This is a genomic window from Paenibacillus sp. sgz302148, from assembly GCF_056120465.1.
Genome location: NZ_JBVYOJ010000002.1, coordinates 346,029 through 399,698 on the forward strand (window position 1 = coordinate 346,029; position 53,670 = coordinate 399,698).

Annotated in this window: 48 protein-coding genes and 2 pseudogenes (1 of these 50 cut by a window edge); 12 read left to right on the top strand and 38 right to left on the bottom strand. The window is 56.1% G+C overall.

Going from position 1 to position 53,670, the window contains the following annotated elements:
* The 11 genes and pseudogenes from AC0LWM_RS05180 to AC0LWM_RS05230 form a co-directional block, all read right to left on the bottom strand.
* On the bottom strand, positions 1-1,098 hold the 5' portion of the coding sequence (locus AC0LWM_RS05180) for an ABC transporter ATP-binding protein (RefSeq protein WP_474673829.1). The gene continues 21 nt to the left of window position 1, outside the view; only the first 1,098 of its 1,119 coding nucleotides appear in the window; the start codon lies at positions 1,096-1,098; the stop codon falls past the left edge of the window.
* A 248-nt stretch (positions 1,099-1,346) separates the two neighbouring features.
* Positions 1,347-2,129, bottom strand: coding sequence for a hypothetical protein (locus tag AC0LWM_RS05185; protein ID WP_474673830.1), 783 nt, complete (start codon positions 2,127-2,129; stop codon positions 1,347-1,349).
* Positions 2,130-2,147: 18 nt separating this feature from the next.
* Positions 2,148-3,404 carry a sensor histidine kinase gene (locus AC0LWM_RS05190; RefSeq protein WP_474673831.1) on the bottom strand — a complete coding sequence of 419 codons (1,257 nt, stop codon included), beginning with the start codon at positions 3,402-3,404 and terminating at the stop codon, positions 2,148-2,150.
* 98 nt (positions 3,405-3,502) lie between these two features.
* Complete coding sequence (locus AC0LWM_RS05195) at positions 3,503-4,198, bottom strand: response regulator transcription factor (RefSeq protein WP_474673832.1); 696 nt, start codon at positions 4,196-4,198, stop codon at positions 3,503-3,505.
* Between the two features lie 186 nt (positions 4,199-4,384).
* Positions 4,385-4,555: a hypothetical protein gene (locus AC0LWM_RS05200; RefSeq protein WP_474673833.1), complete on the bottom strand. Its 171-nt coding sequence runs from the start codon at positions 4,553-4,555 to the stop codon at positions 4,385-4,387.
* 5 nt (positions 4,556-4,560) lie between these two features.
* Entirely contained in the window at positions 4,561-4,857 is a 297-nt protein-coding gene (locus AC0LWM_RS05205; protein WP_474673834.1) for a ferredoxin family protein, read from the bottom strand.
* The gene (locus AC0LWM_RS05210) at positions 4,854-6,149 is read right to left on the bottom strand and encodes an FAD-dependent oxidoreductase (RefSeq protein WP_474673835.1); all 1,296 of its coding nucleotides are present in this window, start codon (positions 6,147-6,149) and stop codon (positions 4,854-4,856) included. Before AC0LWM_RS05210 ends, AC0LWM_RS05205 begins: the two co-directional genes overlap by 4 nt.
* Positions 6,142-7,164 (bottom strand): electron transfer flavoprotein subunit alpha/FixB family protein, encoded by a 1,023-nt coding sequence (locus tag AC0LWM_RS05215; RefSeq protein WP_474673836.1) that lies wholly within the window; start codon positions 7,162-7,164, stop codon positions 6,142-6,144. The genes AC0LWM_RS05210 and AC0LWM_RS05215 overlap by 8 nt, the downstream gene beginning before the upstream one ends.
* Positions 7,165-7,913: 749 nt before the next feature.
* Positions 7,914-8,723, bottom strand: a pseudogene (locus AC0LWM_RS05220) (electron transfer flavoprotein subunit beta/FixA family protein); the annotation flags it as partial.
* 277 nt (positions 8,724-9,000) lie between these two features.
* Positions 9,001-10,602, bottom strand: a complete 1,602-nt coding sequence (locus AC0LWM_RS05225; protein WP_474673892.1) for an MDR family MFS transporter — start codon at positions 10,600-10,602, stop codon at positions 9,001-9,003.
* A 47-nt stretch (positions 10,603-10,649) separates the two neighbouring features.
* On the bottom strand, positions 10,650-11,117 hold the full coding sequence (locus AC0LWM_RS05230; protein ID WP_474673837.1) for a MarR family winged helix-turn-helix transcriptional regulator: 468 nt from the start codon (positions 11,115-11,117) through the stop codon (positions 10,650-10,652).
* A gap of 205 nt (positions 11,118-11,322) precedes the next feature.
* Between AC0LWM_RS05230 and AC0LWM_RS05235 the strand changes: the two genes are divergently transcribed.
* Complete coding sequence (locus tag AC0LWM_RS05235) at positions 11,323-12,396, top strand: ABC transporter substrate-binding protein (RefSeq protein ID WP_474673838.1); 1,074 nt, start codon at positions 11,323-11,325, stop codon at positions 12,394-12,396.
* Here AC0LWM_RS05235 and AC0LWM_RS05240 read toward each other — a convergent pair.
* Both AC0LWM_RS05240 and AC0LWM_RS05245 read right to left on the bottom strand, forming a co-directional pair.
* Positions 12,393-12,662, bottom strand: a complete 270-nt coding sequence (locus AC0LWM_RS05240) for a zinc ribbon domain-containing protein (RefSeq protein ID WP_474673839.1) — start codon at positions 12,660-12,662, stop codon at positions 12,393-12,395. The two genes, AC0LWM_RS05235 and AC0LWM_RS05240, sit on opposite strands and share 4 nt — an antisense overlap.
* Before the next feature lie 36 nt (positions 12,663-12,698).
* Positions 12,699-13,256, bottom strand: a complete 558-nt coding sequence (locus tag AC0LWM_RS05245) for a hypothetical protein (RefSeq protein WP_474673840.1) — start codon at positions 13,254-13,256, stop codon at positions 12,699-12,701.
* Positions 13,257-13,636: 380 nt separating this feature from the next.
* On the opposite strand from AC0LWM_RS05245, the gene AC0LWM_RS05250 reads away from it, so the two are divergent.
* Both AC0LWM_RS05250 and AC0LWM_RS05255 read left to right on the top strand, forming a co-directional pair.
* Positions 13,637-14,290, top strand: coding sequence for a PepSY-associated TM helix domain-containing protein (locus tag AC0LWM_RS05250; RefSeq protein WP_474673841.1), 654 nt, complete (start codon positions 13,637-13,639; stop codon positions 14,288-14,290).
* Positions 14,291-14,379: 89 nt separating this feature from the next.
* Positions 14,380-15,006 (top strand): DUF3298 and DUF4163 domain-containing protein, encoded by a 627-nt coding sequence (locus AC0LWM_RS05255; protein ID WP_474673842.1) that lies wholly within the window; start codon positions 14,380-14,382, stop codon positions 15,004-15,006.
* A gap of 105 nt (positions 15,007-15,111) precedes the next feature.
* Here the strand turns inward: AC0LWM_RS05255 and AC0LWM_RS05260 are convergent, their stop codons facing one another.
* The 4 genes from AC0LWM_RS05260 to AC0LWM_RS05275 form a co-directional block, all read right to left on the bottom strand.
* A complete protein-coding gene (locus tag AC0LWM_RS05260; protein ID WP_474673843.1) occupies positions 15,112-15,477 on the bottom strand; it encodes a DoxX family protein in 366 nt (121 codons plus the stop codon).
* A 111-nt stretch (positions 15,478-15,588) separates the two neighbouring features.
* Positions 15,589-16,044, bottom strand: coding sequence for an RrF2 family transcriptional regulator (locus AC0LWM_RS05265; RefSeq protein ID WP_474673844.1), 456 nt, complete (start codon positions 16,042-16,044; stop codon positions 15,589-15,591).
* Positions 16,045-16,256: 212 nt separating this feature from the next.
* Entirely contained in the window at positions 16,257-17,549 is a 1,293-nt protein-coding gene (locus AC0LWM_RS05270; protein ID WP_474673845.1) for an MFS transporter, read from the bottom strand.
* A gap of 62 nt (positions 17,550-17,611) precedes the next feature.
* Positions 17,612-18,958 (bottom strand): aminotransferase-like domain-containing protein, encoded by a 1,347-nt coding sequence (locus tag AC0LWM_RS05275; RefSeq protein ID WP_474673846.1) that lies wholly within the window; start codon positions 18,956-18,958, stop codon positions 17,612-17,614.
* A 337-nt stretch (positions 18,959-19,295) separates the two neighbouring features.
* On the opposite strand from AC0LWM_RS05275, the gene AC0LWM_RS05280 reads away from it, so the two are divergent.
* A complete protein-coding gene (locus AC0LWM_RS05280) occupies positions 19,296-19,919 on the top strand; it encodes a DJ-1/PfpI family protein (RefSeq protein ID WP_474673847.1) in 624 nt (207 codons plus the stop codon).
* A 381-nt stretch (positions 19,920-20,300) separates the two neighbouring features.
* Here AC0LWM_RS05280 and AC0LWM_RS05285 read toward each other — a convergent pair whose 3' ends face one another.
* The 5 genes from AC0LWM_RS05285 to AC0LWM_RS05305 form a co-directional block, all read right to left on the bottom strand.
* Positions 20,301-21,545 (bottom strand): DUF445 domain-containing protein, encoded by a 1,245-nt coding sequence (locus tag AC0LWM_RS05285; RefSeq protein WP_474673848.1) that lies wholly within the window; start codon positions 21,543-21,545, stop codon positions 20,301-20,303.
* A 202-nt stretch (positions 21,546-21,747) separates the two neighbouring features.
* Complete coding sequence (locus AC0LWM_RS05290) at positions 21,748-22,632, bottom strand: ROK family protein (protein ID WP_474673849.1); 885 nt, start codon at positions 22,630-22,632, stop codon at positions 21,748-21,750.
* 222 nt (positions 22,633-22,854) lie between these two features.
* Positions 22,855-23,058: a cold-shock protein gene (locus AC0LWM_RS05295; protein WP_474673850.1), complete on the bottom strand. Its 204-nt coding sequence runs from the start codon at positions 23,056-23,058 to the stop codon at positions 22,855-22,857.
* Between the two features lie 364 nt (positions 23,059-23,422).
* On the bottom strand, positions 23,423-24,232 hold the full coding sequence (locus AC0LWM_RS05300) for a GNAT family N-acetyltransferase (RefSeq protein WP_474673851.1): 810 nt from the start codon (positions 24,230-24,232) through the stop codon (positions 23,423-23,425).
* 89 nt (positions 24,233-24,321) lie between these two features.
* Positions 24,322-25,128: a helix-turn-helix domain-containing protein gene (locus tag AC0LWM_RS05305; RefSeq protein WP_474673852.1), complete on the bottom strand. Its 807-nt coding sequence runs from the start codon at positions 25,126-25,128 to the stop codon at positions 24,322-24,324.
* Positions 25,129-25,267: 139 nt separating this feature from the next.
* Here AC0LWM_RS05305 and AC0LWM_RS05310 point away from each other — a divergent pair, with 139 nt between their 5' ends.
* Together AC0LWM_RS05310 and AC0LWM_RS05315 are read left to right on the top strand one after the other, a co-directional pair.
* Positions 25,268-26,476: an MFS transporter gene (locus AC0LWM_RS05310; RefSeq protein ID WP_474673853.1), complete on the top strand. Its 1,209-nt coding sequence runs from the start codon at positions 25,268-25,270 to the stop codon at positions 26,474-26,476.
* A 53-nt stretch (positions 26,477-26,529) separates the two neighbouring features.
* Entirely contained in the window at positions 26,530-27,309 is a 780-nt protein-coding gene (locus AC0LWM_RS05315) for an ABC transporter ATP-binding protein (RefSeq protein ID WP_474673854.1), read from the top strand.
* 273 nt (positions 27,310-27,582) lie between these two features.
* On the opposite strand, the gene AC0LWM_RS05320 is transcribed toward AC0LWM_RS05315, so the two are convergent.
* The 8 genes from AC0LWM_RS05320 to AC0LWM_RS05355 all read right to left on the bottom strand — a co-directional run bounded on the left by AC0LWM_RS05320 (position 27,583) and on the right by AC0LWM_RS05355 (position 39,797).
* Complete coding sequence (locus AC0LWM_RS05320; protein ID WP_474673855.1) at positions 27,583-28,254, bottom strand: SOS response-associated peptidase; 672 nt, start codon at positions 28,252-28,254, stop codon at positions 27,583-27,585.
* A gap of 63 nt (positions 28,255-28,317) precedes the next feature.
* Positions 28,318-31,041: a winged helix-turn-helix domain-containing protein gene (locus AC0LWM_RS05325; RefSeq protein WP_474673856.1), complete on the bottom strand. Its 2,724-nt coding sequence runs from the start codon at positions 31,039-31,041 to the stop codon at positions 28,318-28,320.
* 197 nt (positions 31,042-31,238) lie between these two features.
* Positions 31,239-31,772 carry a YceI family protein gene (locus tag AC0LWM_RS05330; protein WP_474673857.1) on the bottom strand — a complete coding sequence of 178 codons (534 nt, stop codon included), beginning with the start codon at positions 31,770-31,772 and terminating at the stop codon, positions 31,239-31,241.
* Between the two features lie 426 nt (positions 31,773-32,198).
* Positions 32,199-33,098 carry a GyrI-like domain-containing protein gene (locus AC0LWM_RS05335; RefSeq protein WP_474673858.1) on the bottom strand — a complete coding sequence of 300 codons (900 nt, stop codon included), beginning with the start codon at positions 33,096-33,098 and terminating at the stop codon, positions 32,199-32,201.
* 120 nt (positions 33,099-33,218) lie between these two features.
* Entirely contained in the window at positions 33,219-34,883 is a 1,665-nt protein-coding gene (locus AC0LWM_RS05340) for a hypothetical protein (protein WP_474673859.1), read from the bottom strand.
* Positions 34,884-34,887: 4 nt separating this feature from the next.
* Positions 34,888-35,676 (bottom strand): ABC transporter ATP-binding protein, encoded by a 789-nt coding sequence (locus tag AC0LWM_RS05345; protein WP_474673860.1) that lies wholly within the window; start codon positions 35,674-35,676, stop codon positions 34,888-34,890.
* A 188-nt stretch (positions 35,677-35,864) separates the two neighbouring features.
* Entirely contained in the window at positions 35,865-36,428 is a 564-nt protein-coding gene (locus AC0LWM_RS05350) for a GNAT family N-acetyltransferase (RefSeq protein WP_474673861.1), read from the bottom strand.
* Positions 36,429-36,599: 171 nt separating this feature from the next.
* On the bottom strand, positions 36,600-39,797 hold the full coding sequence (locus AC0LWM_RS05355; protein ID WP_474673862.1) for an RCC1 domain-containing protein: 3,198 nt from the start codon (positions 39,795-39,797) through the stop codon (positions 36,600-36,602).
* A gap of 269 nt (positions 39,798-40,066) precedes the next feature.
* On the opposite strand from AC0LWM_RS05355, the gene AC0LWM_RS05360 reads away from it, so the two are divergent.
* From AC0LWM_RS05360 to AC0LWM_RS05375, 4 genes are all read left to right on the top strand, one after another.
* Entirely contained in the window at positions 40,067-40,951 is an 885-nt protein-coding gene (locus tag AC0LWM_RS05360) for an ankyrin repeat domain-containing protein (protein WP_474673863.1), read from the top strand.
* 5 nt (positions 40,952-40,956) lie between these two features.
* Positions 40,957-41,796, top strand: coding sequence for a GNAT family N-acetyltransferase (locus tag AC0LWM_RS05365; protein ID WP_474673864.1), 840 nt, complete (start codon positions 40,957-40,959; stop codon positions 41,794-41,796).
* A 12-nt stretch (positions 41,797-41,808) separates the two neighbouring features.
* Positions 41,809-42,207: an ankyrin repeat domain-containing protein gene (locus AC0LWM_RS05370; protein ID WP_474673865.1), complete on the top strand. Its 399-nt coding sequence runs from the start codon at positions 41,809-41,811 to the stop codon at positions 42,205-42,207.
* A gap of 264 nt (positions 42,208-42,471) precedes the next feature.
* The gene (locus AC0LWM_RS05375) at positions 42,472-44,064 is read left to right on the top strand and encodes a catalase (protein ID WP_474673866.1); all 1,593 of its coding nucleotides are present in this window, start codon (positions 42,472-42,474) and stop codon (positions 44,062-44,064) included.
* A gap of 220 nt (positions 44,065-44,284) precedes the next feature.
* Here the strand turns inward: AC0LWM_RS05375 and AC0LWM_RS05380 are convergent, their stop codons facing one another.
* The 6 genes from AC0LWM_RS05380 to AC0LWM_RS05405 all read right to left on the bottom strand — a co-directional run bounded on the left by AC0LWM_RS05380 (position 44,285) and on the right by AC0LWM_RS05405 (position 49,102).
* On the bottom strand, positions 44,285-45,097 hold the full coding sequence (locus tag AC0LWM_RS05380) for an arylamine N-acetyltransferase (RefSeq protein WP_474673867.1): 813 nt from the start codon (positions 45,095-45,097) through the stop codon (positions 44,285-44,287).
* 15 nt (positions 45,098-45,112) lie between these two features.
* Positions 45,113-45,568, bottom strand: coding sequence for a DUF2269 family protein (locus AC0LWM_RS05385; protein ID WP_474673868.1), 456 nt, complete (start codon positions 45,566-45,568; stop codon positions 45,113-45,115).
* A gap of 114 nt (positions 45,569-45,682) precedes the next feature.
* Positions 45,683-46,882 (bottom strand): helix-turn-helix transcriptional regulator, encoded by a 1,200-nt coding sequence (locus AC0LWM_RS05390; protein ID WP_474673869.1) that lies wholly within the window; start codon positions 46,880-46,882, stop codon positions 45,683-45,685.
* On the bottom strand, positions 46,872-47,348 hold the full coding sequence (locus tag AC0LWM_RS05395) for a hypothetical protein (RefSeq protein WP_474673870.1): 477 nt from the start codon (positions 47,346-47,348) through the stop codon (positions 46,872-46,874). The genes AC0LWM_RS05390 and AC0LWM_RS05395 overlap by 11 nt, the downstream gene beginning before the upstream one ends.
* A 114-nt stretch (positions 47,349-47,462) precedes the next feature.
* Positions 47,463-48,170 carry a DNA alkylation repair protein gene (locus tag AC0LWM_RS05400; protein WP_474673893.1) on the bottom strand — a complete coding sequence of 236 codons (708 nt, stop codon included), beginning with the start codon at positions 48,168-48,170 and terminating at the stop codon, positions 47,463-47,465.
* Between the two features lie 179 nt (positions 48,171-48,349).
* A complete protein-coding gene (locus tag AC0LWM_RS05405) occupies positions 48,350-49,102 on the bottom strand; it encodes an SDR family NAD(P)-dependent oxidoreductase (RefSeq protein WP_474673871.1) in 753 nt (250 codons plus the stop codon).
* Between the two features lie 303 nt (positions 49,103-49,405).
* On the opposite strand from AC0LWM_RS05405, the gene AC0LWM_RS05410 reads away from it, so the two are divergent.
* The gene (locus AC0LWM_RS05410) at positions 49,406-50,005 is read left to right on the top strand and encodes a GNAT family N-acetyltransferase (protein ID WP_474673872.1); all 600 of its coding nucleotides are present in this window, start codon (positions 49,406-49,408) and stop codon (positions 50,003-50,005) included.
* 111 nt (positions 50,006-50,116) lie between these two features.
* On the opposite strand, the gene AC0LWM_RS05415 is transcribed toward AC0LWM_RS05410, so the two are convergent.
* Together AC0LWM_RS05415 and AC0LWM_RS05420 are read right to left on the bottom strand one after the other, a co-directional pair.
* On the bottom strand, positions 50,117-51,016 hold the full coding sequence (locus tag AC0LWM_RS05415; protein WP_474673894.1) for a phosphotransferase family protein: 900 nt from the start codon (positions 51,014-51,016) through the stop codon (positions 50,117-50,119).
* A 63-nt stretch (positions 51,017-51,079) separates the two neighbouring features.
* Positions 51,080-51,832 (bottom strand): annotated as a pseudogene (locus tag AC0LWM_RS05420) (AAC(3) family N-acetyltransferase); the annotation flags it as partial.
* Positions 51,833-52,010: 178 nt separating this feature from the next.
* Here AC0LWM_RS05420 and AC0LWM_RS05425 point away from each other — a divergent pair.
* Positions 52,011-53,498, top strand: coding sequence for a methyl-accepting chemotaxis protein (locus AC0LWM_RS05425; RefSeq protein WP_474673873.1), 1,488 nt, complete (start codon positions 52,011-52,013; stop codon positions 53,496-53,498).
* The last annotated feature ends 172 nt before the right edge of the window (positions 53,499-53,670 follow it).

Below are 53,670 nucleotides of genomic sequence, written 5' to 3' on the forward strand. Positions count from 1 at the left end.
GGTGTCCTTATGGAAGAACAGCGCCCTGTTCATATTGACCGCCGCCGTCACTCTTTCCCCGTCGTCGCACTGAAAACGCTCGTGCGCGCGGATGACAAGTCTGCGCTCCTGTTTCACATCGACATGATAATAACGGTCGGAGCCGACGAATTCGTTAAATTCCAGCGTGCCGGTGATGATCGAATTCGGCGAATCCTCGATCGCACCGGCTTCGAAGCTGATATGCTCCGGCCGGATGCCCATAATGACGGCACGGTCGATCAAGTTATGCTCCCGAAGCTCGCTCGCCTGCTTTGGCGTCAACCGCAGCGCGAATCGGCTCGTATGGAATTCGAGCGCGCCGTCGTTGTGCATCAGCCTTCCTTCGACGAAGTTCATCGGCGGGTTGCCGATAAAGCTTGCCACGAACATATTGACCGGACGGTGGTAAACCCGCTCCGGCGTATCGACCTGCTGGACGACGCCTTTGTTCATGACGACGACGCGATCTCCCATCGTCATCGCTTCAATCTGATCGTGCGTCACGTAAATCGTCGTCACGCCGATTTTCTTGTGCAGGCTAATGATTTCCGAACGCATTTGCACGCGGAGCTTGGCGTCCAGGTTGGACAGCGGTTCGTCCATCAGAAACACCTGCGGCGTCCGGACGATCGCCCGCCCAAGCGCGACCCGCTGCCGCTGTCCGCCGGACAGCTCGCGAGGCTTGCGGTTCAGGAAATTTTCGATTTCCAGAACGCGGGCCGCCCGCTTGACGGACAAATCAATTTCATGCTTCGGCATTTTGCGCAGCCGCAAGCCGAAGGCGATATTTTCGTATACGGACATATTCGGATAAAGCGCATAGTTCTGGAACACCATCGAGATATCCCGGTCCTTCGGCGGCATATCGTTCACAAGCGTATCGCCGATATAAATCTCGCCTTCGCTTATATCCTCCAAACCGGCAAGCATGCGCAGCGTCGTTGATTTTCCGCAGCCGGACGGTCCTACGAATACAAGAAATTCCTGATCCGCTACGGTAAGATTGAAGTCGTTGACGGCGATTTCCTTGTATTTCCCGTATCTTTTGTAAACGTGGTTGAATTGTATGCTAGCCAATCGGTTCCCTCCGTCTTTTTAAAAAATAAGAAAGTATATGTTTTTCTTAAAATGATAAGAAAAGCTTCGATTCGAAGTCCTTTCCACGATGAATGACCCTGCGTAAGAGGAAGCTTTTCAAAAAAGTATACGTTTTCAGCATTAACCGCCGGTAAACAAATCCGCTGAAAAGAAGGCGCTGGCCGTTTATCATTAGAAAGCGCTTACCTGTTAGAATAAAATATATCAAATCTGCTGTTAATGTAGTGTTAAGCTTTAAATTCTGTTCTCGCCTTCGTCATAATGAGCATCAACGCCAGTTGGATGCAGGACATGACATAGGCGTAAACCAATATTCCCAGAGCGATCACCCCTAGATTCCAGTACAGATGCAACAGCAAACTAACCGCACCGGAGAATAGGAACATGGCAGCCGCTACAAGGGCCGTTTCCGGCAGCGAAGTCTTCAGGTAGCCCCAGCTCGTCTTAAACGCTTCGCCGAGATTCGCCCGATCGGCAACGATCGTAAATTCCACATAAATATATGCGATGCGCAGGATGAAGAAGGTGAGAAAAGCGGTGAAAACACCAACATAGCCGAATAAAATCGCAAGCAGCGCGGTTAGGGCGATTTTGGCGAAAAAAAATAAAGCGTAAAACATAAAAAAGCGAAGGAAGTAGGCTCGTCCGTAAGCGAGAAAGCGCGAAAAGCCCGCCCGCTCCCCTTGGGCGATTTGCAATAATGAGCCGATATACCCGCCCTGCGCAAACGCCGTCGCCAGCAGCAGCAGCAAGACGACAATCCAGAACAACGGGGGAAGGCCGGCCGGATGGCTTAACAATTCCGTTCGATTGGCGAATAGCGGCGTATTCAGCAAATGCCCGACGGAAGGAATCCCCATCTCCAGAATGAGTCGCAGCGACCAGCCGGACTGGCCGCTGAAGCCGACCGCGCTTAGGCCGGCGATTAACGACACGACATCCACCAGGATTGGATATAACAAGACAATCCAATTTCTGTTTATTTTCCCAAAAGATTTAATAAGCGTCATAACGATGCCTCCAACGAATCATGATGTTATTTTGACGTTCGGCAGATGGACATAAAAATTCGATCCGACGCCTAGCTCGCTCTCCGCCCGGATCGTTCCTCCGTGCGCCTCCGTCAATATTTTGGCGATGCTTAGTCCTACGCCAAGCCCCCCGGTATCGCGGGATCGCGATTTGTCGGTGCGGAAGAAGCGCTGGAATATAAACGGGAGATCGTTCTCGGATATGCCGATGCCGTTATCCGAGCAATATAATACCGTTTCCTCCGGGTCCGATCGCAGTCCGACTTCGATTTTTCCGTTCTCCTGCGTGTATTTGATCGCATTCGAAATCAGGTTGGACAACACCTGAACGATCCGGTCCGGATCGACATCCGCGTAGCACGGCGAATTCGGCAGCTGGAAGGTAAGCTTGATTTGCTTGTCCTCCGCCAAAAATAAAAACCCCTCGAGCACTTCCTGCGCAAGCTGCGTCATGTTCACCCGCTCGAAGTGCAGCAGGAAACGCGCGCCTTCCGCCTCCGACAGCTTCTTCATATCGTCGATCAGACGGTACAGACGATCGATTTCGGTATAAATTTTTTGCAAATTATCTTGCGTGAACGGATAAAAGCCTTCAAGCATCATATCCAGCCTGGACAGCACGGCGGTCAGCGGCGTTCGCAGCTCGTGCGTCAAGTCCTGCATTAACTGCTTCCTCCACTCCTCCTGATCGTTGAACTCCGCCAACAGGCGATTGATCGTATCCGTAAGCTGAATCAGCTCATGCGTTCCTCCCGGCGGAATGACGATTCGCTTATTTCCTTCGGCGATCGTCGCCGCCAGCCTGGCACCCGAACGGAGCGGCCTGGACAGCATCTTGGCCGCAAACCAGCTCGCAAGCAAAGAAACAATCACAATGGCCACGATGATGGCATAACGTTCCTCGTTGTCCAGATGAAACAGGTACGGAAGGTCGATCCCGCTATCCAGGGAGAAGTAAGCTTCCAAATACCCTTGCGCCTTGCCGGCATCGATGACCGGGACCTTGACGATATAGGGTTCGGAAGCTTCGCCTTGGCGGCTTGTGGAATCGTACAAAACGGCGCCGTTTGGCGCATAATACCGGACGGCGGGCGCAAACTGCCGGACCGTATCGTCAAACCATATGACCGTTTCCTCCGAGAACCCGCCCTCCTTCATATGCGGCGCGATGACGTAAGCCATTTCATAGGTGTGGTCTTTGAAAAAATCTTTTTTGAATTGAATGACGGACCGATCCCAGGAATACGTTAACATGGCATACAATCCGAACAGGAAACAAAGCACGAATAAGGACAGGCTTACAAACAAAAAGAGTTGCGTTCGTCCATATGAAATCATACTCATCGTTTGTCTTACCCTTCGTCCGGCATAAAATTGAACTTATAGCCCGCTCCGATTTTGGTCACGATATATTCCGGATTTTTCGGGTCATCCTCTATTTTTTTGCGTATATTCAAGATATGTACATCCATGGCACGTCCGTCCCCAATGTAGCGGTAACCCTGCACCTCATACGATAAATCCTGCCGGCTGTATGCTTTGCCGGGATTTCGAACCAGAATGCCAAGCAGCTTGAATTCCGTAATGGTCAAATTGGCCGGTCTGCCGTCAATGAACACTTCCTTCAGCTCAAAGTTGACGACAAGGCGCCGTTTGTTGAACCGCAAAATTTGCTCGCTGCTCGAGAACATATTGATTCTCCGCTTCAAGGCATGGATCCGGGCCAAAACCTCCTTAACGCGAAAAGGCTTCGTAATATAATCGTCCGCGCCCAAGTTAAAGCCGTTGACCATGTCGCTTTCATTCGCCTTGGATGTAATCATGATGACGGGCACATTGGACTCCTGCCGAATGCATCGGCATACCTCCTCGCCCGGAATGCCTGGAATCATGAGGTCCAGTACGACCAAGTCCAGCTTGAAGTTACGTACTTTCTCCAGCGCTTCCTTGCCGTCACTCGATGTATGGACTTTCCAGCCTTCGGCTTGAAACAACGACACAAGCACTTCGCGGATCGACGGCTCATCCTCTACAATCATGATGTCCATAACCTGATATACCCCCATTTTAAAAAATTGCAGTAAACGCTATCATACCGATGCGCTATTCAATATTAGCATACTCGCCCAGGTTGTGCATGCCGCCTATCGAAAGTTGGTATACCTTTTTCAAAGTGAAAAAGCCGTTAAGGCCCGTATGTTTGGCCCTAACGGCAGTCATCGGTCTTCGCTTGTTCATGGGCCGAACGCCGCATGGCTATCGCCTATTTTCCGCAGCAGCTCGGCTTTTTCCCAGCTTGAGAAATTATCCTCCCATACGATGTGATAACGATCCTCCTGGATCGATATGATGACGCCAACGGCACCGTCCTTGATATAAACGACGCGGTCCCCGACGCGGAACATGGCGTTCACCCGAGCCTAAAGATGATCCCGTGACCACCTTTAGGGTATTCCCACTTGATGTTCTGATGCGGGCAGCCGATCCGGCAGCTGCCGCATTCGTGGCAGCCTTCGTAGCCTACGTGCATGCGCACGTCCTCCCATTTGTACACCTCCGCCGGGCAGAAAATCGTGCATATTTTGTCCGGACAGCTCGACATGCACACTTCGTAATCGAGCACGTGAAGGTGGGAGTTCGTATCGGCCTTGAAACGGACGAGATATTGCTTTTCTTCGATCTTCTGGCCTTTGGGAAGCTCGCTCATTTGATCACCCTCCAAGCTTTAAACAAATCGCGGGCAATTTTGAATTTTTGACCGGCCGTGCCGAGGTCTCGCCAAATTTTGCGCTGCTTCTCCTTCTTCGACGCTCCGTCCACGGTGAACATTTGGCTCGCCGCCCGGTTCATCATCGGAATGTACTGCTCGAAGTAATGCGGGTATTTCTCGAAATGATGCGTCGCATCCTTGTATTTCTTCAAGTCTTTGCCGACGAAGGAGCCCATCAGACGCTCTCTGTAGCGGATCAGCGTTTTTTCCGTGTAGTCGCCTGCCTCCTTCGCCTCTAGAATCGTTTCCGCCGCAAGCACGCCGGACGTCATCGCCATATTGGACCCTTCACGGTGGATGGCGTTGACGAACTGCGCCGCATCGCCCACGACGACGACGCCGTCGCCGACGATCTTCGGCATCGACCGGTAGCCGCCTTCCGGGATGAGGTGGGCCAGATACTCCTGCTGCTCGCAGCCTTGGATGTAAGGCCTCAGCATCGGGTGCTTCTTGACGTATTCCAGCAGCTCGTAAGGCTTCAGCTTGTGCTTGATCAGCCCGGACAGCATCGTGCCGACGCCGATGTTCAAGCTGTCCTTGTTCGTGTACAGCCAAGCCGTGCCGAGAATGCCTTTGGTCGCGTCGCCGAATATTTCGATCGTGCAGCCTTGATCGCCCTCGAGGTTGAAACGATCCTCGATGATCTTCTTGTCGAGCTTCAGCACCTCCATCACCGCAAGAGCCACTTCGTCGGGGCGGAATTCCTTGTGGAAGCCAAGCGACTTGGCGAGCAGCGAGTTGACGCCGTCAGCGAGAACGACAACGTCGGCGTACACGTCCCCATCGGGTCTGTCGGTTCTAACGCCAACGACGCGGCCGTTCTCGACGATACATTCCAGCACAACCGTTTCGTTCAGCAGCAGCGCCCCTTGCTCCACCGCTTTGTCGGCGAACCACTGGTCGAACTTGGCGCGCAGCACGGTAAAGTTGTTGTACGGCTCCTGCCCCCATTCAAGCCCTTTGTAGCTGAAGGTGACCGCCGACTCCTTATCCAGCATCATAAACCGCTGCTCCACGATCGGCCGTTCGACAGGCGCTTCCTTGTAGAAGCCCGGGATGATGTCCTCCATCATTTTGCGGTAGAGGACGCCGCCCATGACGTTTTTCGACCCGGGGTATTCTCCCCGTTCAATAAGCAGAACGCTTACGCCGGCCTTCGCCAAAGTGTATGCGCAGGACGTCCCGGCAGGCCCTGCCCCAACGACGATCACATCGAATTTTTCAGCCATATTGCACCTCGCTATGTAAGGCTTCGCGGAACGCTTCGGTCAGTTGCGGCACGATGTCGAACGCGTCGCCGACGATGCCGTAGTGACACGCCTGGAAAATCGGCGCGCTCGGGTCCTTGTTGATCGCAATGATCAGACCCGAGTTCTGCATGCCGACCAAATGCTGAATGGCTCCGGAGATCCCGATGGCAAAATAAACTTTCGGCGTGACGGTGACCCCGGTTTGCCCGACCTGGTGGTGGTGTGGCATCCAGCCGGCTTCCACGGCGTCCCGGCTTGCGCCGACAGTTGCGCCGATCGTGTCCGCGAATTGCCGGATCAGCTCGAAGCCGCTCGGCCCGCCGAGTCCTTTGCCGCCGGCGACGATGATATCGGCTTCGTCGAGCCGAATGCGGGGCGTCGTATCGCGGACGATCTCCAGCACCTTCGTGCGGATGTCGTCCTCGCGCAGCGCAACCGGCTCCAAGACGATTTCGCCGATCCGGCTGTAGTCCGGCGCAAGCGCCCGGACGACCTTCGGACGGACGGTCGCCATCTGCGGCCGATCCTTCTTGCAGAGGATCGTCGCCATGATGTTGCCGCCGAAGGCCGGACGGCTCGCTTCGAGCAGCCCGGTTTCGGCGTCGACGTCGAGCATCGTCGTGTCGGCGGTCAGCCCGGTCGCGAGGTCGGTCGCAACGGCGCTCGCCAAATCCTTGCCGGTTGACGTCGCGCCGTACAGGAAAATTTCCGGCTTATACTTGCGGCAGCCCTCGATCACCGCCTTCATATAGGACTCCGTCCGGTATTGGCGGAAGATCGGATCGTCGTACACGTACACCGTATCCGCGCCGTAGGCGATCGCGTCGTTCGCAAGCGTTTTCACTTTATCGCCGATGAGGATGCCGGCGAGCGGCACGCCCCGTTTGTCGGCAAGCCGCCTGCCGGCGCCGAGCAGCTCCAGCGATACGGGTACGACGGCGCCGTTCTTGTGCTCGATAAATACCCAGACGCCGCGGTAATCTTGAATATTCATCGCACGCCTCCCTCCTCCATCGCGGTTGATGGCTTAGACTCGCCGCTCCGCTCGGCGGAATCCGGTGTTTCCTTCACCGATTCCGAAACCGCTTCCGACTCCTCGCTCGCTTCCGCAACCTCGGCGGCAGCGGAAACCGACTCTACGTCCACTGCCACTTGTGATACGGGTTCCATATTCTCGCTCGTCACTTGGGCAGCTTGTGTATCGGCTACTTCTTGCGCGTCCACAACCGGCTGCGCGACCATTTCCGTTTCCCCGATATCCACCTCTTTCGCTTCCGCTACCGGTGCTTCAGAAGCCACCTCCACAACCTTTGAGGCCGATACCGGCTCCTCGCTCGTCGCTTTAGGCGTTTCCGCATCCGGAGCTTCCGGCACTTTCGCCGCTTCCGTCGCTCCCGTAGCTGCTTGTGCGTTCGGCGCTTTCGATGCTTTCGGCGTTTTCGGTTCTTTCCGGCCTTTCGGTGATTTCGGCGCTTCCGCCGCTACCGGCGTTGCCGGTACTTCCGCTGCTTTCGGCGCTTCCGGTTCTACAGGTGCTATCGCCGCTTCCGGTGCTACAGGTGTTTCCGACGCTACGGATGCTATCGCCGCTTCCGGTGCTACCGGCGCTATCGGCGCACTCGGCGCTTCCTGCGACTCCGCTACCGCCTGCAACTCAGACGGCTCCGCCTCCGCGGCGCTCCCTTCTGCCGCAACAGGCGCCGTACCTTCACCGGACCCTGGCGCGCCGCCGCTGCCCGCCCGCTGGAATAGCTCCTTCTTCTCCAGCATGATCGACAAGACGCGCTTCACCTGCTCCTGCGCGCTGCCCTGCAGCATTTCGCCGCCCTTCGGCTTTTCCGGCGGCCACACCTTGGCGACGATCGTCGGCGAACCCTTGAGGCCAAGCTGCGTCCGGTCGACCTCGCCCAGATCGTCCACCGACCAGACAACCGGCTTATACCTAGCCGCGCGCAGCATATTAGGTAGCGTCGAATACGGAATTTCGTTGATCTCCTTTTCGACCGAAAACAGACTCGGCAGCGTCGTCCGGATCACCTCGTAGCCATCCTCCAGCTTCCGGTGGACGATCGCATAACCTTCGTCCCGATTCAGCTCGACCACCTTCTTGACGTTCGTCAGCGGCGGAATGTCCAGCCGCCGCGCAATGCCGGGGCCGACCTGGCCGGTGTCGCCATCGATCGTCATTTTGCCGCAAATGATCAGGTCGATCGGCCTAGCCTTGCCGATTTTCTCCAGCGCCTTCGTCAGCGAATAGCTCGTTGCGAGCGTATCCGCTCCGGCGAACGCGCGGTCGGTAATCAGGTAGCCTTCGTCCGCGCCGATCTCGATGCATTTGCGAATCGCCTTCACCGCCGGCGGCGGGCCCATCGTCACCACCGATACGATGCCGCCGTAACGCTGCTTAAGCCGCACCGCCTCCTCCACCGCGTGGGCATCGTACGGGTTGAGGATGGCCGGGGCGCTGGCGCGATCCATCGTATTCGTCTTCGGATTCATCTTGATGATTTTCGTGTCCGGCACCTGCTTGATGCAGGCGACAATATGAAGCATCCGCGATCACTCCTTGGCAATGGGCTGCTAGAGCTGCGTAGGCCGCAGCTAGCACGCAACCTGTCGGACCGGGGTACGCGGCGCAAGCGGCCTCCGCCGCCCCGGCTTCGCTTGGCCTTGCCTCCCGCCGCTTCCGCTGCCGCTTGACAGGTTGTCTTTGCCACGCATATTCTTTACCACTTTATTTCCATAACGCCCGTCCTATGCCGGAAAAACGCAAAAAACCGGACGGAATCCCGCAGGACCCCTTCCGGTTCTTCAATTTGCTTTCATCCGATTAGATCGCGTGCTCCGCCACCTTCGGCTGTTCCCCTTTTTTGCGTTCCGCCAGCTTGATTTTGCCTAGCGCAAACGTTGCGACAGCACCCAGCACGACGAATACAAGTCCCCATAAAAAGACGCTATGCAGCGAGACGACAAGCGCATTCTTCATGATCGGCATAACCGATTTCAGAAAATCGGCCGGAATCGCTTCAAGCGCCGCCGGGTTCAATAAAGAGTTGAACAGCCCCTGCGGATCGGCATGCACGCCGGCTGCGAATTGATCAGCCACCGGCTTCAGTTGCTCCGGTTGATCCGACAAAACAGGCAGCAGTTCTTTGGTCAGCTCCTTGCCCGATTCGTGGTTCATGACCGCGCCCAGAATCGTCATCCCGAACGTGCCGCCGATCGAGCGGAAAAACTGGCTGGACGACGTCACGACACCAAGCTTCGATTGCGGGAAGCTATCCTGCAGCGCAACCGTCAGAATCGGCATCACAAGCCCCATCCCGACGCCGATGACGACCATATAGCTCATCGCCGTCAGCTTAGCGGTATCGATTCCCATCGTGTTCAGCAGCAAGAAGCCGCTCGCCATAATGAGCATGCCGATGACCATTTGCGTTTTGACGCCTAGCTTATATACGATTTGTCCGCCGATGATGCTTGCAATAATCATCGTCACCATCATCGGCGTCATGATCGTGCCCGATGCCGATGCGCTCACGCCCACCACGCCCTGCATGAATAGCGGCACGAACATAATGGCGCCGAACATCCCGACGCTCATCAGGAAGCCGATGCTGTTAATGACGCTGAACGTCCGATTTTTGAACAAATCCATCGGTAAAATCGGTTCCGCCGTACGCATTTCGATCAAGACGAACGCGATGAGCGCAACGGCTGCCAGAGCGAACAAGCCGATGATTTGCCACGAAGCCCAAGCATAGTCTTTGCCGCCGAATGTTAGCGCGAGCAGCAGGCTGACAACGCCTACGATCATCGTGAACATGCCGCCAATGTCGATTTTGACTCGGCCGGTTGATTGATGCTTCTTAAGTCCCAAAGCGACGAAAATCGTCGCGACGATCCCGACAGGCAAATTGACGTAAAATACCCAGCGCCAGTTCAGCGCATCGACGATCCAGCCGCCGACTTGCGGTCCGGCAATCGAGGAAAGTCCGAAAATCGCCCCGAACACCCCTTGCCATTTGGCCCGCTGCTTGCCGGTGAACATGTCGCCGATAATGATCATCGCCATCGGCATCATGACGCCGCCGCCAATCCCTTGCAGCCCGCGGAAAATAATCAGTTCCGTCATATTGTCCGTCACGCCGCAAAGCGCCGAACCGATCATAAAGATAATAAGTCCGGTTACGTAAATCGTTCTTCGCCCGAACAAGTCGGCCAGCTTGCCCGCGATCGGCACAACCGCCGTCGAGGTCAGCATGTAGGCGGTCGACAGCCATGCCATCAGGCTTAACCCGCCCAGCTCGCCGACGATCCGCGGCATCGCCGTGCCGACAATCGTGCCGTCGAGCGCGCCGAACAGCATCGCGATCATGAGGCCGGCAATGAGCATGCCGCGGTGGCGCGCCGGGTCTTGCCTTTGTTCCATCAAAGCTTCACTCATATTCTCTCTCACTCCTCTGTTTTCTTAAAATCTTATCTCAATTCATTTTGGCATCCGGATTCGCCGGGTTTCACAGGCATAACGCCGATCTTCTCGAACAGCGCCGCCAAAGTGTGCAGCTCCTCCTGCTCCAACTGCGAGAACATTCGCGTTGCGACTTCAAGTGCTTGCTGCTGCACCTGCCTCATTTTGGCCCGCCCGGGCTCGGTAATGGAGACCAACACGGCCCGCCTGTCGTTATCGTCAAATCCCCGCTCCGCCAGACCGTTATGCACGAGCCGTTCGATCATGACCGTAATGGCGCTTGGCTTGACCTCGAGCATGTCGGCAAGTTTCGTTACCCGGCAGGAGCCTTCCATCGTAATGATTTTGAGCAAATGAAACTGCGGCATCGTAAGACCGATTTCCTTCAGCCTCGGAACAAGTTCCCCGCCAAGTCTGCGGAACGTATTATCCAAAGCGGCGGCCAACCGTTCGTAAACGGGCTCGGAAGGATTCATCAGAAGCCCCTCCTTTCCTTTAGCGACCATATATTTTCACTATTTATTATTTAAACTATTTAACATTATAGTTGCATTCGTTTATTCCGTCAATTCTCCATATTCTTCCTCGATCTGGAATAAAATATATACCGACTCCGCATCCTACATAGATACGGCCGACGGGTCCCATATCGTTTTATTCGAGGAGTGCGAAAAAACGCAGATGATGTTCCGAATTTTCGTTCCTGTCATGACCTTGCTGCTTATGTTCATTATCATTGACGGCTACCTCGTTTCATGGCTTGAACGGGCGGCACCGCCCAACGTTTCCGCTAGGGCCGTTTCGGGCAATCCGTCCGAACGTCAGCCGCTTCAGAAGGTCAAAATATTGCTGAAATGGATTCCGCAAACGCAATTTGCGGGCATTTACGCCGCAAAAGACAAAGGGTTCTTCCGCGAGGAGGGGATCGAGGCGGAAATCGTGCCCGGCGGGCCGGACATCGTTGTGGAGAAGGAAGTAGCCAAAGGCCGCGCCGATTTAGGCATCACCGATGTAGGCAGCTTGCTTGTACATCGGGAGAGAGGGCTTAACGTCGTTTCGATTGCGCAAATATTGCAAAAAAGCGGCTTGACGTTGATCACGAAAACGTCAACGGGCATCGACACCCCGGCGGAACTGAAAAATCAGCAAGTCGGCGTATTCACGGGCAGTATGCAATATCCGGCGATTGCCTTTTTCGATAAATACGGGTTGTACCCCGACGATGTAACCATGGTCGATCAAGGCGAAACGATGGAGCCTTTCCTGCGCAATCAATTGAACATCGTATCGGCATCGTCATATAACGATGTGCTGACCGTGCTTGAAAACGGGTTTACCCCGAAGCAGATTCATGTTTTCGGGATGGAGGAAGAAGGTGTCGGCATGCTGGAAGACACGGTCATCGCCAAGACCAAGTGGATCGACCGGCATCGCAACCTTGCGGTCGGCGCTGTGCGGGCGATCCTTCGGGGGTGGCGGTATGCGCTGGCACACCAGGACGAAGCCGTCACTATGGTTATGCGGGACGTGCCTCAGGGCAGCACGACCAAAGCACATCAAGCCGCGATGCTGAAGGAAATCGCCAAACTGATCGTTCCGCCGGGAACGACGGTACGAGAAATTGGCGCACTCCGGGAACCGGCTTTTACAAAAACGGCCGCCATTGCCTATAAATATGGTTTGATCGGACAGCCGGTCGACGTAAAACAAATCTACGACGATTCGATTTATAGGGAAGCGAGCTCCAATCCCTAGTTCTGTTTCCACCGCTCCAGGCGATGGATGTTCATCGTGAACAATCCGGTCAGAAATCTCGGAAGTCCGAATTCCACAAGCTTGTCCTTCACGCGCGCTTTCATGCCGTCTACCGTCATATCGGGCAGCGTGAAACGTCCGTCCTCGTAGCAATGGCTGCAATATTTCACGCTCCGCGAGCCGTCGGCTTCCGTACCGCCGCCTTTCTCATCCCGCGCGAGCGGCATGCCGCAGCTCTGGCATTGTTTATATGTATTCGTGCTCATTTGTTGCTTTCACCCCCTTGCGAATGACCGTCCGGTTCAAAATGACGCGCCCGCTGCCTTCACCAGCGCCTTGGCCGCTTTTTTCACGGCCGGCTTGCCATGCTCCGCGTATTCGCGGCCGATCGGCAGCAGCCGCAGCGCAAGCGCCGGGGCGTGCGCCGCGACGCGGGCAAGTCCGCTCAGCACGCGCGCGGCATGCTTGCCGTTCCAGGCGAGCAGCGCCTCCTGCAGCAAGCCGCACGCCTGCTCGGCGGCGACAGCGTTCGCCTGTGCCGATGCGGCTGCCGCATCGATCGCGTAGTCGCGCACGATCGTGCTGGCATCGCTGCGGATCCGCTCCGCGATGGCAGGCAGCAGCGATGCCGTGCGGCCCGGCGCCATCGGCGTCACCAACGCGACGGCGTGCATCGCTTCCCAGCGTACCCGCGTCGTGCGGTGCGACAGCAGCGGCACCAGCGCGTCGTAATAAGGCGCCACGAGCTCGGCGCGCCGCTCGGCCACCTTCGTCAGCACCTCGGCGCAATCGTCCAGCAGTGCCGCATCTTTGCTCGTTAGAGCAGCCGCGATGTCGTCAATTAGCGCCGGGTTGTCCAAGCAAATCTCCGCTGCGGCCCGGTTCGCCGCTTCGGTCCGGTCTCCGACTTGCGAGCTCAATTGTTCGGTTATCGCATCTTTTTCCTCCATTGTACGTTGGACATAGGAATCCCGGAAACCACGGAACCGGGAGAAAACTCTGGCCTGCGACCAGAATCCTCAAGCTTAACCGGCATCCGCCCGCTGCCGAATCTCATGGGTGGATTGTATCACTGGCGTCAAGCTTATTCAACGGGAACCGTCAAGAGCAATGACGTGCAGCCGCCCTCTTTTCAGCAAGCTTTCAGCTAGGCCTCAGCCTATTTTCAACCAAGCTTCAGCTTCGTTTCATTTACCGCTGCAATAATTTAAGAAACGGAATGAAAGAGGTTGGGATCGATATGGCGAAAAGCAAGGTGTTAAAACAGAACCGGCAGCTGCACCTATGGGTCGGACTGCTCACATCGGTGCTCATTCTGATCGAAGCGGTGACGGGACTGCTCATGTCCGAGCCGTGGCTGATCGGCGGAGGAGGAGCCGGCGGGTTCGGAGGCGGGAGAATGCCGATGGAGATGAACGGCAGCTTCGGCTTCGATAACGGCAGCGGCAGAACGCTGCCGGGCACGGACTCCGGCAGCTCCGGCAGCTCCGGCGATACCGGCGGTTCGGGTGGTTCGGGCGTTTCCAGTGGCTCCGAAAGCTCCGGAGCTTCCGCGGTTGACCCCGGAGCAGACGCTTCGGCCATGACCGGCGGAGCTTCTGATGGCGGAACCGCCGCGGACGGCACAGGACAAGCGCTCGGGAGCCGGCGCGGTTTGAATCCCGGAGCGTTTGCCGGCGGAAGCCGCGAGGGTGGCGGCGTGATGGGATTCATTCGCCAGCTCCATGAAGGACGGATCGGGAATACGAACTTGAAGCTGTTCGTCGATATTGCGGCAATCGGGCTCATCGTGCTGACGGCCTCGGGCATCGTCATGTCCGTTCAGACGCTGCGGGCGCAGCGGAAGATGAGACAACGAACGGCAGCCGCGGATCATGACGCAGGCGGCTTATGAACATCGCGGCGGGAGGCGGAATAGGCTGATGTATATAGGCTGAATTCCGTAGTGTTCCTCGGAAGGCGGCCGAGGAAAGGAAGATGGCCATGGCCTATCAGCTCCCCGTAACGATTCATACGCGAACGATCCAAGCGCCGGGCATCACGATTTACATCCCTCATGTAGCCGGCTTGGCGAACCGTCAGGTGCAGCAGCAGATCAACGCAACGATCGACCGGATGGTTCAGGATATGCAAAAGCAGCAAATGCAAATATTCGAAACCGGCAGCTCGCATCGGGAGATGCTCGGCCATTACGAAATCAAGACGAACGAACGCGGCATTCTGAGCTTGATTCTGAGCAATTACGCCTATTCGTACCCGATGGCACACGGCAACACGATAGCCCGATCGTTGACCTTCGACGTGAATACCGGAAAATTATATTCGCTAAGCGACTTGTTCAAGCCGGGCTCGGATTACGTGAAGGCCTTATCGGAGCAAATCGCGGTTCAGATCAAGCAGCGGGATTTGCCGCTCCTGAACGGCTTTCGAACGATCAGACCGGATCAGGATTTTTATTTGGCCGACAAGGCGCTGGTCGTTTATTTTCAGCTGTACGAAATCACGCCTTATTACGTTGGATTCCCGATGTTCCCCATTTCCGTATACAGCGTCCAGTCCATCTTGGCCGAGCCCGGCCCGTTATCGACACTGGCCGCCGACCTCGCTTAATGAACTCCCTCAACAACAGTCTCTTGCGATTACGCCAAAAAACGCGGTTTGAAGCCAAAGCTTCAACCGCGTTGATTTGCCTGCATAGGATAAATCCGCCACTTCTCAAAAAAGATTGGACAACTCGCCGCGCTGCAGCAGCACCACCGCCAGCGACAGCAGGAGCAGAATGATCGACATCGCCATCTGCGATAGCGGATCTTTGACGCGTATGTGCACGATGACCGCGCCAAGCATCGTCACGGCAAGCCAAATCCCGGCGAGCGCCGCCCAAACCGGCAGCCAGATGCCAACGATCATCCCCGCAGCGCCAAGCAGCTCGACAAGACCTGTCACCACGCGGAACCATTGCGGCAGCCCCCATTTCCGGAAATTGTCCACGTGCATCTGGGCACCGGATATTTTCACGACCCCCGCCATAAGAAACATCAGCCCAAGCAGAGCCTCGATAATGATTGCAGCTACGTTCAACGTAACCCCTCCTAAACTGTTTTAAAACGAAGCACAGTTAATGCTATTAAGATACTATGCTCGATTCGCGTACAGTATACCATGGTAACTGTATTCCCTTCAAGCATAGTTTTAATGTTCGGATTTGAAACCTGCCCCTTCGACGCTTTGGATTAAATCAGCGATTGTTCGCTGCTCCAGTCCTTCCAATACCCGCTGCTCCATATCCGATACGATGTCCGCGAACGCCATTTGCATCTCCTGGCCGAACATGCCGTCCGAAGTCGTTTCCAGCAAGCCTAACGCCAGCAGTTCCGGAACCTGCACCGCGCGATACACGTCGGCCAGCGTAATCAGATCTGCCGGCTTTGCAAGCCGGTAGCCTCCGTCGCGTCCTTCCTTCGCTTCCACCAGATTGTGCTTCGCCAGCTGCGCCAGAACGCGCCTTAGCAAGGTCGCCTGCGACTCGAGATGCTCCGCCATCGTGCCGCTCGGGCAAACGTGGTTATCATGCGTCGCCAGAAACACAAGCGCCTGCAGGCCGTAGCCGAACCATTTCGGATTCGAGTCCTTTTTACTTGTCGTCATCGTACGCACCTCCTCCTTCATCTTGGCATGTTTCCCGCCCGTTTGCAAGCAGACACGCAAGCCGGGAGCCATAGATCGTACAAGCGGCCTGCCCGCGGTTCAATCGGGTTGGAAAGCAAAAAAACCGCAAAGACCGGATCCGTAATCGCACCGGTAACCCTCTGCGGCTGTAGCTACATAACACTTTTCATTATTTGGGTGAAAATAAGCCATCAAGGCGACGCAGGCCGGTCTTCCTTGGCCGACTCCTTGTAAAACATCGAAATGACGAAGGAAATCGCCAGCATCGCAATCGGGAAAATGCTGATCAAATACCGGAAAGCGGTCTCCGGGTCGGTTCCGGGGTCATCGCCGCTCTGGTATCCGAAGAAGATGCCGACGGTCCAGAAGGCGATCGCCGACAGAAACCCGCTCGAACGGTTGATGAAGCCGCCCACCGCGCTGTAGATCCCTTCCCGCCTCCGGCCGGTCCGCTCTGCGTCCTCGTCGACGATTTGACCGCTGAGAATCGCCGGCGTGACGAGGAATCCCGCAAGTCCGAAGCCTACGACGATGCCTGCCGCAATGCCGCCGAGCAGCCCTTGCGCGAACCACATCGGAACGACCGACAGTCCGTAAACGACAAAAGCGAATCTCCAGCTCCTTTTTCCGCCCATTTTGCGCACGATCCAGTACCATACGGCAACAAGCGGGATGACGGAGGCGAAAATCGAGGCGAGCAGAATCGACACCTGCGCGTCCGGGATTTTGAGCGCGTACTTGGCGTAGAACGGAATCGAGGAGCTCAGCAAGCCGTTTACCGTCTGAGCGAACGAATTCGCCAAGTTGAAAATCCAGAATTGCTTGTTTTTCAACGTTTCCCGGAACGCCTCCGCGAATCTGAGCGGCTTCTCCCTGCTCGCTTCCGGCGATTCCCGAACGGTCATCATGCACACCGCCATCAATACGGCGAACACGGTCGCAAACATGACGGACATCGCCGAAAACCCAAGCGCCGTATAAATGACCGGCGTGAGCGCCGATGCGATCAGCAAGGCCAAAATTTGAAACCCCTGTTGGATCGCGGACGCTTTGGCCCGTACCTGATCGCCCCGGAACAGCTCCGGGAACAACGCATTGTAATTGACCCACAGCACTGCGGAAACGCTTTCAAATAAGATGATCGCGGCAAAAAACCAAATGAACAAGCCCGTCCCCTTGAGCCCTTCCGGCACGGAGAACACCATGATGAAGACAAGCGCGAAAAAAGGGATTGCCGAGACGATCCACGGCTTCCTTCGTCCCCACCTCGTTCTCGTGCTGTCCGACCAGTACCCGAGGAACGGGTCGTCGACGGCGTCCCAGATCAAATAAATCGTCCTTGCGAGCGTCGCAAGCCCGACGCCCAAGCCAAGCTTATCCACGTAATAATAGCTGTAAAACGAAGTAAATGCTTGGCTCGGAATCATCATGGCCAGCATCCCGAGCGCATAAGTAAAAGGCGAGTTGATCCACGTTTTGTTCACCGCATCACCCTCCAGCGACGTGAAAATAACCGATCCTCACGAAGCGCCGGCCTCCGGCTAGGTCAACGCTTCCGCATACTTTCCAGCTCCTCGGCGATGATGGCGATCCCTTTCTCCATCTGCTCCTGCTCAAGCCCGATGACGCACAGGCGCAGCCGGTTATTGCGCTGAAATTCCGGCAGAAGCTGCCGGTCGACATTGGAGACGAGCACGCCTCTGCGCTGCAGCCGATCGATCAGTACCGACGCCTGAAGCGGTCTCGGCAGCTCCAGGGTGACGAATACGCCGGAGTCCGGACTGCCGTAAAGGGCAAGTCCCCGCAGCATCCGATCGCAGAGCGTCAGGAGATAAGCCATCTTATGGCGGTAATGCCGCCGGATCAGCGCGATATGCCGTTCGTACATGCCGCATTTTATATATATTTCAAGCGCCCCCTGCGATAGAACCGGTGTCGAAATATCCGCCGCTTGCTTATAACCGCGGAACAGGTTCACAAGCGGTCTAGGCAGCACCGCAACGGCCAGCCGCAAGCCGGGCATCGTTGTTTTGGAGAAGCTTTTGACGTAGATGACGCGGGACGTATCGTCCAGCGCATACAGCGGATCGGCTTTGCCGTCCGTCTCGAGGTCCGCGAAATAATCGTCCTCGACGATGTACACGTCGTACTGGGCGGCAAGCCGAACGATTCGGCGCTTCAGCTCCGTCGAATAGGATACGCCGAGCGGGTTCAGGAACCGCGGCACCGTATAGAAGAATCGGATCCTTCCGGTGCGAAACAGTGCCTCCAGCCGCCCCAGATCGATTCCCCGCTCGTCCCGCTCGATGCCTGCCATGGCACAGCCGTGCAGCTTCGCCGTTTCGAGGAAGCCGAAATACGTCGGCTGTTCCACGAGCACCGTGTCGCCGCCGTTCGGAAACGGCATGTGGGTGAGGATCGAGAACGCCTGCTGCGCTCCGGTCAGCACGCATAGCTGGTCGTCTCCGGCAAAAATCTGATGCTTTCGCAGATGCTTCTGCAGCTCGCGCCTGAGTGAGGGAATGCCTTGCGGCTCCGTATAGCCGAACAAGTCGCCGCGATATTGGGCTATGGCCTGCTGCAGACAGTGCTGGAACTCATGAAACGGCAGGAAAGCGGCGCTTGGCGTAGCCGAAATAAAATCGATGCAAGGATCGCTTGCAGCGTGCGAGTCGGTTTGTTTTTTCTCCACCATGTAATAGCCGCTCTTCGCGACGGAGTAGATCAGATGCTCCCGCTCCAGCGTCTGATAGGCGTGGACAACCGTATTCGGACTGCATCCGAACGCGGCTGCGACGTCCCGGACCGACGGCAATTTGCCTCCCGGGCGAATGTTTCCAGCTTTCATTTCCAGCAGAAGATGCCGGATGATGCGCTCATATTTCGTTTTCATGGCCATCTCACGATCCCTATCCCTATCTGTATTAATACACCTGCGCGGTTTTTTTCTTTGCAAGAAAAGCTTCTTATCGTAGTCTATTTGAGAAGATACATTCGTGTCTTACATGAAGCTTTTAACTGCGTTATATGTCGAAAACTTATAAATTCTATTATGGTCAGAAAGTTCAGCTCCGCTGAAAATTTACACTTTTTTGATATTGTAAAAATTCCGGACGATATACTTAGCTTATTATGGCTTGGATGGGCTTGTAAATATTCGGGCCGGCTTCTACACCTAGAGTGAAACCTTATACTTTCCTATATTTTAAGAAAAGGCAGGTGCTTCATCGATGAAGATTGCATTCATTTTGTTTGACGGAATGACGACGCTGGATTTTGCCGGATTTTATGATGCCGTTACCGAACTGAAAGGAATGTTTCCCGACAAAAACGTATCCTGGGAGTTTTGCGCCATGCAGGAGCAAGTAACGGACGATCGCGGATTAACCCTCTCGGCTAGCCGTGTTTCACCGGATTTGTCGGGTTTCGACCTGCTGTTCGTTCCCGGCGGCTTCGCCACGAGACAGCTGCAATTCGACGCTTCGTTCACTGCCTGGCTGCAAACCGCGCGAGACGTTCCGATTAAGGCGTCCGTCTGCACGGGAGCGCTGCTGCTGGGCGCAACCGGGTTCCTGGAGGGCAGGCAAGCTACGACAAACCCTTCCGCATACGACTTGCTCGTTCCGTATTGCGGACGTTTGGAGAAAGCACGGATCGTGCGCGACGGCAATTTGGTTACCGCAGGAGGCGTCGCCGCCAGCATCGATCTCGGCTTATACGTCGTCGAATGGCTCACCGATGCGGCCACGGCTGCCGCCGTTCAGCAGGCGATGGATTATCCGTACTACCGGCCGGGCCGCGTGGATAAGGCATTAGCGCTGGAGGTCGTTACGACGTATTCAGAAGGTGCTTAACTATAACCGCAGCTGCAGCCGAGTGGTATTGGACATTCCCTTCTTTTCCGCTCCTTTGTCGATTGCGCTGTCAATCGCAATAAAGACCAACCATCATGGCTCTACACCATGATGATTGGCCTTTTTATTTGACTCGAAGCTACAGAAGTCACTATTGTTGCAAAATGTACAGCAATTGAGCACCGACTAATTCCCTCTAAAGAAGATGTTGCACACCGTACAACAATATCGGTGAAAACCTGCGATATTACGCAAAATTGTTGTAGCCTATGCAAGATTATGCCCTGACGGGCCTATCATCAGCTTGAAATATTGCACGCAGTACAACATGATGCAAAAATCCGGGCCATAGTTAGTTGGATCGCCATTAATAAGCTTTTCTTAGAACAACATCTTAAATCCGGTCAAAGCGATGCCGATCAAAAACCCGCACACCGCGCCGTTGACGCGAATCCATTGCAGGTCTTTGCCTACCTTCTCCTCCAGCATGCGGATGAGCGTTTCATTATCGAATTTGTTCAAATTCTCTTCGACGAGAATGCCGATTTTCGCATGATTCTTTTCCACAAACTGAACCAGTTGGGTTTGAATCCATTGTTCAATCGCTTCCACGTGCTCCGGCGTCGATTTTAACTTTTCAATCAGCTTGGCCGCAAGCGGCTCGACGAACTCGTCGGTGAACCGGCTATCTTGGATGAAAATAAGCGCCTTGTCCCGCAGCGATTCCAGCCACGACGCCAGGAACGCTTCCAAATCCCAGCTCGCCAGCAGCTGCGCTTTAAGCGAATCCAGCTCTTGCTTCAGTCCTTCATTGTCGCCTAGACCAACCAGCAGCTTGCGCAGTTCATACAGGACCATGACTCGCAGCGGATGATCGTGATTCAGGCGCATATCCATCAGATTCGTCAAAATGACGCCCTGCAGCAGGCCACCTAGCTTCTCCTCGTTCATCATGCCGGCAAAAGCGTTCAGCGCGAACGACATGAATCCGCCAACCTGCGCATTGCCCAAAGCGTTTAACGCCATGCTGCCGAGCTGATCGCGGAATTGCGGCTTGCGGGCCACCTCCTCGACCTTGTCGAGCAGGAAGTCGATCGCCCGATGGTCGTATCCGCGGGCCACCGCTTCGTCGCCGAGCCGCTGCACGATTGCGGCGACGTCCAGGCTCTCTGCTTTGATTTTCAGCTCATGCGCAATCAGCGGCACCGCTTTGTCGATCGGAAAATGCCGCAGCAGCTGCTCCACGAGAAACACGGCCGCCTTCGCCGCGTCCGGCAAGCGCTGCTCGAGCAGTCCGATCAGCCGTTCGCCGATGCGGATTTCGCTAATCTTCTGCTTGATGCTGTCCTTCGTGAGAATATCGTTTTCGATCGCCGATATAAGCGAACGGATAACCTTCTCGCGGTTTTTCGGCAGCAGCGCCGTATGCGGTATCGGGATCCCCATCGGATGGCGGAATAACGCCGTCACCGCGAACCAGTCCGCGAGCCCGCCGACGAGCCCGGCCTCGAAGCCGCCCTGCAGGAGCGCTCCCGCGGTATACCCCTGAATCGGCAGCGTCGCGAGAAACCCGGCGCCCATGACTCCGAGCGACACCGCCGCCACATGTTTTGCTTGTCCTGACATGATGAACCCCTCCGATTGAACACGTGCTATCGCATAACGATTATTTTAACACTATACCCAGGATTATATTAGAATCTTGAAGCGGCTGCAAAAAAACCGCAGAACGATGTCTGCGGTCCTTCGTCGGTTCGTTTGTCTCATCCGGCGGTCTCAGCGTCTCATTGGCACCGACTGTCATTTCATCGACTTGGTGCTGACCAATTTACTTGCTCAGGCTTTGCAGTTCCCGCTTGGCGATGACGAGCGCTCCGCTTAAGCCCGCGTTGTCGCCGAGCCCAGGCGGCACGATATAATCGTCGATGCCGGATAGGATTTGCGGCGTTTGCACGTATCCGTTCAACATCCTCTGCACCTCGCGGCGGATGATCGGGAACAATTGCAGCTGCTTCATGACGCCGCCGCCCATAATGATTTTTTTCGGCGATAAAATATAAATAAAGTTCACCAGCGCTTGCGCCAAATAGTACCCTTCGATCTCCCAAACCTTATCGATCGACGCCAGCTCGTGCCCCTTCTTGCCCCAGCGCCGTTCGAGCGCAGGTCCGGCAACCATGCCTTCCAGGCAATCGCTGTGGTATGGGCAGAAGCCTGCGTATTCGTCCTCGGGATGTCGGGTGATCATGATGTGCCCCATCTCCGGATGCAGCATGCCATGCAGCATGTTGCCCTCCACGATCGCTCCCGCGCCGACGCCGGTTCCGACCGTGATGTACAGGCAGCTGTCCAGCCCCTTGGCTGCGCCCCATTCCGCTTCGCCCAGCGCCGCGGCGTTCACGTCCGTATCGAAGCCGATCGGTACGTTCAGATGTTTCTTCACGTTGCCGAGAAAATCGTATTGCCCCCAATGCGGCTTCGGCGTTGTCGTCACGTATCCGTAAGTCGGGCTATTCTTGTCCAGATCGACCGGACCGAACGATCCGATGCCCAGCGAATCAATGGACTTGTCGCTGAAATAGGCAACCACGTTCGCGATCGTCTCTTCCGGCGTTGTTGTCGGAAAGCTGATCCGATCCAATATTTCTCCATGCTCGTTGCCGATGCCGCACACGAATTTCGTGCCGCCCGCTTCAATCGCTCCCAGTTTCATTGCTCCATATCTCCTTTATCCATGATGACTAAGATGAACAGCCAACGCCGTCCGCTCCCGGACGCGTTCGTTTATCCTGAACATATAAGGCCATTATATATGACGAAGCCTGCAAAGTCCTGTATTTAAAAGAAAAGCTCCTATTCGAAGCCTTCTCTGCGACTTATCTGTAAACAAAAACTGCCCTTAACCTAAGTTAAGAGCAGTCCGTTCTTTTTCGGCTTAGTATACTTTAACTACGTTCTCGGCTTGCGGTCCGCGGTTGCCTTGAACGACGTTGAATTCTACTTTTTGGCCTTCGTCCAACGTTTTGAAGCCTTCGCCCGTAATTGCGCTGTAGTGCACGAATACGTCGCTTCCGCCTTCAACTTCGATAAACCCGAAGCCTTTTTCCGCGTTGAACCATTTTACTGTTCCTGTTTGCATCGCTTGAATTCCTCCAACATGGTTTCCGTTTGCGTGATCCTTTTTTGGTAAAAAAAATCACATTTAGAAATTATCATGTTCTTCGATAAAAAGCAAATGCGCGGAAGCTGCTATTCGATGGATCAAAAGAAAGCTGAACAAGCGAAAACCCACCGCGTAATGGTTGGCAGCCTTTACGATGGGTTTCCGCTTAGAGTTTCTTAATCTAACGCGCGTCGTGGGTGTCTTGCATTGATTCATTATCCGGGGGCGTTAAGTGTTACCGCACTTAACGGTCCATTTTTAGTATATGCAAATTATGCACATGTTTTTCAAAGCTTATCATAACATTTTTCGCTAGGCATAGTCTATCCCCGGTTATCCGCTAATTAAACTTCAAGTCGACGACTTCCCCGCACTCGGTAAAACCGACGTTCCGGTACACTTTGTTGGAATCAGGATTGCTCATGTCCGCGTACAGCATTGGGACAAGGCCTTCTTCCAGCAGCTTCTCGCATAAGCCCGCAACTACCGCGCTCGCGTAGCCTTTCTTGCGATGAGCCGGCGGCGTCACGACGCCGTTGATACGCGCGTGGCGGGGCGAGCGGTGTGCGATATTCGCCATCGAGACGGGTCGCCCGTCCACCGTCCACAAATACAGGTTGCCCGATGCCGCCATCGATTTCGCCTCCGGCAGTAGGCTCTCGGCGCTGGCGACGTGTCCGAATGCGCCAAGCGCGAAGTCGGCCAGAAAGCCTGCAACAATTAACGCATCCTCCTCGGTCGCTTGCTTGAGCGTTCCGGTCGCTTGCGACGGAGGCACGACCTTCGGACAGTGATACGCCTGCATCGCCATATGCCGACGGTATGCGCCGCCCGTCCGTTTCGCATAAACTTCGGCGAACATTTCAACGGCCGGCGCTTCCCCGCACACGCCCGGCAGCGGGCGGTCGCCCAGCCTCTCGCAAAGCCCCTGGAAAATCCGCAGCCTCTCCTCGTTCCCTGCATCGCGGCTAATCCAGAGCCAGCCGTTATGTCCCGTCGTCTGCGTGAATATCGCCCGTCCGTCCTCCGCCTTCAGCCGCAAAGCGTCCTCGAAGCCGCTGATCAGGTGCAGCAGGTTAAACATCACCTCGTCGTCCGTAAAAGGCCGTTTGTGCAAAATTGCATCGTCTTTCGCAAGCACCCCAAACATGCGGTCCCCTCCTCCGCGGCATGAGTCGACTTGCTTCTCTTCAGCGCGCCGCATAATTCCTCGTATTGTACGATCGTTCGAATGTTCTGTCAATTACGCAACCCGCTGCGATATTGCTCCGGCGTCACCCCGACCATCTTGACGAACACCCGATAAAACTGGCTCGTGCTCGAGAAGCCAAGCCGGAAGCTGATTTCCGTCACCGTGGCGCCGGTGTGCCGCAGGCGCGACTTCGCTTCTTCGATGCGCAGCGAAAGCATGTATTGATAAGGCGTCATGCCGAGGATCGTCTTGAACGAGCGGATAAAATGAAACCGGCTTTGCAGCGCGATCGCGGCCAAAGTGTCGATATTGATTTTTTCCGTAAAATGCTCGTGCATGTAGTCGAGCGCCATCGCCATGTGCCGATCTGCCGCGGACGCGCTGGCGAAGGCAGCGTCCCGCCGGTTCGTCTGATTGCCCTTCAGCACGCGCGACAAATAATAAAGCACCTGCGATTCGGTTTCCTGCACCGCCATCGGCTCCATATGATCGTGCAGCAGCAGCGCCGCCGCCCACTTGCGGAAATGGCCGTTCAGTTCCACCGGATCGATGTGTTGGCGGATGTCCAGCTCCACCGGCTGTTGCAGGTTGAACTGGTCGAAGCTGCCGCGGTCGACCTGCAGCACGATGACGCCCGCACCCGACGAGACGTGCAGCTCGTGCGGCTCCTCTGGGTATTGCACGAAGCCTTCGCCGCACGCCAGCTCGTACGACTGATTTTGGCGCGCAAACACACATGATCCGTAAACCGGCACCGTTATTTGAAACTCCCGCTCATGGATGTGCGGGGTGGTGTTATGTTCCTCTTCGATTTTCCAAAGCGTCATCTGCGGCGTATCGATTTTTATTTTCATCCGTGTTCACCCGCCATCCGTTTTCTGCCTATTACACAAGAGTATAGCAAAAGTTGCTGTCATTCGCCGCAATTTTCACGACGACATTGCTGGCCAACTTTATTTAAGATGAATGAAAAAAACGGATAGGGTGAGCAACATGAACACATCGATCGCCGTGCAAACGACGGCACAACGCACGTCCATCATGCTGCTTGGCGTCAGCTTCGCACATTTGCTGAACGACGCCATGCAGGCGGCCGTTCCGGCCGGATTCCCGATTTTTCAACAGTCGATGCACTTGAGCTTCGCTCAGGTCGGCTGGGTCGCTTTTACGCTCAACATTACCGCATCGATTTTGCAGCCGCTGATCGGCCGTTATACGGACCGTAAGCCGCTGCCGATGCTGCTGCCGATGGGCATGCTGTTTACGCTGATCGGCATGGTCGGCTTGGCGCTGGCAAGCCAGTTTTTCGTGCTGCTGCTATCGGTTGCACTGATCGGCGTCGGATCGTCGATCCTGCATCCGGAATCGTCGCGCGTCGCGCATCTGGCCGCAGGCAAGAGCAAAGGGCTGGCGCAGTCGATTTTTCAAGTCGGAGGAAATACGGGACAAGCGCTTGCCCCGCTCTTGATCGCGTTCTTCATCGTCCCCCGGGGACAAGGCGGGTTTCTCTGGTTTACCGCTTTAGCGGTTATTGGCATTATGGTACAGTGGTATATAAGCAAGTGGTACGGGCAACAAATGCTGTCGCGTGAACAAAAAGCACGCCCGGCAAGCGCTGGCGAGCGCCGTTTTAGCACCGGATACATTGCATTCGTGTTTACGGTGCTCATCGTATTGTTATTTTCCAAATTCGTGTACCTGGCCAGCATGACGGGATATTACGCCTTCTATGCGATGGAGCGGTTCCATCTGTCGCTGGAGCAAGCGCAAATTTGCATGTTCGTGCTGCAATTCGCCGGCATGGTCGGAACGCTGCTCGGCGGGCCTCTGGCGGACCGTTTCGGCCGCAAAACCGTTATCTGGTTTTCGATATTCGGCACGGCGCCATTTTCGCTGCTGCTGCCTTATGCGAGCCCGGCGGGCGCCATCGCGCTTTGCTTTTTTATCGGCCTGATCTTGATGTCGGGCTTCTCGGTCATCATCGTGTATGCACAAGAAATGATGCCGGGGAACGTCGGCACGGTCGCAGGTTTGTTCTTCGGCCTTTCGTTTGGCCTCGGCGGTATCGGTTCGGTCGTGCTGGGCTGGGTCGCCGACACCGTCAGTATATCAACGATGATGCATGTCTGCGCTTGGCTGCCGCTGCTTGGCGTGATCGCCTTCCTGCTGCCAAAGGATAAACGGCTGGTAACATCTTCTTAGTCGTGAAAATTAGGTTGTCTTTCTGTACGGAAACCGAAACGGAGTGAATTTGCATGGACTACATGATCGAAATCGAAGGCGTTACGTGGAAGCGCGGAGAGCTTATGCTGCTGAACGACGTTCATTGGAGCGTTCGCCAGAACGAGCATTGGGCGCTGCTCGGACTGAACGGTTCGGGGAAAACAACGCTGCTCAATATGATCAACGGCTATTTCTGGCCGACGAAGGGCAAGGTGACCGTCCTGAACCATCGATTCGGGGAAGTCGATTTGCGGGAGCTCCGGCAATCGATCGGCTGGGTCAGCTCGTCGCTGCAGGAGAAGCTGTACGGCGGCGACCGGACGCAGCTCGTCGTCATCAGCGGCAAGTACGCCTCGATCGGGCTGTACGAGAAGCCGGTGCCGGAGGATTACGTCCGGGCGGAGGCGCTCATGGCGACGCTCGGCTGCTCGCATCTGTGGGACCGCGAGTACCGGACCTGCTCGCAGGGCGAGAAGCAGAAGCTGCTCATCGCCCGGGCGCTGATGGCCGATCCGCAGCTGCTCATCTTGGACGAGCCGTGCAACGGGCTTGATCTGTTCTCGCGGGAGCGGCTGCTGGCGAGCATCCATGACTTGACGCAGCAGGAGAATATGCCGACGCTGATCTACGTGACGCATCATACGGAGGAGATCCTTCCGGTGTTCGGCCATACGCTGCTGCTGCGACGGGGCGAGGTGTTCCGCCAAGGGGAGACGCACGAAGTCATGAACTCGGCGACGCTCAGCGCGTTCTTCGAAGCACCGGTCGCCGTGGAGCAGCATGATGAACGGTATTATGTGAGGTTGGCTTGACGCAACTGGAAAACATGCAGTTCTCCTGTTTGCTTCTCTTCAGCATAATAATTGGAAAATCTGTATTTATTTTCAACAAAAGACCTACTCCGAGCTTTAAGGAGGAAAATAACATCAGGAAATCCCGTTAATCCGGCAAAAGCCGCTGGAGACGGGACAATTAACTACATGATATACAGTTGTTGCTTCTCTGCATCGACTGCTGCACCCGAAACTGCAAAAGCCTCCTTGCGAGACACTCCCGCAAGGAGGCTTTCTCTGTTACTCCCCGGCTTAGGCGAAATCCGCCCGAACCTCGAGAATGCAATCCGGCGACTCGTTCGCTTCGTCGTCAACCAGCGGCGAGACGGGATAGGCACGCAACATGTAGCCGTCCAACGGCTCCAGATGCTTGCGGAGCGTAGAAAAATCGGTTACCGCCGGGTTCAGCCAATCGGCAGCGCCTTCTTCGTCCAGGATGATCGGGACGTCGCTCTGCCAGACGGAGATCGCCCCCGAGGAAGGCGCGGTCAAAATCGTAAACGCGCGCACCTCTTCGCCGCGTCCGTTGAGCCAGCTGTCGTAAAAGCCCGCGATGCCAAGCAGCGGACGTCCCGGCAGCACGATGTGCATCGGCCGCGGCGTCTTGCGCCCTTCCTCCGGACGCCAGCCATAGAACCCGCTGCACGGCACGATACAGCGCTGCCTGCGCAGCATCCGCTCGAAAAACGGCTTGCCGGACAGCCAGCGGCTGTCCGCGTTCACGGAATCTTTGGCCCAGAAAGGAAACAGCCCCCACCGGGCCTCCTCCAAAATCCGTTCCCCGAGATGATTGTTCATCACGATGGTCATCTGCTGCAGCGGTGCCACATTATAACGGTTAATGCTGCAGTGGTGCACGTGCTCGATGCCGAACATATCGACAATATCCGATTTTTCCGCTTTGACGGAAACGCGTTTGCACATGATGTCGCCCCCTGGATAATTACAAGCTATATCCAGTATTTGCATACGGGCCGAAATCATGCATCATGGTTCCGATTCGAACAGGCTCAGCCCTTCGGCAGCGCTTAACGCCTGCGTCCGCGACGATACGCCAAGCTTGCCGTAAATGCGCGACAAGTATACTTTGACCGTGCCTTCGGACAAATGAAGCGCCGCCGCAATTTGCCGGTTCGTCGCTCCCTTGCGCACGAGCTGCAGCAGCTCCAGCTCCGCACGGCTCAATGGCTCGACGAGCGCCTGCACGCCTCCTGCCGCCATGCCGCCGTACGCTTGCAGGCCGCTTCCCGCCACCGTGCCGCCGAGCGCCCGCCCCGCCACCGTGCCGCCGAGCGCCCGCCCCGCCGCCGTCTCGCGCGTGCCTTGCTGCGCCTCGAACGCCGCTACGAGCGTGTGCGCATACGCGACGAGCTCCGCTTCCGCAAACGGCTCGCCGTCGCCTCGCGAACGATCGGCCTGCTGCACGAACTGCCGCAGCAGCTCCGCCATCGGCTCGCCCTCGTCGAGGAAGCTGCGCACATATCGGTTCGCCTCGCCGACAGCGAGCGCCTCGCGCAGGCTGCGCATCGCGGCCGCCCGCTGTCCGTGCCGATGCTCGAGCAGTGCTTGCAGGATCAAAGCCTCGGCTATGCCGCTAATCAAGTTCTCGCGCTCCGTCTGCGGACGCAGCTCCGCAAGCAGTCGCAGACCTTCGCTCTCTTTGCGCTGCGCGCCGAGCAGGCGAATGTACGTCATCCATAGAAACTCCCGGTCGAATGAAGGCTTTCTTTGGCCGGATAAACGGAATTCCTCCAGCTCCTTCCTAGCCTGCGCCACCCGCCCTTCCTGCAAGTAAAGACGCGCCTTTAACGCCTTCAGCGGCATGATCCAATCGTACTGGGCAAGCTCCTCGATCCGTATCACCGCGGCATCTATCGTTTCATGGGCCAGCCGACCGCGCCCTTCCGCCATATGAAGCCTCGCTTGCATAATGCGGCAAGGCACATAAATGCCGGGGACTTGGTCGTGCCTGCTCTCCACGGCTTTGTCGATAAGCCTCAGCGCCTCCCTGCTTGCTTCAAGCTCGTTCCATTCATAATAGCCTTCGCATAGCGACATCTTCACGTACAAGTTGATGAGCGACTGCCCCCAGCCGTGCGCTTCGAGCACTTCGGAGAAACGGTTGCCGATCGCTTTTGTTCCCGGCGAGATTTTCCCCTTCAAGCCAAACGTCGTGCGACGTACCAGCGGTTCGTTCCAGTTGAAGTTGAAATTGTAGAACACCGGATTTTCCGGCATCATCTCGTCGTCCAGCATTTCGATGAAGGCAAACCATTCGTCATAACGGCCGCTATAGAACACAAGGTTCGATTTGACGAAGAAAAGCCCGCTGCGGATATGCCTTCTCTCCTCCATGTCCGCCCATGACCGATACTCGGTTTCGAGGCGCTGCCACTCTCGCTCCGCCCGGTCCAACTGCTCGGTGGAGATCAGGATGAATGTATAGAGCAGCGCCATCTGCGGAGAACGCGGCGCCCAGTCCGGCATGCTTTCGAACCACCGCAGCAGTGTCGCGAATTCGCCTCGCTGCAGCATTTTGCCGATATGCGCCTCGAGCAGCCGCTCCATCAGGAGGTATTCGCCTGCTTGCAGCGCATAATCGATCGCTTCACTGTACAGCCCTTCCGACGCAAAGTGTTCGCTCGCGCGCCGATTCAACGCCGGCCAGCTTTCGGGATCGGTACGGCGCAAACGACTGCGAAGGAAATCGGCGAACAGATGGTGGTATCTGAACCAGTTCCCTTCATCGTCCAGCATGACGATAAACAAGTTCTGGGCCTGAAGCGATTCGATCATCTGACGGCTTGCCTCGCACCCTGTCACGGCATGGCATGCGGCCGCATTCATCCGCTCGAGCACCGAGGTATCCAGCAGGAAACGCTGCATCGCTTCGGGCTGTTTGGCGAGTACTTCGTTTAATAGAAGCTCGGCGACATGAACATGACTGCCTTGAAACTGGCCGATGAGCCGGTTCCGATCCACCTCCCCGCGCATGGAAATTGCGGCCAACTGCAAGCCGGTAACCCAACCTTCCGTCTGCCGGAGCAGCTTGCCGATTTGCCTGCTATGTAAATTCAGCTTCGCCGATTCGTTGTAGAATAAGCCGGCCTCTTCCAGCGTAAATTGCAGGTCTGCTGCACCAATGCCGCTGCTCTGCTCACGGGCCGCCCATTTGGCGGTCGGGAACGGCGGCAAAGTCCGGCTGGCGACGGCTAGGTGAGCATTGTCCGGCAGATAGTCGATGAAATAGACGATTCCGTCATGAATGCGTTGATTTTGAATAAGATGATAATCGTCCAGAACCAGCAGCAAGGGCTCCCCTAACGCCAGCAGTTCGTTCAATAAGCCGTCCAGGAAGGTTTGCAGCGAAATGCCCGGCAGCGACCGGGCCAGCCGGGCGATCCGGGTTCCCGGCTGCTCCGGAACGACGGACACCCATGCATGCGCGACATAACGCCAAAATTTCAAAGGATCGTTGTCCGTTTCGTCAAGCGATACCCAAGCCGTCCGGTACCGGTCCGCATAAGCCGCCGCCCATTGGGCCAGCAGCGTTGTTTTGCCGTAGCCCATCGGGGCGCAAACCGCCGTGAAGCGGCCTCGCAATCCGTCGGATACGGAATACAACAACCGCTCGCGGCATACCGCGCCCGGCTTGAGCGCAGGGATGCGTATTTTCGTTTGCAGCAATACCGAGTCGACGGACGGTACCATGTTGTTCCCCCTTGTAATTACAAAAATATTCCGAGCTCCATCTCATACCCCCATTATACACAAATATGCAAAACTCGACGGAGAAACGGCTTATCGAAAATAACGCAGAAAAACCGAAAGACCGAACGCACTCCTTGCGCCGATCTTCCGGTATATATCCAAACCTATTTATTCAAACCTATACAAGCCAATCGCGATTAAGCTTGTTTCGCCGCTTCGATCTCGATCGATACTTTCACTTCGTCGCCGATCAAGACGCCGCCCGTTTCCAGCGCAGCGTTGTACGTCAAGCCAAAGTCGCTCCGCTTAATGCTGCCGGTACCGCTGAAGCCGACTTTTTCGTTGCCCCAAGGGTCGCGTCCTGCGCCCTCGAACGTTACGGAGAACGTTTCCGGACGCGTTACGCCGCGAATCGTCAGATCGCCGGTTACGTTATATTCGCCGTCACCCTTGCTTACGATGTTCGTCGATTGGAACGTCATCTTCGGATGTTGCTCCGCGTCAAAGAAATCTCCGGAACGCAGATGCGCGTCGCGGTCGTTGTTGCGCGTATCGATGCTGGCGATATCCACGCTGAACGAAATGTTCGCCGTCGTCAGGTCTTGCGGATCTGCCTCGATGTTCGCTTCGAACGTGTGGAACGTGCCTTTAACCTTCGCGATCATCATATGACGAATGGTAAAATCTACGCTGCTGTGAGTCGGGTCTACTGCCCATTTTGCATTTGCCATGAATAAAAACCTCCCAAATTTATTAAATAACTTTTTTAAATTAACTAATTATTATAAAGTTATATTACAATTGAAACCAACGTATGTCAATCGGATTTTTTGTAAATATTTGCGCCATGCGTCACCTCTTCTTCGCGAATATAAGAAAAACTTCTATCGAAGTCCTTCAAGGATGAGCGATCGCGTTTTAGCGGAAATTTATTCTTGGTAAAGAAAGTTCTCTTTCGCTTTAATGCTTTTGCGAACTTAAACTTTCTTTATCGTTAAGAAAAACTTCTATCGAAGTCCTTCAAGGATGAGCGACCGCGTTTTAGCGGAAATTTATTCTTAGTAAAGAAAGTTCTCCTTCGCTTTAATGCTTTTGCGAACTTAAACTTTCTTTATCGTCAAAAAAGCCAATCCGCATTGGGATTGGCTTTTGGATTGCTATTTCCGTTGACCGGCCAGGATCGGGATGTATATATCCATTTCCATGGCGGATTTGTCCAAGCAGCGTTCATCGTAACATTCAATTTCATAAGTTCCGGCATGCTCAAAATTACTCCGGGGGAACCATTCCTGAAAAATATATCGCCACGTATTTTGAATGGCGGCCGAAAACTCCGCGATCGGCACCTTCGGCGTTGTAAAAACGGCGAATTGCTGCCTTGGAAACGTCCTTAACGCCATACCGGCGGGCGCTTTCCCCTGCAGGTCCGTTTCGTAGCCGATAAGGTAGGAGAAGCTTCCATGCCTGTGCTTTTCGAAATCGGTCAACATGTTCAGCCTTCTGCCCGAGTTCACCTTGTTCGGAATTCGTTCTCCCAGGTTATGCTGAAAATAATCGCCGATAAACCGGGGAATATCGGTAAAGCTCCGATTGTCTATCGCCGTTGTTCGAAGCTGGTACCCGATCCATCGAAACGGCTCCACCGTCTTCATTTGCGGCTCCATCATGACACCTCCCGTAAATTTCGACAGAGACAAGCGATTCAACCTGACTTTCTTGTAAATCATGCTGTCGTCGCGATGCAGGCGGAAAGCTTGCGGACTGACGTGAAAATATTTTTTGAACGCTCTTGTAAACGTCTCGTGGTTGTTGTACCCGCATTCCAGCGCAATGTCGATAATGTTGCCGGTGCGCTCAAGGAGCTGCTTCGCCGCTTCGGATAGCCGTCTCTTCCGGACATACTCCACGGCGGTGACCCCGACATACGCATGAAACATTCTGTGAAAATGATATTCCGAAAAGCACGCAATCGCGGCAAGCTCCTGCAGGGAATGTTCCGCGAAAAGATTTTCTTCAATAAAGTCGATCGTTTGCTGAATCCGTTCTATGTATCGCATCCCCTATACCTCCGCCGACGGGCTACGCTATAAGTGTAACAGTTGCGGCGTTGATTTCCTTGACGTTTTTTGCGCGTTTAAAGAAAAAAGACCGGGATGACTCCCGATCCTTGAATTGGATTAGCTCGCCTGCCCGCTCAGCTTCACACTGCGAAACGCCAGTCTCCACACCGCGATGTTCGCCACAAGCATCAGCACCGCGTAAATCACACTGCCAAAAGGCAGAAGCGTGCTTGCGAAATGCAGTAATACGAATGCGCCGATCAGCAGCATCAGCGGCAAAACCACCACGCCATCCCCTTTGCCCGCAGCGCTGAACGGCTCCGAGAAAGGCATGACCTTCTTCATCAGCTTGAAGCAAACAACGGTATACAATGCGGAAGCCAGCAGCACCGCCACCAGATCGATCGCGACACGGACGCCGAAGATCGCCAGGAATGCGACACTGACCAGAATATACACCGGCACGTACAGCCTCACGAGGAAAGCTTTCAGCGAGCCGCTGAAAACCGCCCCGACTTCCCGGACCGGGGTCGTCCTGTAGATCCAGGCCCCCTTATGCTTGCCGGAATATTTCAACATCATGATGACCGTCGGAATAATGATCATCGTCATATACATCGCGAGGTACCACTTGCTCTCGGCCAGCTCCGCCCACGACCCGTCGCGCAGCGCGTTGAACATAAAGATAAACGGGAATATAAACGAAAATCCGAGCGAAGGATATACCTTCAGCTTAAATTCCCTTTCACCCCGCATCATCAGCGACGCGAAGCGGTAAAACGACCGCTCCTCCGGGCTCTTGCAGAGAAGCTTTGCAATGCCGTCGGCCAAGCCCCGCCGCTCCTTCTTCTTCGCCGCGCCGCTATGCGACAGCTTCATCAGATTCCGCTCGAAGGACGGCACCAGGTTCATATACAGCGCGAACGAAACAATCGGCACGAATACGGCCAGTCCGGTAAAGATGACGAAATGATGCTCCCCGTTGCCGGCCAGCAGCCATTCGAACGGAGCCGCGAACCAGACCGAAGGGACGAATGCTTGCCACCAGGCCGGCTTGAACACGGTCTGCATGTGAACGAGGTCGAACGACCGCGCGGCAAGCTGATAACCGACCGTAATGACGATAGAGAGGACGATTTGCACATAGTTGATAATATCCTTCAGCTTCTCTCCGTCAAAAAACCGCAGGATGAGCATATACACCAGCGCCGTAACGACCATGATGAACATATCCACCAGCACGATCTCCGCCGCGAACAGCAGAAAAAAAACGATGCCGTGCTTGATCAACGCGGTCACAAGAGGAGCCGCCGTTAGCGACAAAGTCAGGAAGAACAAATAAATGCCGACATGGACGGCTTTCGCCATGCTAACCGTTTTTTGCGTGACGGGTTTCGTCCCGATAATATGTTTGTCTCTGATATCGAGCAGGACCGAGGAAAAATCCGAAATCATCGACGTCATGATCATGAACATCAAAATGCTGAACACAATGCTCATCTGGAACATCGGGCTGTCGCCGATCAGCATGAAAGGAACCATCAGCAGCCCCAGCAAGCCGTACATCCCTAACGACTTGTTAAAGTTGTTTTCGTCTTTCTCGACCCCTCGGGCGTCCACCTGCTTCTTCCTGTTCGACTGGTTGAACATCGTCGGCACTCTGCGCCGGTCCATCGTCAGCTTTGTTTGCAGGATGAGGCGCATCGTCTTGTAGTCGGCACCCAGCCTCTCGAATAGCCCTTGGAAACGGTCCAACACCTGAAGCGTCCGAAAATCCTTCATGGTCTTAGTCCCCCCGTACGATGGAGACGAACTGCTCGGCAATCGACTTGTGCTCGTGGAACCCGGTCAGCTCGTTGAATATTTCCTCCAGCGTTCCTTCCTTGGATTGGTTCTTCAAGTCTTCGAAGCTGCCGTCCGCGACGATCTGCCCGTCGGCCAGCAGGATGATCCGGTTGCTGATCTTCTCGACAACCTCCATGATGTGCGACGAATAAAATATCGTTTTGCCTTGCGCGGACAGCTGGGCCAATATTTCCTTCACGATCATGACGCTGTTGGCATCGAGGCCGCTTAACGGCTCGTCGAGAAACAGCAGGTCGGGGTTGTGCAGCATGCTGGATACAAGCAGCACCTTCTGGCGCATTCCTTTCGAAAAGGACGAGATGCGTGCTTCGTATTGGTCCGCGAGACCGAAGCAGGTCATGAGCCTTCTCGCCTTCCGGTCCGCATCGTCGCGGTCTAACCCGTACAGCTCGCCGATAAAGGTTAAGTACTCGCTGGCCGCCAAGTTATCGTAAATCTCCGCGACCTCCGGCACGTAGCCGATCCGCCGCTTGTATTCGACGTTGCCGTCCGCGATGCTGCGGCCGAATATATTCACTTCGCCGGTGTAGCCTTCTACGAGGCCGAGCATGATTTTGACCGTCGTGCTTTTGCCGGCCCCGTTCGGGCCGATATACCCGATGATTTGGCCCGGGTACACGTCTACGTCAATGCCCTTCAAGACGTAGCGGTCATTGTATTTCATGCGCAAATCTTTGATCGATAGAATGGGAGTCCGATTTTGTTCCATAATGGTTTCCTTTCTACGCATCTTGATATGATAATTTTAGCATAGTCGGGTATCCTTGTGGCATGAATCGAACCATCAGATGCCTTGCATGATGGAACCAACATCGGAATATTGCAAATAACCACGTTCAAGGAACGCGGTTGTTTGCGAAGGTTGGCCCCGCGGATTCGTCGGCATCCGCCATTCGGTTACCCGGTTATTTTTACCATGTGCTCGTAAATATGGCCGAACAGCTCCAGCTCGCCGTCTTTGACGTAACCGATTTTTTCATAGATGCGCCTCGCATGCGCATTGTCGCGTTCGACGATCAGCGCAATTCGGGCGTACCCGCGCTTCTCCGCCTCCGCTTCGAACGCCGCCAGCAGCGCCTTGGCGATGCCTCTGCCTTGATAATCGGCGTCGACCGCCAGCGAATCGAGGTAAAACTCGTCCGCCTTCGCTTCCTTCGTGAATCGTACGCCCTTCTTGTGCGTCAAGGCTTCGATTCGCTCCACAAGCGGCTCATCCAGCTGCTCCATCCTGCTCCCATGGTAAAATAACGCAAAACCGACGGGACGCCCGTCAAGCTCCGCCACGATCGTATTTTCATAGCTGATCCTGTTGCCCCTAAGCTCATAAAAATGGCGCAGCACCGCGGCAGCCTCGCCGTCATCCTGCGTTCCCGTCAGCATATAAGCGATGTCTCCGATCGCGGAACAGATGAGCGGCACGACATAAGCGGCATCCTCCGGCCGGCCGTATCGTATGTTCATCGCGGTCAACTCCTTGTTGTTGGTCTGTCTCTATCGTACCGTTTCCCGCGGCGAAAAGCGAATCCTCGTCCCGAACGAAGGAACCGGGATGAGGATGAACCGTCCGCAAAAAGGAGAGAGCCAACGGCCCCCTCCTTCCGTTTAATCCGATAGTCCTCCTGGCCTGCCGGCCTACAGCGCCAACAAGTCCTTCATGCGAAGCAGGACCGTCACGATTTCGGCCCGTGTCGTGAAATCTTGCGGCAGCAGTGCACCTCTGCGGTCACCGGCGACCAACTCCGCGCGCAGCGCTTCCGCATAGGCGTCCCGCGCCCACGGCGGAATCTGTGCCGCATCGGGATGCGGTGACAGCAGCGCCTCCCGGTCGGCGGACGTCAGCGCCCGCGGCGCATAGCCGGCCGGCGCGAGCGCGCGCTGCAGCATAACGGCCATCTCCGAGCGCGTAATATAGGCATTCGGCTTAACAGTGCCGTCCTTATAGCCGACCATGATGCCTTCGGCTAAAGCGTGCCCGAGCGCGTCGGCGGCCCAGGCCGGCCAAGCTTCGCCGGATGCGGGCCCGTGCTGCGCGGACGGTCCGCCGCCAGTACCGATCAGCCGCATCAGCATAACGGCGAACTCGGCACGGGTCGTCTTTCCGTTCGGACGGAAGGTGCCGTCCGCATAACCGCCGACGAGCCCAAGCTCGGCCGCCCTGCGGATGTCTTCGGCCGCCCAATGCCCCGCTACGTCGCTAAACTGCGGCACCTTGCCGGGTTTCGGCCCGGTCTCCTCCGGAGCCTTCGGCTCAGACATGCCGCCGTCGCCCGGCTCGGGCTTGCCGCCGTCATCCTTGCCCGGCGTGCCTGTTCCCGGCTGCGGCTCTGGATCGGGCTTCGGCTTCGGCTGTGGCTGCGGATCAGGGTCCGGCCTTGGATTCGGCCCTGGTCCTGGTCCTGGCCCCGGTCCAGGATCGGGCGACCCTGGATTGGCGGCGCTCACTTGTACGATCGCTGACGCCTCGTACGTCGCATACGTCACTGTCATGACCGTTTCGCCCGGCGTCAGGCCGGTTATTCTACCCGTTCCGTCTACGCTGGCGATTGCCGTATCCCTTATGCTGTAGCTGCTCGTTGCCGTTACATCGGTCATCGTGCCGTCGTTATACCTCGCCTTCACGATCGCTCGCGTAGACTGCCCTTGAACGACGGTATACCGCTGCGCTTCGACTCCGATGCCGGTCATCACCGGCGTAAATGTCACCGTCACCGGCTGCGCAATCAGGTCCCCGCCGCGCTTCGCCGTTACGGTTGCCGTTCCCGGCGTATTCGAGAGAAGCTGCGTCTTATAGACGCCGTATTCCGGCTCCGCGACGCCGCCGAGCTGCCCCAAATTCGTCGTCAGCTCGATCACCCCTCCGCTTTCCGTCAAGGGGTTGCCGCTTGCGTCCTTCAGTTCGAGCACAAGCTCCGAAGCGCTAACGCCGTCTGCCGGCAGCCGATCCGGCGTTGCGATCAATGTAGAGTGCGCCATGTCGGGATCGCCCGATAGAAATTCCACTTTCGCCGTCAGACCGATCGGGCCGCCGTTCAGCAAGGCACTTACTGTCGCCGTACCGGTTGCGGCGGATCGAATACGAGCCTCGTAACTTCCCGGAGCCGAAGGCGATTCGGTCGCCACATCGACTTCGCCCAAATCCGTTACGAACGTTACCGTATCCCCGCTTTGGGCCACATCATTGCCATAGGCATCGTGCAGAAGAAGCTTTACGGTCGCTTCGCTACGCCCATCCGCAACCACCGTCGCGGGGACGATCGACATCGACGATTTGCTCGTGTCAAGCGGGCCGGGGATGACTTGAACTTGCAGCCGCGGCTGAAAGTCCATGCCGATAATCGTTGCCGACACCGTGGTTTCGCCTGCCCTTGTCGGTATGTATTCCGCTTTGTATTTGCTTGTATCCTTATCATACATCACTAAACTGAGCGTTCCTGCGTCCGAATGCATCGTGATCCGGTCGGCACCAATTTGCTGCACATTCCCCCAGAAATCCGCAAGCTGCAGCTCCACCGTTGTCTTTTGACCCGCCTGGACAGGTGTAACAACCGTACTCCATGTTGCTTTCTCCGGTGCAGATAAGCTCATCGGAAACAACTTAGGCACAACAGGCTCCGTTCGACCTGCCCCCAGCTGTCCGAATCCATTATCGCCGACGCTCCACACCGAGCCATCTGTTTTCAACAACGTGGAGTGAAGTTGGTTAGCGATGATTTTCCCAATGTCCGCTATAGGCGATCCGTCTTCCGTTTCCGTTACCTGCCCCGGAACCGAAGTTTTATCTTGAACGGCATCGCGCCCCAATTCTTTCCTCAAATTGCTTCCCCATGACCAAAGCGTGCCGTCTGCCTTAAGAGCAAGCGAATGGCCCCAACCTGCTGCGATGGACCTCACGTTGTCAAGAACGGCAACCGGCTGGGCCGTACTTACCACATTATATTTATCCGGACCAAGGCCCAATTGTCCGAATTCATTTCTTCCCCAAGCCCAAACCGTATGATCGTTCCTTATGGCCAATGCATGAGAGCTGCCTGCGGAAATCGCTTGGACTTGGTCAAGTTCCTGAGCTGCAGATATGATTACGGGGATCGGATAAGTTTGAAATATTATCGTATTGCTTCCGATACCCAATTGATAACTTGAATTGATGCCCCACGCCAGCACTTTGCCGTCCGTCGTCAAAGCGAGAGAAAAACCCAAACCCGCCGAAACTTGCTCAATATTCCCCAACGGTTCGTTTGACGCCTTCATTACCTTCACGGGAGCTGCTACAAAATTTCCGGAACTGCCGATTCCAACTTGCCCGAATTGATTATCCCCCCACGCCCAGACCGAGCCATCCTCCGCCAAAGCGAGCGCATGGGTGTCTCCCGCGGCGATTTGTTTGATCTTGGACAAACCAGGAACGGGTTCCGCATAATAACCATAATACCCGACGGTGCTGCGTCCAAGCTCTTTGCTCGCATTGATGCCCCAGGACATCACCGTGCCGTCTCGCTTCAAAGCAAGCGAATATTGCGCTCCTGCCGCAACCTGAACGACATCCTGCAGAACGCGAAGCTTGTCCCCGTCGTATCGCTCGATAACGAACATCCCGGAGCCCGCCGGTATCATGCTTTTCCCCCCGTTACCGAGCTGCGCCGTCCAGTTGATCCCCCAAGCTTTGACGGTTCCGTCGCTCATGAGCGCAAGCATGTGCTCATTTCCCGAAATCGCCGTCGCCTTCAAGGCAGGCGGCGGGGCCGCTTCATCCGCCGTAGCGGGCGCTGCCGGCAAGCCGACCGACACCGCGGTGAGCAGGACAACGAGCAGCCAAATGATTTTTTTCCTCATATCGTACCTCCAATCTTAGCGAGGATAAGCTCCTTCGCATGTTTTCGTGACGCTTCTTCCCTTCCGTCCAACGGTTGATACGCCTGATGGGCAGACGTGCCTTCATTGTAAAAATATTTTCGCTTCCCGTAACTTAACGAAAGTTAATTGTTTGTCGAAAGAGCACGAATTCGTTCTGGTTATTTTCCGTTGACATTATTTTCAATTGGATGGTAAATTAACATTGTAATAAATATTACACATTTATAGAACATAAGGTGTTTACGGTTATGAGCAAAAAGCAAGCAAGAAGCGTCGTCCTGTCCGTGCGGCTCGACGAGACTACCCTCGCCGCTGTCGATCTGCTCGTCGAAGCAGGGCTTGCGCAAAGCCGGTCAGAGGCCGCTTCGCAATTCATCGGGCTTGGCGTGCAGGCGTCCGAGGAGCTGATCCTCAAGGCAAGATCGCTGGCCGAGCATGTCCGTCAGCTCAAAACGGAGATGCTAGATGCGGTCCGCAGCCAAAATCTCGACAAGGTGAAGCAACTGCTGGAGCTGGATGAGCAGCTCAAAAACGCCGCAACCGGCGAAGGCCATACGGCGATTCTCATGTCCGCCTATTACCGGGCGAACGAAATTAAGGAGCTGCTGCTGGGCAAGGGAGCGGCGCTGAACCTGTACGAGGCGGCCGCGGTCGGGCATACCGGACGGGTGCGCGAGGCTTTGCAAGTCGCGCCGGAGCTGATCGACAGCCGCAGCTTCGACGGCTACACGCCGCTTGGATTGGCCGCCCACTTCGGCAACGAGGAGACGGCCGCGTATTTGATCGGCGCAGGTGCCGACGTCAACCGGAGAGGCGCGGACGGCAAGCTGAACAACATGCCGCTGCACGCCGCGATCGCCGGCAATCACGCCGATGTCGTGCGACTGCTGCTGCAGGCCGGAGCCGATGTGGACGCCCGCTGCGAGGGCGAGCTGCGCCGCGGGTACACGCCGCTCCACGTGGCGGCACATTTCGGCCGTGCCGACATTGCCGCGCTGCTGCTCGGGCACGGCGCCGACCCGGCGCTTACGAACGCCGACGGCCTGACCCCGGCCGAGTATGCCGAACGGAGGGGCTATGGCGAAATCGCAAAGCTGCTCGCCTCCCCGCTTGATTCCAGCCAAGGAGGTTAACTCTTATGCAGCCAAACCATGACGCGCCGCCGTTCTTGATGGACGGCGGGCTCGCTGCGCGAATCGTACAAGCCGAAATCGACTTCACGACATCGCGCATCGCCTCGATCGGAGAACGGCCGGGCAATCCGATGGGCGTCGACATCCGCACCTTCGGCCAAGCGACCGCATACGCAGTCAAGGAGATGCCCTGGCCGGCGTTTAACGTCGTGAAGGGGCTGACCGATGCGGATGCCGGCTATGTCGGGGACATCGTCCGCATGTACCAAGAGCGCCGCATCGCCTTCCAAATCGACGTCGACCCGGCGGCAAGCGGCCCGGCGCTGTTTCGGGAGCTGGCCCGGCACGGCCTGTGCCAAACGGCTTTCCACGCCGTGCTATACGGCCCTCCTCGGCAGGAAGAACAACCGCCGCCGGCGCATATCCGGATCGTCGAAATCGTAAACGATGCCGATTTCGACGCTTACGCCGAGGTGCACTGCGTCGCTTCCGGCATGGATGTCGCCCACAAGCATCATTTCGTCGCCAACAACGTCGGGTTGCTGCGCCGTCCGGGCTGGCGGCTGTTCCTCGCTTGCGACGGCGACACGCCTGCCGCCGTCGGGGTGATGCACGTGCATGGACGCGTCGCATCCTGCACGCTTGCAGCGACGGTGCCGGCGCACCGGAACCGCGGGCTGCACCAAGCGCTGCTGCAGAAGCGGCTGCACGAAGCCGCGTTGGCCGGCTGCGAGCTGGTCGTCGCCCAGGCGGCGTTCGCCGGGACGAGCCATCGCAACATGGGACGCGCGGGGTTAAACACCGCTTGGACAAGAGCGGTATGGGCGCCTTTAAACCATTCATAGGAGGTCGATTTCATGGCTGAAACGACGAGTATTCAACCGGAGTTGGTTCATCAATTCGTTTACAACGCACACGGAGATTTCGACAAGGTGAAGGAACTGCTGGAACAGGAGCCGGGTCTTGTGAACGCGGCCTGGGATTGGGGAGGCGGCGATTGGGAGACGGCACTTGGCGCAGCGGCCCATATGGGCCGGCGCGACATTGCGCTCTATCTGCTGGAGCGCGGGGCGCGCATCGACCTGTTCGCCGCCGCTATGCTCGGCAAGCTGGCGATCGTACAAGCGATGCTGGAGGATAACCCGGAAGCGCTGCACGCAGCCGGACCGCATACGATTCCGCTGCTGATGCATGCCAAAGCCGGCGGCGAACACGCAGCCGAGGTCGTCGCTTACCTGGAGTCCAAGCTCGCCTAAGCTAGCGCCGATATCGCAGCAGACCGTGCACGCCCGCCATCCCGGAGCACCGCACCCAGCCACCGCATGATCCGAACAGGAGATGAAGTCCTTCATCTCCTGTTTTTTGCGTGTTCGCATGCAGCGCCTGCCTTAAGCTAAACCCGTGCCTCCGGCGTGCCCGCCACCGCTCCCCCCGTTGCCCGGCGCCCGTCGCGAATAATCACCGCCCCCGTTGGAACAATAGGTTTGTTGAATATTTCCAAACGAGAAAGGCGGCAAACGATGATCGACCAGAACAATAAGGCGGGAGCATCCGGTCAAGCGAACGGCGGCGATACGTTAACGGACCGGCAGGGCCATCCGATTAAGGACAACCAAAACGTGAGAACCGTAGGAAGCCGCGGACCGACAACGCTCGAAAACTATCACTTCCTTGAGAAAATCACGCATTTCGACCGCGAGCGGACGCCGGAGCGGGTCGTGCACGGACGCGGCGCAGGGGCGCACGGCGTGTTCGAGGCGTACGGCAAAGTCGGCGACGAGCCGGTGTCCAAGTATACGCGGGCGAAGCTGTTCCAAGAGGCCGGTAAGCAAACGCCCGTCTTCGTGCGGTTTTCGACGGTCATCCACGGCATCCATTCGCCGGAGACGCTTCGCGATCCGCGCGGTTTCGCCGTGAAATTTTATACGGAAGACGGGAACTGGGACTTGGTCGGGAACAATTTGAAAATTTTCTTCATCCGCGATCCGCTTAAGTTCCCCGACATGGTGCATGCGTTCAAGCCGGACCCGGTCACGAACGTGCAGAGCATGGAACGGTTTTTCGATTTCGTCTCCCTCAGCCCTGAAGCGACGCACATGATCACGTTCGTGTTCTCGCCTTGGGGCATTCCGGCCAACTACCGGCAGATGCAGGGCTCCGGGGTCAATACATACAAATGGGTGAACCAGGACGGTGAAGGCGTACTCGTCAAATACCACTGGGAGCCGCTCCGCCAAGGGATCAAAAACCTGCTGAAGCGAGAAGCCGAGCAAATTCAGGGCACGGACTTCAACCACGCGACGCTCGATTTGTACGAGGCGATCGAACGCGGCGATTATCCGGAATGGGAGCTGTGCGTGCAAATCATGAGCGACGACGAGCATCCTGAGCTGGATTTTGACCCGCTCGATCCGACGAAGCTGTGGCCTGCCGATCAATTCCCGTTCCTCCCGGTCGGCAAAATGACGCTGAACCGCAATCCGGCCAATTATTTCGCCGAGGTGGAGCAAGCGGCCTTCGGCACGGGGGTGCTGGTGGACGGCCTCGATTTTTCCGACGACAAGCTGCTGCAGGGCCGCACGTTCTCCTACTCCGATACGCAGCGTTACCGTGTCGGCTCCAACTACCTGCAGTTGCCGATCAATGCGCCGAAGGCGCCTGTCGCCACGAATCAGAGCGGCGGGCAAATGTTGTACAAGGTCGATCTCGCCCCGGGGCAAAATCCGCACGTCAACTACGAGCCTTCTTCACTCGGCGGTCTGCATGAAGCGCCTCGTACCGGCAAGGATCACGAGCCGCATTACGACGCGAGGCTCGTTCGGCAAAAGATCGACCGCCCGAACGATTTCAAGCAAGCGGGCGACACGTACCGTGCTTTCGAGGAATGGGAGCGCGACGAGCTCATCTCGAATTTGACCAACGCGCTGGCGCAGTGCAATGCCGACATTCGGGAGCGAATGCTCGGCAACTTGACGCAGGCCGATGCCGAATACGGCAAACGCGTAAGGGAGGCGCTGGAGCGCAGCGCGGCCTCCGGCGGTAAAGGCGACAGCAAAGCGGACATGGCCGTGGAAATGGCGAAGGAGCTCGGGCACGAAACGGATCGCTACTAAGCGGCAGCAAGCCGGCTCGGCGCCGCGGGAAGATTCGCTCCGCAGGCCGGATAAGGCAACTTCGATTCCGCTCGCCTTCATGTCGGCGACCCACGACGCGACATAAGCGATCGACAGCGCGTAGAAAATTGCATGACACATACACGATATGGAAGCAAGAAAGGCGCGCAGACTGTCGGCTGACAGCTTGCACGCCTTTTTCACATATCAACGATGTTCGTTACGCGGAACCCGCGAATAAACGCACGTCTCTCTCGGCCAGAAATGCAAGTACCCACGATAAATCCTCTTCCCGCAAATGGAATACTTCGCCCATCATCCGCATCCACTCCCCGCGGTCGGCATACTCCTTCACCTGAATATCCGTGTCGGACTTGATCAGCAGCTTCGCGTTCACGACCTGGTAGCAAACCCGGTTTTTGAACATGGTGGCGACCATGCGCCGCATGAACGGATTGTCGTCCTCATCCCGATGCGAATGAACGATGTCCTCCGTAAATGCGGATAAGTCAACCGGCGTCCAGTGAATCGTCTTGACGACGAAGCTTTGCCCGCCGCTTCTGCGATCGATCCGATACGCTTCGTCCCCGACCCGGGTGACGATAATCTCTTCGCCGCACCGCACGAAATGAGGCTCCTCCTCAAGCGCAAGCGGCTCGAACAAAGGCGCCATGTAGCCGACATCGACGTAATAGGATCGCCCGCCTACCGTAACCCTATTGCCAAGATGGGCATTCCCGCCCGAAGCCCGGACATGCTCCACGTCAAAACCAAGCGAGCGAAGCAGCCCGGCGAAATGAATATTGAGAATGTAGCAGTTGCCGCCCCAGCCTCTCTCCGTTAAATGATCGAGGAACTGCTCCTTCGGGGGGATCAGATTTTGCATATCGGCGCCCGCATAGTAGTGATATTTGCTGCAAATTTCAAAGGGAACGCGTTCCAGATGCGCTTCAATCAGCGTTTGCAGAAACGAATATGTCGGCTTTGCCTTCTCCACGCCAAGCCAAGCCAAATAGCGATCCGTCCAATTCATCGCGCTGCTCCTCCTTTATACCGGCTTGATGACCATCAGCACGATGATTACCGTCGCAAGAACGCATACGGCGAGATGAAGGCTCCGTACTTTTGCGAGTAACCCCAGAGATTTCTCGTCGAGCTCCGTCGCCGACATTTTGCCTAGCCAATCTAGCGCAGCCGACAGCCGTTTCGTCGCGGGAGCGAGCCATCCGATAACCACGACTTCAGCCGCCACATACACCATCAACGCGCCGAATAGCCAGATCGACATAAATGCTCCGTAGCTGCCAAGCCATACGAGCACCAGTCCCGATACGACGGCAAGCGTCCCGAATATTTTCGGAAACGTCTCCAAGCGGGATACCAGCCCAACCATCCGCGTCACCTCGGCAAGCGACGGATTTTTGCGAAGCATGACCGGAAAAGCATACGCCGGGCCAAGCCCGATGACGGCGGACAATACATGAATCAACACGAGCCATTGCATACAAGAAACACCACCTGTTTCATAAGGATTCAGATCAACGATCCTTATTATAGATGGCGCCTCCGAAACCGCGTATCGGTTGATTTACGTATTTTGCCTAGACTCCTGCCCGGTTTACTCCCGCCCCTGCCGATCCAGCCATCCATGCTCCAGTACGTAGGCCGCGAGTGCCGCCCGCGAGGATATGCCCAGCTTCTGATAGATGCGTTCGAGGTGCGTCGTCACCGTTCTTTTGCTGACAAATAGGTCGCTCGCAATGTCCGCATTGGATAACCCGCGAGCCGCAAGCACGGCGACCTGGAGCTCCCGCGCGCTTAATAACGATTCCACCATCCCGGTACGCTTGGAGCTTTCAAGCCGGATCCGCTCCAGCGCTTGCCTGATCGCCTGCCTGCGCTCCGTCCGCTCAAGATGGCGGACTTTGCGGAACAGCTCCGCCAAATGCCGGGAAACCTGCTCCAGTCTCTGATCGTCCAGCGCGGCGAAACGATCCGGATCGTCGCTATCGCTGACGATGACCGCTGCTGGCTGGCCCGGCTCGCCCTCGAACGGGATCGCCACATAGTGCTGACGAACCTCCTGCCGGGCTGCGGAATCCGCAGCACCGGACTGCTTCTGCTCCGATGGCGGCTGGACAAGCGCAGATAGCGCATACCTCAATTGGGAGCGGATATGGTCGATGCGAATCGGTTTGCCGTTCTTGACCGACCAGAACGCCACCCGGCGCAAGACGCCGCTTGCCGTTCCCTCGGAGGTCCCGTGCACGGCTGCGATACGCGGCGTCCGGTCATCGTCGGCACCTTCCTCATCGGCAGCCTCGCGTTCCGGACAGAACACGGCGGAGCGATCCCATCCCCATTCTGTCTCCAGCGCATCCAGCAGCTCGCCGTACAGGTCCGGCATGGAAGCTTCGGGTATCCGTTCCTCCGTGCACAGCCGCACGGCCGATACGCGGAACAGCTCCGCCGAACGTACCCGGATCGCCATCCCCGTTTCGGCCATCATCGACAAAAGGTCGTTTTGCCGCGACATCTGCTCGAACAACGGCCCTCCGGTGCTTGCACCGACATACTCCACATCCATTTCCCAAGTGTCAAAACAATCCGGGTCCATGATCCGCAAGCAAGCCCGCGGATACTCCCGCAAATTGCGTATGCTTTTATTCAGCATATTGTTGGCGATCGCCACATGGTCTTGGTCGACATACCAAACTCTGGATATGTTCGCGATATTCGGAACGCCCTTGGCGCTGCAGGTGATTAATGTCGACGGGAGCACACCCAGCAAAGCGCGGAGCATCGATTCAGGAATCATATCGACCCTCCCCGGCCGCATACGGTTTGCCGGCATCCGGTCCCGGCGTTTGAACGAATATTTCCTCGGCAAGATAGATCACGTAATCGCAAGCGGCGGTCGAAAGGGGAAAATGAGCGTATAGCTTGGGGAAAGCCCGCAAGCTCCCTTCCCGGTAACGCTCCAGAGCAAGAGCTATCTCCTCGCCCCGGCATGGGCCTTGTTCGACGATGGGGCCCTTGATCTGATACGACGTATTGGTCCGTCCATCCGTATAGAGCCCTGCGATGATCCCCGCTCCTTGTTCGGCACGGGCGCCGAGCTTAGAACTCTTCAGCACGTAGACCCGAAGGAGATCCGGCTTATCGAGCACGGTAACGCCCAAGCCGCGCACCGAATAAGGGCGGTTCGCCTCCCCCGAAACGGCGAGATGCATCATGAGCGGCTCCGCGTGCTTCAGAAAACGGATGATCGGTTCGTCCAGCATCCTTTACATAGCCTCCTTAGGCGTTTCTTGCAACCGATGTTGCATTTACTTCCATTTTAGGAGGGATCCCGCACAATAACAAGGGATTTGCCGTGCGTAAAGCACGATGAATCGCTAGCAGATGCACGTTTTCTTCTTCGCGCCCAGCTTGCCGGCCGCTTCCACTTTGCGAATGTACTCCGACGCAAATGGCACTTTGCATGCCGTCTGCCCCATATGGACATGAACCTTGCCGATCGCTTCGGCAGCCCTCACCGCTTCTTCGTGCAGTGCCCTCACGCTTGAGCCAACGACAATGACAAAAGCGTTCATCGTATAACGGACCCGGTTGCGCTCCTCATGAATCGTCGTTTCCACCTGCCGCAGCAGCCGGGCGATTTCCTCGTGATCGAGAAGCTCGTCGGCCGTCATCGTAATATAGTTGGCATAGGTGCTCCATCCGCACGTGGCCGCCATTTCGTCGGGCGACTGCATCCATTCCCGCGCCAGCTCCAGCGCATGCGGACTCTCCGCCGCGACCCCGGCTACCGTGTACTCCGCTATCATATACCAGCTTGCCGCTCGGGCCCACGCCCGCAGCATTTCCTTCGATGCCGTGCGCGGATCGACGGTCAGTCCGGCCAAATACATCGCATCGCTGTTGCCCGTATCGAATAACGCCCGCGCCAAGCTTTGGTCTTTCTTGACGTCCTTCACCAGCTTCTTCAAGTCCCCCACCTTCACGCCAAAAAGCGGTTCGTGCGCTCCGTGCCGGATAAACGTCATTTTCGTTTGTTCCGTGCCAAGAGCCTCGAGCTTGTCCATGATGTGGTCCACCGTTATCGCCATCGTCGTAACGACACCCCCTCGTTTGAATATTTTTATTTTACCATGAATAGCCCGCTATTTCCGTGACCGGCCTTCATACGAACCCGCGGAAAACAATGAAAAACCATGCCTGTGAAACGCAAGCATGGTTTGTGAAAGCCGATATGGTTGCTTATTTCTAAATCCGAATGTAATTACTTCGCCGTTACGCCGCCGTCCACAGGCAGCTCGACGCCCGTAATATAGGATGCGGCATCGGAAGCCAGGAACAGCACCGCTTCGGCTACTTCGGAAGCCTGTCCGACTCTTGGCAGCGTCGTCTGCGACAGGAACCATTGTAGCATTTGCTCGTTCTTGATCAGATCGGAGCTCATTGGCGTTTCGATGAAGCCTGGGTGAACCGAGTTGACGCGGATGTTGTCCTTGCCGTAATCGACGGCTGCCGCTTTGGAGAGCAGGCGAACCGCGCCTTTGGAAGCGGTATAAGCCCCGGCGCCGCTGCTTCCCGTCAGTCCGGCGATGGACGAAATGTTAATGATCGAGCCGTTTTGTTTGGCTTGCATATGGGGAACGACATGCTTCATGCCGAGAAATACGCTTTTGACGTTGATGTCCATAACGCGGTCCCACTGTTCCACCGTCGTATTCAGCATCGGAACGGCAAGCGAAATGCCGGCGTTATTGACCAGCGCGTCGATTTGACCATACTTCGAGATGACGCTGTCTACGATCCGGGTCCAGTCTTCTTCGGAAGCTACGTTATGCGCGAATGCCATCGCCTCGCCGCCGCCGGCTTCAATCTCTTGAACAACCGCCTGCACCGCCGCCTCGTTGATGTCCGTCGCAATCACTTTGGCTCCCTCGCGGGCGAACAGAAGCGCCTCTTCGCGTCCCATTCCGCTTCCCGCACCGGTAATGATCGCCACTTTGCCTGCTAAACGTGCCATTTCGCCATCTCCTCATGGATAAAGTTGTGAATAGAAATGATCATTCGGACTGAGTTACCGATAAGAATCGAGATAATGATATAAACACTATCATTATGATTTATATTATATCACCGCTTATCGACGAGCTCAAATCCGGTTTCTGGCATGTGCGTTCGGATATAGGGTGGACGCTTTTTTTCCCATCCTAAAAATAGATCGGCAGTGGCGCCCGCTGCGGCTATAATGAAGGTGGATCCTATGCAATGCAATGCGATACGATACGATACAATTCCGCTAAGGGGAAACAAGGAGTGACCAAGATTGCTCGACAAAACGATTCCTCACTACGGCGTGCTCATGGTGAAACCCAATCCGACGGAATTCCCGGACTACACGCTTCCGGGCGGCTATACGCTATGTCAGTACCGGCAAGGCATGGACGAGGATTGGATGGAACTCCAGCTGCTATCCGAGCAATTCGACAGTCTGGAGGAAGCCCGGAGTTATTTTGCCCAGGAATTTCTAGCTTTCCCGGATGAATTGTCAGCCAAGTGCCTGTTCGTCAAAGACAGCGCCGGTTCCGTCGTCGCAACGGCCTCGATCTGGAGGGGAGAGCACTTCGGGCGGACGATGCAGCGTATCCATTGGGTCGCCGTACACCCCGGCCATCAAGGTATAGGCCTCGCCAAGGCGCTGCTCACGCAAACGCTGAATCTTTATAATAAGTTGGGGTATACGGATTTCGTCTATTTGACGACGCAAACGTGGAGTTACAAAGCGATCAACTTATACTTGCAATTCGGCTTTCAGCCGTATATGGGGAGCCGCCCCGTTCGTTGGAGGTGTACGGACGAGCAGTTCGACCAGGAGAAAGTAACGGCATGGGAACTTATCCGGAGCAAAATAAAACCCGCACCTTAACCGCCGTCAGGCCGTCTTGATGCGGGTTTTCGCCGTTTTGTGCGTCGCCGTCGTTTACGAGCCGACGTTGTTTGCGTTCGTGCCGGGTGCTTGTCTCGTCGCCCGACGATCCTATTTGCCTTGCGCCCGTTCCAGCAGACTTTGCACATATTCGTCCATCCGGCTGGCCATCAGCTCGTCGGTCAAATCGGTCTTCCCGCAAGCGGGCCATCCTTCATATACGGTCGGCGGACCGTACAGCACGTCGATCAAGCTGACCAAATCCCAGTACGGGTCATATTGGAAGGCGGAGCCGGCGTGCCTCTCATAAGCAGCGAGGAACGCATCGGCCGTCTTTACTCCGTATAACATCGTAAGATTCCATCTGCAATGGCCAATATCGGCTCCGGCAGGACCGCGGCATGCATTCACCCAATCCACGACGCCGCTCACTTCATTGTCCTTCCACAATATGTTCGTCGGATGGTAATCCCGGTGGATGAAGCACGGTTTGTAGTCCGGCCGTGTCCCTTTGGCGATGTCGAACGCGGCCTTCCACAGCTCCGGCACCTTCGACCATGTCTGCTCGTCAAGAGACGTGGCGTTATTATAGGAATAGTACGCCCAAGGATATTCGTCCGCGTTCACGGCATGAATACGAGCAAGCGTTGCAGCCAGTTTGTCCAGCCAATCTTCCATGGACAGCGGCTTTAAGTCGACAACGCCCTCGAGCCGCGTCATCAGAACGCAAGGAATGCCGCTTTGGCTCCCCTCCCGGTCAAAAGCGACGATCCGCGGCGTCGGCACACCGGTGCGGGCCGCATAGCGCAAGCTCTCCGCCTCATGCGCAGCCAAGTCCGGCTCGTGCCGCAGCCACTCCTCGTTGTCGAAGCGGCGCAGCACCAGCTCCACCTCGTTCCCCTCTACCTGCAGCGAGACGAGGTGGACGAGAGAAGAAATGCCGCCTTTCAGACGCTGTACCGATACGATCGTCGCTTGAGGATCCACGGCATCGATAATCCACTTCTGCATGGGCGCAGACAAGGGATGCTCCGGTTCATGCGGTTTTTCCGCCGTCACCCGAATCACCTCGCCAAGCGGTTCATTATCCGAGAACAAATCCGGGTTGTCCCGCAGCATTTCGGACAATATGTCATTCAGCATTTCCGCGTCGCACACCATGACGGCAGCGTCGCCGAAACGCGCTTTACGAATCGCCCCGCGCTGCACGAGCACATCTTCGACCTTCCAGAAGTGCTCCGACCAAGGCAAGCCGCAGTGCCTGCGGGAAGGCACCGGAATTTCCGTTCCGTCCCCCAGCACCGTAATCAGCGCCTCATGGCTGTCGGTAATCCGCCCCGGGATATCCATCCACTCTTCGATGCCGTGGATGAACGTATTCCGACGTAAGTCGCAGCCGACAAGCAAGATTTGCGCCTTTCGGTCCAGCAGCCTGCCCCATGCCGATTCCCGGTGACAAGGCGTATCGCACCGCTCGTCGCCTGCGGTGAAGGCCGCCGCATCTTGCCCCAAAGCGGCTACCGAATGCGTAGGATGAAGCGTCCGATGTACGCCCGGGCGCTTGCGGAACAGCTCCGGCAATATGCCGACGCACACCGGCGATGTTTCTACATAAAATTTAGGATTCTCCGCGTTTACCGTCGACCACGTATGCGTCGGCAGAACGAGCAGCCCTTCCTTCATATATTCCGAGAGCGCATCGAGCACCGTATCGGCTCCTCCTTCGACCTCCCCGATGCTCTTCATCGAGGAGTGAACGAGAACGGTCCCCTGCCCGTCGATCCCCATTTCCTCCAATTGCTTCATCAAGCTCGTCATCGTATGCATGTTCAAACCTCCCTCAAATACTTGAATGGCATCGTTTGCATATTCCCAGTCTACTATGATCACGGGCGGATGGACAGCATGATTTGGTATGATCTCGGCTCCTCTATGTGCGAAACTAGCAATACATGGTATGATGCTCGTGTTGGGTATTTTATCCTGTGGAAGGTGGATTTTGAACGTGAAGCAAACAGACACACTTCATCGCCGCAACAAATTGCTTGTCAACATTATTTGGGGGATGCTCGCCCTTGGCATTGTCGTCGACCTGCTTACGGGCGCCCCGGCAAACTCCATTGTCGTTCTGGTCATTGTCGGCATCATCACATGCGGAGCGGCAACCGTCTTGACGTATATGCGCCTGCTCTCCCGCTACGTCATGTATATCATTTCCGCGATTATTACGATTCTAACGCTCCTCCTGATTCTGACCGGTCCGATCATCACGACGTATTTCCTCGTCTTCGTCAATTTAGCGATCATGACGCTGTACAGCAGCTTCCGCGCCATCGTATTTTCCAGCCTGCTCGGAGTCGGGCTGACGCTATATCTATTCTTTAGTCCGTACAAAGAAGAAATGTTCGGAAACAACGATCCGATCACCATTATGCTATATCTGGCTCTGATTGCCGTCCCGCTGCTCGTGTCGGCCAAATTCAGCGAGAACCTGCAGACTGCCGCGGCAACTGACCGGGACAAGGTGCTGGCCGAAAAAAACCTGTCGCAGCATATGATCGACCGCGTGTCCTCATCGCTGACCGTTCTGAACGAGTTCAGCTCGAAGCTGAAGTCGAACGTCACGTCCACGAGCGCGATTTCGGTACAAGTGACCTCGGCCTTCGCCGAAATATCGTCCAGTACGGAAACGCAAACAAGCAGTATCGCGGATATCAGCGAGTCCACTCGCATCATGGAGCAAGCCGTCGTATCGCTGGCCGAACGCTCGACAGAGATGCGCGTGCTATCGGAAAGCTCCGTGGCTCTAACGAAGCACGGCAGCGAAGAAGCCCTGTCGTTGGCGGAGCAGATGCGTCACGTTCACGAGACGATCGACGCTTCCGTGGCGCTCATGCAGCAGTTGAACGAGCAGAACGAGCAAATTAGCGATATTCTGAATACCATCCATCACATTTCGTCACAGACGAATTTGCTGGCATTGAACGCAGCCATTGAAGCGGCGCGGGCCGGCGAGCACGGCCAGGGCTTCGCCGTCGTATCCAATGAAATCCGCAAGCTGGCGGAGACGTCGCAGCAGTCGACCCAAGAGATCGGCAAAATCCTGGAGTCGATTCGCATGACGACAGATCGGGCTTCGGAACAAATATTGCGCGGACAAATGACCGTCATCGAGAGCAGCCGGGCGGCGGCCAAGGTTGCCGAGGCGATGCAGTCGTTGTCCGACAATTCAAGCCGGGTGGAGGAGCAATCCGCCCACGTCGAACGTTCGGCCAGCGATCTGAGCGACCGATACGCGAAGATGACCGACGAAATCGTCACCATTGCAGGCATCACGGAACAAAATATGGCGTCGATCAAGGACATGTCGACGAGCATGAGTACGCAGGACAGCCAGATCCAAGAAATCGTCGGCAGCTTCCTGCAGCTTGACGATTTGACGACCGAGCTGCACAAGATGACGGAACATAAGCCGGAGAAGAAGCAGGGTTAAAGGCCGGCACCGACTACCGGAGCAGCGGCGTAAACATATAAAGGAGCAATCTCGCAGGATGAATGAACAGCCCCCCGTCAAGTAGACAGTATAAAAATCAAAATCAATCAAGCGGCCTTCGTCCTGAACTCCATCGGACTGAGGCCGTTTAGTTTTGCTTGTAATCGTTCGT

Excerpts from the sequence above, each read along its gene's own strand:
- AC0LWM_RS05235 (WP_474673838.1), top strand. The coding sequence starts at position 11,323 with ATGATGTTCCGAATTTTCGTTCCTGTCATGACCTTGCTGCTTATGTTC.
- AC0LWM_RS05200 (WP_474673833.1), bottom strand. The coding sequence starts at position 4,555 with ATGTTCCGCGTCGGGGACCGCGTCGTTTATATCAAGGACGGTGCCGTT.
- AC0LWM_RS05275 (WP_474673846.1), bottom strand. The coding sequence starts at position 18,958 with ATGAAAACGAAATATGAGCGCATCATCCGGCATCTTCTGCTGGAAATG.
- AC0LWM_RS05360 (WP_474673863.1), top strand. The coding sequence starts at position 40,067 with ATGAGCAAAAAGCAAGCAAGAAGCGTCGTCCTGTCCGTGCGGCTCGAC.
- AC0LWM_RS05250 (WP_474673841.1), top strand. The coding sequence starts at position 13,637 with ATGGCGAAAAGCAAGGTGTTAAAACAGAACCGGCAGCTGCACCTATGG.
- AC0LWM_RS05225 (WP_474673892.1), bottom strand. The coding sequence starts at position 10,602 with ATGGAACAAAGGCAAGACCCGGCGCGCCACCGCGGCATGCTCATTGCC.
- AC0LWM_RS05285 (WP_474673848.1), bottom strand. The coding sequence starts at position 21,545 with ATGTCAGGACAAGCAAAACATGTGGCGGCGGTGTCGCTCGGAGTCATG.
- AC0LWM_RS05355 (WP_474673862.1), bottom strand. The coding sequence starts at position 39,797 with ATGAGGAAAAAAATCATTTGGCTGCTCGTTGTCCTGCTCACCGCGGTG.
- AC0LWM_RS05295 (WP_474673850.1), bottom strand. The coding sequence starts at position 23,058 with ATGCAAACAGGAACAGTAAAATGGTTCAACGCGGAAAAAGGCTTCGGG.
- AC0LWM_RS05190 (WP_474673831.1), bottom strand. The coding sequence starts at position 3,404 with ATGTTAACGTATTCCTGGGATCGGTCCGTCATTCAATTCAAAAAAGAT.
- AC0LWM_RS05280 (WP_474673847.1), top strand. The coding sequence starts at position 19,296 with ATGAAGATTGCATTCATTTTGTTTGACGGAATGACGACGCTGGATTTT.
- AC0LWM_RS05305 (WP_474673852.1), bottom strand. The coding sequence starts at position 25,128 with ATGAAAATAAAAATCGATACGCCGCAGATGACGCTTTGGAAAATCGAA.
- AC0LWM_RS05230 (WP_474673837.1), bottom strand. The coding sequence starts at position 11,117 with ATGAATCCTTCCGAGCCCGTTTACGAACGGTTGGCCGCCGCTTTGGAT.
- AC0LWM_RS05315 (WP_474673854.1), top strand. The coding sequence starts at position 26,530 with ATGGACTACATGATCGAAATCGAAGGCGTTACGTGGAAGCGCGGAGAG.
- AC0LWM_RS05205 (WP_474673834.1), bottom strand. The coding sequence starts at position 4,857 with ATGAGCGAGCTTCCCAAAGGCCAGAAGATCGAAGAAAAGCAATATCTC.
- AC0LWM_RS05215 (WP_474673836.1), bottom strand. The coding sequence starts at position 7,164 with ATGAATATTCAAGATTACCGCGGCGTCTGGGTATTTATCGAGCACAAG.
- AC0LWM_RS05385 (WP_474673868.1), bottom strand. The coding sequence starts at position 45,568 with ATGCAATGGCTCGTGTTGATTCATGTATTGTCCGCCGTCATCGGGCTT.
- AC0LWM_RS05395 (WP_474673870.1), bottom strand. The coding sequence starts at position 47,348 with ATGCTGGACGAACCGATCATCCGTTTTCTGAAGCACGCGGAGCCGCTC.
- AC0LWM_RS05325 (WP_474673856.1), bottom strand. The coding sequence starts at position 31,041 with ATGGTACCGTCCGTCGACTCGGTATTGCTGCAAACGAAAATACGCATC.
- AC0LWM_RS05380 (WP_474673867.1), bottom strand. The coding sequence starts at position 45,097 with ATGAATTGGACGGATCGCTATTTGGCTTGGCTTGGCGTGGAGAAGGCA.
- AC0LWM_RS05375 (WP_474673866.1), top strand. The coding sequence starts at position 42,472 with ATGATCGACCAGAACAATAAGGCGGGAGCATCCGGTCAAGCGAACGGC.
- AC0LWM_RS05370 (WP_474673865.1), top strand. The coding sequence starts at position 41,809 with ATGGCTGAAACGACGAGTATTCAACCGGAGTTGGTTCATCAATTCGTT.
- AC0LWM_RS05240 (WP_474673839.1), bottom strand. The coding sequence starts at position 12,662 with ATGAGCACGAATACATATAAACAATGCCAGAGCTGCGGCATGCCGCTC.
- AC0LWM_RS05195 (WP_474673832.1), bottom strand. The coding sequence starts at position 4,198 with ATGGACATCATGATTGTAGAGGATGAGCCGTCGATCCGCGAAGTGCTT.
- AC0LWM_RS05350 (WP_474673861.1), bottom strand. The coding sequence starts at position 36,428 with ATGAACATACGATACGGCCGGCCGGAGGATGCCGCTTATGTCGTGCCG.
- AC0LWM_RS05365 (WP_474673864.1), top strand. The coding sequence starts at position 40,957 with ATGCAGCCAAACCATGACGCGCCGCCGTTCTTGATGGACGGCGGGCTC.
- AC0LWM_RS05210 (WP_474673835.1), bottom strand. The coding sequence starts at position 6,149 with ATGGCTGAAAAATTCGATGTGATCGTCGTTGGGGCAGGGCCTGCCGGG.
- AC0LWM_RS05345 (WP_474673860.1), bottom strand. The coding sequence starts at position 35,676 with ATGGAACAAAATCGGACTCCCATTCTATCGATCAAAGATTTGCGCATG.
- AC0LWM_RS05335 (WP_474673858.1), bottom strand. The coding sequence starts at position 33,098 with ATGCGATACATAGAACGGATTCAGCAAACGATCGACTTTATTGAAGAA.
- AC0LWM_RS05415 (WP_474673894.1), bottom strand. The coding sequence starts at position 51,016 with ATGCAGAAGTGGATTATCGATGCCGTGGATCCTCAAGCGACGATCGTA.
- AC0LWM_RS05330 (WP_474673857.1), bottom strand. The coding sequence starts at position 31,772 with ATGGCAAATGCAAAATGGGCAGTAGACCCGACTCACAGCAGCGTAGAT.
- AC0LWM_RS05390 (WP_474673869.1), bottom strand. The coding sequence starts at position 46,882 with ATGATTCCTGAATCGATGCTCCGCGCTTTGCTGGGTGTGCTCCCGTCG.
- AC0LWM_RS05405 (WP_474673871.1), bottom strand. The coding sequence starts at position 49,102 with ATGGCACGTTTAGCAGGCAAAGTGGCGATCATTACCGGTGCGGGAAGC.
- AC0LWM_RS05255 (WP_474673842.1), top strand. The coding sequence starts at position 14,380 with ATGGCCTATCAGCTCCCCGTAACGATTCATACGCGAACGATCCAAGCG.
- AC0LWM_RS05310 (WP_474673853.1), top strand. The coding sequence starts at position 25,268 with ATGAACACATCGATCGCCGTGCAAACGACGGCACAACGCACGTCCATC.
- AC0LWM_RS05300 (WP_474673851.1), bottom strand. The coding sequence starts at position 24,232 with ATGTTTGGGGTGCTTGCGAAAGACGATGCAATTTTGCACAAACGGCCT.
- AC0LWM_RS05265 (WP_474673844.1), bottom strand. The coding sequence starts at position 16,044 with ATGACGACAAGTAAAAAGGACTCGAATCCGAAATGGTTCGGCTACGGC.
- AC0LWM_RS05340 (WP_474673859.1), bottom strand. The coding sequence starts at position 34,883 with ATGAAGGATTTTCGGACGCTTCAGGTGTTGGACCGTTTCCAAGGGCTA.
- AC0LWM_RS05290 (WP_474673849.1), bottom strand. The coding sequence starts at position 22,632 with ATGAAACTGGGAGCGATTGAAGCGGGCGGCACGAAATTCGTGTGCGGC.
- AC0LWM_RS05320 (WP_474673855.1), bottom strand. The coding sequence starts at position 28,254 with ATGTGCAAACGCGTTTCCGTCAAAGCGGAAAAATCGGATATTGTCGAT.
- AC0LWM_RS05185 (WP_474673830.1), bottom strand. The coding sequence starts at position 2,129 with ATGACGCTTATTAAATCTTTTGGGAAAATAAACAGAAATTGGATTGTC.